Below are 42,329 nucleotides of genomic sequence, written 5' to 3'. Positions count from 1 at the left end.
GGGGAGCCGACAAACAGGCTTTGATCCGGGGATTTCCGAATGGGGAAACCCAGTCACTACGGTGACTATCATGCAGTGAATCCATAGCTGCATGAGGCAAACCCGGCGAACTGAAACATCTAAGTAGCCGGAGGAAAAGAAATCAACCGAGATTCCCTTAGTAGTGGCGAACGAACGGGGATTAGCCCTTAAGCTTTGATGTGGTTAGCGGAACGCTCTGGAAAGTGCGGCGATACAAGGTGACAGCCCTGTACGCGAAAACCTATTCAAAGTGAAATCGAGTAGGGCGGGACACGTGTTATCCTGTCTGAATATGGGGGGCCCACCCTCCAAGGCTAAATACTCCCTACCGACCGATAGTGAACCAGTACCGTGAGGGAAAGGCGAAAAGAACCCCGGAGAGGGGAGTGAAATAGAACCTGAAACCGTGTGCGTACAAGCAGTCGGAGCCCGCAAGGGTGACGGCGTACCTTTTGTATAATGGGTCAGCGAGTTACTTTTAGTGGCGAGGTTAACCGTATAGGGAAGCCGAAGGGAAACCGAGTCTTAATAGGGCGTCCAGTCGCTAGGAGTAGACCCGAAACCGAGCGATCTACCCATGGCCAGTGTGAAGGTGGGGTAATTCCCACTGGAGGCGCGAACCCACTAACGTTGAAAAGTTAGGGGATGAGCTGTGGGTAGAAGTGAAAAGCTAAACGAGCTCGGAGATAGCTGGTTCTCCCCGAAAACTATTTAGGTAGTGCCTCGTGTCTCACTCTCGGGGGTAGAGCACTGTTTCGGCTAGGGGGCCATCCCGGCTTACCAAACCGATGCAAACTCCGAATACCGAGAAGTGCAATCACGGGAGACAGACGGCGGGTGCTAAGGTCCGTCGTCGAGAGGGAAACAGCCCAGACCGCCAGCTAAGGTCCCAAAATCATGGCTCAGTGGGAAACGATGTGGGAAGGCACAGACAGCCAGGAGGTTGGCTTAGAAGCAGCCACCCTTTAAAGAAAGCGTAATAGCTCACTGGTCGAGTCGGCCTGCGCGGAAGATTCAACGGGGCTAAGCCATGTACCGAAGCTGCGGACGCATGCTTGCATGCGTGGTAGGGGAGCGTTCCGTACGCCGCTGAAGGGAGACCCGCGAGGGCTCCTGGAGGTATCGGAAGTGCGAATGCTGACATGAGTAACGATAAAGCGGGTGAAAAGCCCGCTCGCCGAAAGCCCAAGGTTTCCTGCGCAACGCTAATCGGCGCAGGGTGAGCCGGTCCCTAAGGTGAGGCCGAAAGGCGTAGCCGATGGAAAACAGGTTAATATTCCTGTGCCATGTATTACTGCGAAGGGGGGACGAAGGAGGCTAGGTCATCCGGGTGTTGGACGTCCCGGTTCAAGCGTGTAGGGAGTGTGAGTTGGCAAATCCGCTTGCACAATCCTGAGACGTGATGTCGAGGTCCTGAGTGGACCGAAGTGACTAATGCCATGCTTCCAGGAAAAGCCTCTAAGCATCAGGTAGTACGTGACCGTACCGTAAACCGACACAGGTAGGCGAGGAGAGAATCCTAAGGCGCTTGAGAGAACTCGGGTGAAGGAACTCGGCAAAATGGTACCGTAACTTCGGGAGAAGGTACGCCTCTATTAGGTGAAGGTCCTTGCGACCGGAGCCGAGGGAGGCCGCAGTGACCAGGGGGCTGCGACTGTTTACTAAAAACACAGCACTCTGCAAACACGTAAGTGGACGTATAGGGTGTGACGCCTGCCCGGTGCCGGAAGGTTAATTGATGGGGTTAGCTTCGGCGAAGCTCCTGATCGAAGCCCCGGTAAACGGCGGCCGTAACTATAACGGTCCTAAGGTAGCGAAATTCCTTGTCGGGTAAGTTCCGACCTGCACGAATGGCGTAACGATGGCCCCACTGTCTCCACCCGAGACTCAGTGAAATTGAAATCGCAGTGAAGATGCTGCGTTCCCGTGGCAAGACGGAAAGACCCCGTGAACCTTTACTACAGCTTTACACTGAATTTTGAACATGCTTGTGTAGGATAGGTGGGAGGCTTTGAAGCGGCGACGCCAGTCGTCGTGGAGCCACCCTTGAAATACCACCCTGGCATGTTTGAGGTTCTAACCCAGGCCCGTTATCCGGGTCGGGGACAGTGTATGGTGGGTAGTTTGACTGGGGCGGTCTCCTCCCAAAGAGTAACGGAGGAGTACGAAGGTACCCTCAGCGCGGTCGGAAATCGCGCAATGAGTGCAAAGGCATAAGGGTGCTTGACTGCGAGACAGACACGTCGAGCAGGTGCGAAAGCAGGTCTTAGTGATCCGGTGGTTCTATGTGGAAGGGCCATCGCTCAACGGATAAAAGGTACTCCGGGGATAACAGGCTGATTCCTCCCAAGAGTCCACATCGACGGAGGAGTTTGGCACCTCGATGTCGGCTCATCACATCCTGGGGCTGAAGCAGGTCCCAAGGGTATGGCTGTTCGCCATTTAAAGTGGTACGCGAGCTGGGTTTAGAACGTCGTGAGACAGTTCGGTCCCTATCTGCCATGGGCGTTAGAGATTTGAGGGAAGCTGCTCCTAGTACGAGAGGACCGGAGTGGACGAACCTCTGGTGTTCGGGTTGTCACGCCAGTGGCATTGCCCGGTAGCTATGTTCGGAAGGGATAACCGCTGAAAGCATCTAAGCGGGAAGCCCCTCCCAAGATGAGATCTCTCTGGACCCTTGAGGTCCCTGAAGGGCCGTTGGAGACTACAACGTTGATAGGCTGGGTGTGGAAGGTCAGTAATGGCTGAAGCTAACCAGTACTAATTGCCCGTGAGGCTTGACCATATAACACTCAAGCAACTTGAGTGCGAAAGCAGGTTGATATTCTGCTTGCGCCAATGACGATCTTCTGAATTCCCGGGCGGTGACGAGAGTCATCGCCTGCCGTGAGCCAGTTCGCCTGGCGGCCATAGCGAGTGTGAACCACCCGATTCCATTTCGAACTCGGAAGTGAAACCGCTCAGCGCCGATGGTAGTGTGGGGTTTCCCATGTGAGAGTAGGTCACCGCCAGGCTTTATATCCGACCCCGGTAGTCTTATGACTGCCGGGGTTTTTTTATGGCATGGGGAAACCCCACCCTTTTCCATGGGTGACTCTGAGAGAGGCCGTGCCCGGCAACCCTCCCTGTTGCCTCGTCCAGTCCGGCCATCCCTGGCCGGCCGCTCACGTCGGCTGCGAAATGCCACCGGCATTTCGATCCTCGTTCGCCCCCATGCTCGCGTAGGTCACCGCCAGGCTTTATATCCGACCCCGGTGGTCTTGTGACTGCCGGGGTTTTTTTATGGCATGGGGAAACCCCACCCTTTTCCATGGGTGACTCTGAGAGAGGCCGTGCCCGGCAACCCTCCCTGGTGCGTCGTCCAGTCCGGCCATCCCTGGCCGGTCGCTCACGTCGGCTGCGAAATGCCACCGGCATTTCGATCCTCGTTCGCCCCCATGCTCGCGTAGGTCACCGCCAGGCTTTATATCGGACCCCGGTAGTCTTAGGACTGCCGGGGTTTTTTTATGGCATGGGGAAGCCCCACCCTTTTGCATTGTCGGTTGTGACCGTGCTCGTAGCTGCCCCTTCTCACCGGGCGTCATTGCAGGTAGCGATCAATCCTCTCTCAGGATTTAGCGACCGACCGGCTTTCGGGTAGAATAGGGTCACGAATACCGACCCTCCAGGATGCCTTATGACAACGGAAAATCAGTGCACGGATTCTGTGATCATGATCCGGCCCGCGAGCTTTACCTCCAATCCGGAGACCGCGAAAAGCAACAGCTTCCAGGCCGGTATCGATGAGCAGGATGCTGAGGAGGTAAAGCGCCGTGCGCGGGATGAGTTCGATGGGCTCAAGGCTGCCCTCGAAGCGGCCGGCGTCGAGGTGCTGGTCTTCGAGGATACACCGGATCCGGTCACCCCGGACGCGCTTTTCCCCAACAACTGGCTGAGTACCCACGCGGACGGCTCGGCCATTCTTTATCCCATGGCGGCGCCCAGTCGGCGCGCCGAGCGTCGGCAGGACATCCTGGAGGCGCTGAAAAGCAAGCATCACCGTCAGGTGACGACTGTCCATGACCTTTCTTCCAGCGAGGATCGGGCGCGCTTTCTTGAAGGCACCGGGAGCCTGGTACTGGATCGTCGGAACCACGTCGCCTATGCCTGTCTCTCCTCACGAACCAATCCGGCCCTTTTCCACGACTGGTGCGAGCGCTTCGATTATGAACCGGAAGCCTTCACCGCCGTCAGCGGCGGAAAGGAGATCTACCACACGAACGTGATGATGTGCGTGGGGGATACCTTTGCGGTCATTTGTGACGAGGCAATTCCGGATGAGCAGGAGCGAATCCGCGTGTTGTCGCGCCTGGAACGTAGCGGCCATGAGCTCGTACCCATTTCAACAGCCCAGATGAATCAGTTCGCCGGCAATATGCTGCAGCTGCTGAGCCGGGATGGAAAGCCCATACTGGCCATGTCGGCGCAGGCAAGAAACAGCCTTGATGACAGCCAGATAGCTAAACTTGAGCGACACGTGCGCCTGGTGAGCAGTGACATCAGCACCATCGAGAAATACGCCGGTGGCAGCGTGCGCTGCATGCTCGCGGAAAACTTCCTGCCCCGCCAGGGCAGCTGAGGATGGGAACGAACAATGTCTGAGGAGTTGTGCCTGCAGGAACGCTACGCCCCCCACAACGCCTGTTATGGCTGTGGGCCGGCCAATGACAAGGGCTTGCGGGTACGATCCTTCCCCAAGGGAGAGGAGGTCGTTGCCAGCTGGCGGCCCGAGCCCCATCATGAGGCGTTTCCGGGGGTGCTGAACGGTGGAATCATCGGTTCCATTCTGGACTGCCATTGCAACTGGACCGCCGCCTGGCACCTGATGAATGTGCGAGGCGAAGAAACACCCCCCTGCACCGTCACCATGGACTACCAGATCAAGCTGCGGCGCCCGACGCCCACCGATCAGCCCTTGCGTCTGGTGGCCCGGGTGGTGGCTTGCGAAGGTGATGTGGTGACCGTGGAGGGTGAACTTTATGCCGGGGAGAAGCTCTGCGATACCTGCCACGGACGTTTCATGGCGGTGAAGCCCGGTCATCCGGCCTACCACCGCTGGTAGGCGATCATCACTCTCACCTTGCCCGCCAAACCGATCAAAGGGCATGGAAGTAAACCCGATTCCGGGCCTTCCATGCTTTCTCGCCCCGACTACTGCCCGCTTTTTCCCGCTCCGTTCGTCAGAAAGCTTATGTTCAATCCGCTTGGGCCTCTGAAACTGTGACGCAGTTCACAGTTTTCCAGCAAATATCCATCTACTTTCGAGTGATCGTCCAGGATGTGGCGAAAATATCGGGGGGGAACCGATAGCAGCATCCTTTTGGAGGTTACTGTGTCTCATATTCGCAACAGCAGTACTGGTGCCCTGGCCGCGGCCATTATCGCGGGCGCCTTCAGCGCTTCCGCCGCGGCGGAAGGCAACGAACGTGTGTGGGTGGTTTTCGACCAGGGTCATAAAGGCAGCGTGCAGCGCGCCCTGAATGCCCAGGGTGGCGAGATCCACTATCAGTTCGACGACCTCAACGCCTTCGCGGTCAGCCTGCCCAGCCAGGCCATCAACGGTCTTCGCAACAACCCGCATGTGGCCTACGTGGAAAAAGACCCGCGCCGGGAGCTCATGTCCACGCAGGTCAGCCCCTATGGCATCGCCATGGTCCAGGCGGACCAGGTCGCCGATGGTGCCGCCAGTGAGATGACGGTCTGTGTCATCGATTCCGGCTACGATATCAACCATGAAGATCTGCCCTCGGGGGGCAACGTCACCGGAACCAACGATTCCGGCACCGGCAACTGGTACCAGGACGGCTCCGGCCATGGCACCCACGTCGCCGGCACCATCGCCGCCCTCAACAACGATGTGGGCGTGGTGGGTGTCCTGCCTTCCGGCAACCTGAATCTGCATATCGTCAAGGTCTTCAATGACAGCGGTTCCTGGGGGTACTCCTCGGATCTGGTTCATGCCCTGAACGTTTGTGAAGACGCCGGTTCCAATGTCGTCAACATGAGCCTGGGTGGCAGTTTCTCCAGCAATTCCGAAGCCAATGCCTTCGCCGCCGCGCATGACCGTGGTGTCCTGTCCATTGCGGCTGCGGGCAACGATGGCAATACACGCAAGAGCTATCCGGCTTCCTACGATGCCGTGGTCTCCGTGGCTGCCATCGATGAAAACATGGAGCTGGCCAGCTTCTCCCAGCGCAATGACCAGGTCGAACTGTCCGCGCCAGGCGTGGCCGTTCGCTCCACCGTGCCCATGGGCACCGGCAACGAGGAAACCTTCACCCTCTCCGGTGATGCGTTCTCCGCCATCGCCATGGACGGTTCCCCGGACGCCCAGGGCCAGGGTTCCCTCATGGACTGTGGTCTGGGTACCTCCACCTGTAACGCCCAGGGTCAGGTCTGCCTGATCGAGCGCGGCCAGATCAGCTTCGCCGAAAAGGTTCAGGCCTGTGAGGCCGGCGGCGGCGTGGGTGCCGTGATCTACAACAACGAATCCGGCGCCCTCCAGGGTACCCTTGGTGATGTGGTCACGGGCATTCCGTCTGTTGGTATCAGCCAGGCCGATGGCCTTGCTGCCCTGGATCGACTGGGTGAAACCGCATTTGTGGCGACCGGCGTGGGCAACTATGCCAGCTGGAATGGCACCTCCATGGCCAGCCCTCATGTAGCCGGTGTCGCTGCCCTGGTCTGGAGCCATCACCTGAGCTGCAGCAACCAGGAAATCCGTGACGCCCTGGCGGCTACCGCCCTGGATCTGGGTAGTGCCGGCCGTAACAACGAGTTCGGCTACGGTCTTGTCCAGGCCCGCGATGCCGTCGACTATCTGTCCGCCAACGGCTGTGCCGGCGGTGGCGATGATGGCGGTGATGACGGCAACGGCGGCGACGATGGAAATGGCGGCGACGACGATGACGGCGATGATGGCGACAACGGCGGTGATGATGGCAACGGTGATGACGGTGATGCCGATTCCATCGAGCTGAGTGCTGTTGGCTACAAGGTTCAGGGCCGTCACCGCGCGGACCTGAGCTGGAGCGGCGCCGAGTCCAGCATGGTTGACGTGCTGCGCAACGCCGGCGTCGAGGCCACTGTCAGCAACACCGGCGAGTGGACCTGGACCAGCAATATCCGTGGCGGTGCCTGCCACACCTTCCAGGTGTGTGACACCGACTCCGGTGAGTGCTCCAACGAAGTGACTGTCTGCCCCTGAGGTAGCTGTATCACAGCTTGATGAAACTGGAGCGGCCCGCATTGCGGGCCGTTTCCTTTTTCCGGCTGATTCATGAAGTCGGCCGTAAAATCCGGTAGAATTCCTGCTTCATTTATCCCGATTCAGAGCGCCTGAACCAACAGGAACGGAAGAAAACATGGCCAAAGCCACCCGCATCCTCATGTGCCCGCCCGACCATTTTCACGTCAACTATGCCATCAACCCCTGGATGAAGGGGAACGAGGATCAGGTCTCCCAGGAGAAGGCCATGCAGCAATGGCGTGCTCTGAGGGATCTGGTAGCCCGGTTTGCCGAGGTGGTGGAGATGGAGCCGCGGCAAGGAGTGCCGGACATGGTCTTCACCGCCAATGCCGGTACGGTGGCCGGCAAGCGGGCCGTGGTGTCCAGCTTCGCCCACAAGGAACGCCAGCCGGAAGAACAGTATTTTGCGGACTGGTTCCGCTCCAATGGCTATGAAGTGGGCGAGCTGCCCAAAGGTGTCCTTTACGAGGGCGCCGGTGACTCCCTCTTCGATCGCGCCGGTGGATGGCTTTGGGCGGGCTCAGGTTTCCGCAGTGATGTTGAGGCGCAGGAATTCCTCGCGGATTTCCTTGATGTGGAAGTGCTGGGCCTCAAATTGGTGGATGAGCGTTTCTATCACATCGATACCTGCTTTTGCCCACTCAGCGGCGGTTATCTGATGTACTACCCGGACGCCTACGACGTCAATTCCAACCGATTGATCGAAGAGCGGGTACCCGCCGAGAAGCGAATCATCGTTCAGGAAGCCGAGGCCGCTGTATTCTCCTGCAACGCCATCAATGTCGGCCAGGACATCATCATGCATGAATGTTCAGAGAGACTTCGGGGTGAGCTGGAGAAGGCCGGCTTCCGGGTCCATACCACGCCCCTGACCGAGTTTCTCAAGGCAGGCGGCTCGGCAAAATGCCTCAGCCTGAAGCTCGATGAGCCGGAGCCAGTGGCTCGGTAAGAAGGTTCAAACGACACTTGGAATTTCATGGTCATAAAACAGGCCGGCGCGCATTCACGTGCCGGCCCTACCTAGCAGAGGAAGCTGACTCCACCCGGAATGACGCCGATTTCCAGCCGCCGGGCCTGACGATAAATGACCTCGCCGTCGGCGTGAACACAGGCAGGTTCCGGCAACAGCACAGTGGCACGCCGGGTCAGCCAATGCTTGTAGCCCGGCATGTCGGCGATCTCGCCGTTGCTGACCTTGGGTGCCAGCTTGATGATCTGGCGCGCTGACAAGCGGGGCGTCATGACCAGGTCGAGCTTTCCGTCATCGATGTCCGCGCCTGGCGCCAGCTCGAATCGGCCGCCCTCGAAGCTGCCATTGGCGAGCACCATCAGGGTGATTTCCTGCTCTTCCCTCCCCTGATCGTGGATCACGGTGACCCGAGTTCGTCGGCGGAGCAGAAGAGACTGCGCCAGGGCCGCAACATAGGCGGTATCACCCGGCAGCCAGCGCCTGTGCTTCGCAATATCCGCAATCTGCGCATCCAGGCCGATGCCGAGGGTGTTGATGAAGAAAATGTCATTGCACTGACCCACATCTATCCGGCGACGGGTGCCCAGAACCAGGCGGTCACAGGCATCCGGCCATGCCAGGGGAATGCCCAGGCTCTTGGCAAAATCATTGCCGGTTCCAATGGGTATGAGTGCCAGTTCCGGCATTGGGCCATCCGCCTGCATGCAGCCGTTTATGGCCTCAAACAGGGTGCCGTCACCGCCGGCAACGACCAGCGTACGGCAGCCATCTTCGGCAAGATCGCGGCTGAGCCCGACACCCTGACCCGGGCCTTCCGTACGGTGTACGTTCACCTCCAGGCCCAGGGCCCGGATATGTTGCAGCAGGTCTCCCTCCAGCCTGCCGGCTCGTCCGCCGCCGGCCGATGGATTGAGAAACAGGTCCAGTTTGCTCACTTGATTCCCCCAGACGACTATTTCTGCGCATCCACTTGATGGTCGTGTGGATGCCGGAAAGGCGGGCCGTGATGCACGTGGATGGGTATCGGCCCGCCTTTGATAGTGCCTGAATCTGAGGGAAAATCCAGTCGGCTCCTTTCGCGGTGCTTCACAGGCTGACGATCGGGGTCGTCAACTCCCTTTCCGCCAGCCACCCCGGGCGGGGCTGAGGGGCGGCGTAGGGCGATGTAAGGCGGTTGTGAATGCTGTTGTAGACGAAAAAGGCATTGCTCCGAGGCTGGGGCGTAATATTGCCGTTTGACCCGTGCAGGGTGTTGCATTCAAAGAACAACACGGATCCGGCTGGCCCTTCCGGGCAGCGAATACCGTGCGTCTCAACCAGATGAGCGAGGGTGACTTCATCCGGTACCCCGGTGGTCTGTTTCTGCAGCGAAGAAAGGTGGTTGTTGTCCGGCGTACTCCCCTGACAGGGGATGAATTGATGGTGCGAGCCCGGAATCAGCATCAGGCCGCCGTTGCAGGCGTTGTTGTCGGTAAACAGAACGGAACAGCTTACCGCCCGCATGCGCGGCATTCCGTCTTCCGAGTGCCAGGTCTCGAAATCGGAGTGCCAGTAGAACTCCCGTCCACGGAAACCCGGCTTGTAATTGATCCGGCTCTGATGGATATACACGCCTGAGCCCAGAAGCTGGCGTGCAATTGCCAGCAGGCGAGGGTCCCGGCAGAGTCGACCAAGAGGGCTCTGGTGCCGGTGAATGGCAAACACGGACCGAATGCTTTGACTGTCTGCTTCGGTGATAACCTCAGGGCGTTCCCTGTTGTCCGGACGTGCGTCCAGACGGTTCAATTCATTGCGAAGCATCGAGATTTCGCTGGGCGAAAACAGACCGGGCATGAACAGAAAGCCATCCTGTTCGTATTGGGTCAATTGCCTGTTGTCGAGAGGGCCGTCGTGCTGACCACCGTAGACCACGGGGTCCAGCCTGGGAAATGGGGTTTGCGGCGATGTGCGACGGCTGGGGTAGGGATCCAATCGTGTGCAAGTCTGCGGACCATTCTGCAAAGCCTGCACGGTTGCTGCCATAGCCAACCTCCTGATTATTTCAGTCGTTTACCTCTTGCTGTCGAAAAATGGCCCGGACGGCCGAATCGGCCGCCCGGGGTCCGGATACATGGGAATCAGTCATTGTCCACCGGATAGACGCCGTCCTCATCGTGAACCTCGCGCCCGCTGATGGGCGGGTTGAAAACGCAGACCATGCGCATGTGCGTGCCCTTGTTGGCGCGCAGATAGTGTTCGTCATTCTTGTCCAGCACATAGATCTCACCGGCCTTCACCGGCCAGACCTTGCCGTCCGCCACCGTTTCCACCTCGCCCTCACCTTCGATGAGATACACCGATTCCAGATGATTCTTGTAATGGATGTGTGTTTCGGTACCTTCCTTGATGATGGTGTCGTGCACGGAATAGCCCATGCCATCGTCTTTCAGCACCAGGCGGCGGCTGACCCAGTTGCCGCCATCCACTTCACGATCAGTACCGATGATTTCGTCCAGGGACCGTACGAACATGTTTTCTTCTCCCGTTGTTATTTCAGTGAACTTGCTGCCCAGGGCCTGCTTGTCACCGGCATCGCTTCCGGATCCATCACACTTCCGTCTGCCAGCAAGCAGGCAGCATGTGTACGCTCGGAAACTCGCCCGCAGCCGATCAGCCCGGGCCACCACCGGGGCGGTGGGCACACCGCCCCGGTGAACGGCCCAGAAGCAATAGCGGGCCGGCATGGACAGTGTTAAGGCCTCAGGCCACGTTGCGATCCGCCAGGCGCTTGGCCACGGTTCCGGCAACCTCGTCGAGGATGTCCAGACCCTTGAGAAGATCGGCTTCCTCGATGACCAGTGGCGCGAGGAACTTCACCACATTGTCATTGATGCCGGCACCCTCGATGACCAGTCCATGCTTGAACGCTTCCTCGGAAAACAGATCTGCCAGCCCGTGGTGCGGCGAAGCCAGGCCCCAGATGAAGCCCCGGCCCCTGACATGAGCCTTGAGCTCCGGGTGTGCCTTGGCGATGGCTTCGAAACGTTCACGGACAATCTCGCCCTTGCGACGAACCTCACTGGCGAAACTGTCGTCTCGCCAGAAATGTTCCAGCGCCGCCGCGGCCGTGATGAAGGCCAGATTGTGACCCCGGAAGGTACCGTTATGCTCGCCCGGACCCCAAATGTCGTGTTCGGCCTTGAGCAGAACCACCGCAAAGGGTAGGCCGTAGGCGGACAGGGATTTGGACAGGCAGATGATGTCCGGATCCACGTCCCAGCCTTCGAAACTGAAGAAGTGGCCCGTGCGGCCACAGCCGACCTGGATGTCATCGATGATGAACAGGATGCCATGCTTCTTGCAGATACGTCCCAGGCGTTCCACCCACTCCCGGCGGGCAACATTCACACCGCCCTCGGCCTGAACGGTTTCCAGGATAACGGCCGCCGGCATCTCCAGACCGCTGCCCCGATCCTCCAGGCTTTTCTCGAAGTAATCCAGCGTGTCCACGCCTTCACCGAGGTAGCCATCGAAGGGCATGGCGCTGGCATAGTTGAGCGGAACCGCCGCACTGTGCCGTTTGCCCTCATTGCCGGTCACGGCCAGCGAGCCCATGGTCATGCCGTGGAAGGCGTTGGTGAAGAAGACCATGTTGCTGCGCTTGGTTACCTTGCGCGCCAGTTTCATGGCGGCTTCCACGGCATTGGTGCCGGTCGGCCCAGGGAACTGGACACGGTATTCCATCTTGCGCGGTTCCAGCAGCACCCGGTGGAAGGTTTCCAGGAAGCGCTCCTTGGGTGCGCTGTACATGTCCAGGCTGTGAGTGATGCCACCGCGCTCGATGTACTCCAGCAGCGGCTTGCGCAGGGCCGGATGGTTATGGCCATAGTTGAGTACACCGGCGCCGGCGAAGAAGTCCAGGTACTTCTCGCCGTCGGTGTCGGTCAGCCAGGCCCCTTCCGACGTGTCCCAGGTCTTTGTGAACGTGCGGCAATAGCCGCGTACTTCTGACTCGTATTTGTCGATGGTCGGATTACTCATCAATGCCTCCGCTTCTCGGATAATGAAGATTCAGTTGATTCGGTTTTCAGGCTTCCGGCCACTCAATGGGCCCGATCCGGTAAAGATGTTCACTCTCGTGGGGCTCCGGAAAGAACTCGCTGGGAAAAAACGGCAGTTTCCGGCACTCGGTCCCGGAGCGCTTGGCAAAGGCCCGGAACAGGTTCTGGGACGGCTTGTTGCTGGGCGTCACGCTCGCTTCCAGGTAGCTGACGTTTCGGCAGGCCGGCAGCGCCATCAGGTGGCGTAGCAGGCGCAGGCCCACCCCCTTGCCGCGAACCTTCTTGCTCACACCCACCTGCCAGACAAAGACGGTGTCTTCCTGGCGCGGCGGAATGTAGGCCAGAACGAAACCCACCATTTCGCCATCACGTTCCGCCACCAGACAGGTATCCCCGAAGTGCTGGCAGAGGAGGATGTAGGCGTAGGACGGGTTCTGTTCCAGAACGCCGGCTTCGGCAACGAATGTCCACATCTCGCCGCCATCGGCAGCGGTTGCCGCTCGATAGATGATGTCCGCGTTATTCTCAGGCACCTTGGCTTCCTTCTTGTTCTGAGTGTCGGCAGTCGCCATCACGCCACCTCACGGGATTGTTTGCTGTCTTCCAGAAAACAGGAGTGCAGGGCACGCAGGGCATCGCCCACCTGTGGGGCATCCACCAGACAGGTGATGGAATGATCCCGGCTTACGCTCATGCGTACTTCGATGCCGGCCTTCTCAAGCGCCTTCTCCGCCTGCGCCACGACATCGGCGTCCTGACCGATGTTCAGACCGACACCGGAGACCGACCCCTGCTCGGTGCTGACGGCCACCTGGCCGTCGAAATCCTTGCGCAGACCGTCCGCGAAACTGTCCAGATTGGCGATGTCCTCGGTGGCGATCAGCAGATCGCGCCGATCACCATTCTCGCTGATGCTGTCCACGAAAATGTCGTTCTTGCCGATGGCCTCGAGCACGTCGTCGCCCAGCTTCTCAAGCACGTCCTTCCCGCGCAGGGAGACCCATATCAGTTCCTTGTGACAGGCCACGCCCAGTACCCGGGGGTCGCCTTCGGCATCCCGTTCATGGATAACGGTGCCCGGCGCATCATTGAAGGTGCAGCGGGCACGGACTTCCACCTGTCGCTTCCAGGCATATTCCACCGCCCGGGGGTTGAGCACCGAGGCACCGTGATGAGCCAGCTCGGTCATCTCCACGTAGCTCACCTCGGGCATGGGCCGGGCGGCATCCACGATACGCGGGTCGGCGGTGTAGACACCGTCCACGTCGGAATAGATTTCGCAGCGGTCCGCCTTGATGCCGGCGGCCACAGCTACGGCGGTGGTGTCCGAACCGCCGCGACCAAGGGTGGTCACTTCACCACGGCTGTTCATGCCCTGGTAACCGGCGACAACCACGATGCGCCCCCGTTCAATCTCCCGTTCCACCCGACCGGCCTTTACGTCCGTGATGCGGGCATTGAAATGATTGTCCGTGGTGCGAATGCCGGATTGCGGCCCGGTCAGGGAGATGCACTCCTCGCCCAGTTCCTGAATGGTCATGCTCAGGAGGGACATGGAAATGCGCTCGCCACAGGCCAGCAGCATGTCCAATTCCCGTCTTGACGGGTTCTGGGCCAGGCTGCGCGCCATGTTCAGCAGATTGTTGGTGGTCTTGCCCATGGCGGAGACCACCGCCACCACATCGTGTCCGGCGCGGCGGGTTTCCACGATACGGCGGGCAACATGTCGGATCTTGTCCTCGTCGGCGACGGAAGATCCCCCATATTTTTGAACGATGAGACTCATCGCTTCTCTCCAGCGTTGTCGTCAGAACGGGAAGTGTGTCGGTCTGCCGGCAGAAGGCTCCTTGCTTGCTGTCGAGCCGGCCGGCCCTCATGGCCTGGCAAAGGAGGGGGCGCCGGGTGCTCGCTGTCAGGCGCGGCTGTGCACATTGGGCTCCTCCCCTGATTCTTCGGAGACCGTGGCCCCGCCGATTGCCCGGGCAGCGCTGACCGGCTGCACCCGCTGGCTGTCGGCCGGCGTGGGCCAACTGGCAAGCAATGGCGCCGCATCCAATTCTTCCGCCTCCATCATGGTCACCACCTGCTGCAAGGCTTCGTTGATCTCGGCCTGCCGTTCAAGCGGCAGTTCCGCGAGGCGCTGCGTGAAGCGTTCCTGCAGGGGGAGCGGCGTCCGCTCAATCAGGGCCCGGCCGGCATCCGTGAGCGCAACCAGCACCTGGCGCTTGTCTTCCGGGCGCCGATTCCTGGTGATATAGCCGCGCTTTTCCAGTCTGTCCAGAATGCCGCTGATGGTGGCCGGACTCAGCGAAATCTCCCGTGCCAGGTGGCCGGGTGTCATGCCGCCGGAGCGGGCCAGCTGGCGCAGACACACCAGCTGCGGGCCGGTCAGGTTGTGCCGAACGGACAACTGTCGGCTGTACAGGTCCACGGCCCGGATCACCCGGCGCAGTGCGCGCAGGATGCTTTCGTCAAAAGCCGTTTCGGTGTTGTCGGGGCGGGTATCCACGGTAATTTCCGTCAAGATGTTTTGCGTGCGAAATATTATAGCGCGAAATATTCGTGATGAAAAGAAATCGGGCTGAAAGCAGTGAACGATGGCCCTCCCGGGCTGGTAGACTGCGCCCAGACCAAGTCAGACAGGGGACAGGCAGATGATTGAGCTGTTAATCAAGGTATTGCTGGCCTATCTGGTGGGCTCCGTGATGGGTGGCCTGTGGCTGCGCTTCATGGTGGGCGGCGCCGACATTCGCCAGGAAGGCAGCGGCAACGCCGGGGCTACCAACGCCCTGCGCGCCCGTGGCAAGGGTTTTGCCGCGGCGGTCGCGCTGGTGGATGTGATCAAGGGTGTGTTGGCGGTGGCGCTCGTGCCCATGCTGGTGATCCCGGGACTGGCCGAAGCGCCGGTTGCCACCGAGTGGGTGATGGCCCTGTGTGGCGTGGCAGCGGTCTTCGGCCATGTGTGGCCGATCTGGCATGGCTTCCGTGGGGGCAAGGGGGCGGCGACCCTGGTGGGCGTCATGCTGGTGATCTGGCCGCTGGCGCTGCTGCCGGTACTCGCCATGTGGGTTCTGATCCTGGTCACCACGGGTTATGTCGGGCTGGCCACCGTGCTGGCGGCCGTGGTGGCTCCGGTGTTCGCCCTGCTCATGGGCGAGCCCCTGTCCGGAATGCTGGTGACATTCACTGCCGCCATGGCGCTCACCATCGTGTATACCCACCGAAGCAATCTGAAGCGCCTGTTTGAAGGGAATGAACACCGTTTTGAAAAGGTCATGCTGTTCCGGCGTCGCCATGGCTGAACGGGGACACATCCATAGTGCGCTGCGTCGGCAATTGCTGGCGGTGCTGTCCGCGGGGGGGCTGCACTCCGGGCAGGCCCTGGCCGAGGCCTGCGGCGTGTCACGGGCCGCCGTGTGGAAACAGCTGGATGCGCTGGAAAGGCTGGGGCTCGGGGTGGAGCGCGTCAAGGGGCGCGGTTATCGCCTCACCCATCCCCTTGAGTTGTTCGACGAGGGCGGCATCCGGCAGGCGCTGGCGCCGGCATGGCGTGAGGCGCTGCAGCTGAACCTGCTGGAATCGGCGGATTCCACCAATGAATGGCTGGCGGTTCATGCCGATTTCGGCGGCGGCCCGGTGGCCTGCCTTGCCGAAGCCCAACCGGCCGGTCGCGGTCGTCGCGGGCGTCAGTGGACCTGCCTGTACGGTGCCGGCATCCCTCTGTCCCTCGCCTGGCGTTTCGATGTGCTGGATGCCCCGCTGAGCGGGTTGGCGCCGTCCATCGCCGTCAGCATCGTCAATGCGCTGGAATCCATGGGGGCACGTGGCCTGGCATTGAAATGGCCGAATGATGTTCTGTGTGATGCGGGCAAGCTGGCTGGAGTTCTGATTGAGCTGAAAGGTGAGCCGTCCGGGCCCTGCGACCTGCGGGTCGGCGTCGGCCTCAATTGGGCGGCTCCGACGGGGCTGGATCAGCCTGTGGCCGGTCTCGATCAGGTCTTTGACGGTCGGCGGCCGTCGCGCAGCGCGGTGGCCGGGCGTGTTCTTTCCGCCCTGTGTGACGCCCTGGAGCGCTTTCGTTGCGGGGGATTCGCCTTTTTTCGGGAGCAGTGGGCCGCGAGGGATTGTCTCGCCGGTCGTCCCGTGACCCTGTTGCTGCATGAGCGCAGCGTGAACGGTCATTGCGAGGGCGTGGATGCCGAAGGCGCTCTTTTGTTACGGGATGGCGAAGGTGAATGCCGGGCCTGGCAGGTTGGGGAGGTCTCGGCGCGACTGCGGCGGGAGGCCGGTTGATGGACTTGCTCCTGGACTGCGGCAATACGCGCCTCAAGTGGGCCTGGGTGGATGAGCAGGGCGCCATCGTGGCGCGTGGCTCGGATGCTGACTACCACCCGCCCGCCCTGAGCTGGCGGCCGGCAAGGATCGCTCTGGCTGCCGTGCGCGAGGGGGCGGCAGTCCAGGCGCTGGCCGAATGGGCGTCGTTGCAGTGTCCGGAGGCATTCCATCGCCTGCGCACCCCCAGGGCCCTGTGTGGGCTGACCATTGCCTATGAGGAGCCCGTACGCCTGGGTGTGGATCGCTGGCTGGCCATGCTCGCCGCCTGGCGTCTGATCGGCCAGCCGCAGCATCGTCCATTGCTGGTCGTCGACTGCGGAACGGCCGTGACCCTGGACCTGGTGGATGCCGACGGCGGTCATCGAGGCGGTGCCATCGTTCCCGGCCTGCGTCTGATGGCGGAAAGCCTGATCGGCGCGACCAGCGGCATACGGCCTCGCCCCGACGATCAGTCGGCCGGCTTTCCCGGCCGAGACACCGGTGCCTGCGTGCAGTCCGGTGCTCTGATGGCGGTGACCGGCGCCTTGCGCGAGGCCATTGCACACAGCGACGGGATTTGTCCGGGAGCGGCTGTCATCATGACGGGCGGCGATGCCGACGGGCTGCGTACGCCATTGGGCAATGAACGAATCGAGTGGTGGCCGGATCTGGTCTTTCAGGGGATGCGGGAGATGTTGGCATGCTGCGAGTGATCTTCCTTCTTCTCCTGGCGGTCAACCTGTTTTTCCTGGCCTGGCAGGCCTGGCTGCTACCCGAGACGGAGCCGGAGACCGTGCTGGTTACGCCCCCGGCGGATCGTGGCCTTCAGCTGGCCGAGCTTGAAACCGTGACCGAGCGTGAATCGCCGGTGGAGTCGGATTCGGTCCCCGAGGTGGTCGCTCCGTCCCGGCCATCGGCTTTTGATCCGGCTGGTTGTCTCGCCCTGGGCCCCTTCGGCGAGCGCGGCGATCTGGAGGATCACGCCCTGAGTCTGGACATCACCGCGCCCCATGTGCATGAACGCGCCCTGACGGAGATCGCCGCCTGGTGGGTCATTCTGCCGCCGGAGGCCGTCGATGATCCGGCTGCCATGGCGCGGCGGCTGGAGGAGGCCGGTGCCGGTGATTATTTCGTCATCACCAGCGGCGACGCGGTCGGCGGTGTGTCCCTGGGGCTGTTCTCCGCGCCGGAACGCGCCACCCAGCGGCAGCAGCAGATCGCCGGGCTGGGTTTCGACCCGCAAATCCGTGAGCGTGAGCGGGAAAGCACCACCTACTGGTTGCTCGTTCCCCTGGGGCTGACCATGGACCTGCCGGTGGATGGCGAGTTGCGGCTCGAGCCCTCTCTGTGCCCCGATGACAATGAATGGCTTGTGACCCGGGAGGGTGAGCCGCTAGAATAACCGCCCCGCGAACCGTGGGTCGCGGGGACGCGTTTTCCGGGCTGGCGTAGCTCAGTTGGTAGAGCAGCTGATTTGTAATCAGCAGGTCGCGGGTTCGACTCCTGTCGCCAGCTCCATTTTTCCTCTTGGGGTCACTCCGTCGCTTGACATGGTCTTGACGAATGGGTGAAAATCCCCGGCTTACGCTTGCGGAGGGGTACCCAAGCGGCCAACGGGGGCAGACTGTAAATCTGCTGGCTTTGCCTTCGGAGGTTCGAATCCTCCCCCCTCCACCAGTTTCAAGGGTGCAACCGCCGGGCATTGGCCCGGCGGTTGCGTCTGCCGACCCGGGAACGGGTCGGGGCGGTCGCGAGATCGCGCGGGTGTAGTTCAATGGTAGAACCTCAGCCTTCCAAGCTGATGATGTGGGTTCGATTCCCATCACCCGCTCCAGGTAGAGGGCTCGGGTACTGATTATTGGCTCGGCCCGGTTGTAGGCCCATGTAGCTCAGGGGTAGAGCACTCCCTTGGTAAGGGAGAGGCCGGCGGTTCAAATCCGCCCATGGGCTCCAGCTATGTGAAGGCCGCGGTGCGCCGCGGTCGGGTGGGGTAGCGCCTGGCGCTGCCCCTGTTGTTGTGACCGCCTGGTTCCAGGTGGTTCGGGTATAGGTAGTGGTCTTCACGTCGGGGAGTCACCAGGATGTCCAAGGAAAAGTTTGAAAGAACAAAGCCGCATGTAAACGTTGGAACGATTGGTCACGTTGACCATGGCAAGACGACGCTGACGGCGGCGCTGACGAAAGTGGCGGGTGCTTCCCACGGTGGCGAATTCCGCGACTACGGTGATATTGACAATGCACCGGAAGAGCGTGAGCGCGGTATTACCATTGCCACCGCGCACGTGGAGTACGAGTCGAACGCGCGTCACTACGCCCACGTTGACTGCCCGGGCCACGCTGACTACGTGAAGAACATGATCACGGGTGCGGCGCAGATGGACGGTGCGATTCTGGTGGTGAGCGCGGCCGACGGCCCCATGCCCCAGACCCGTGAGCACATTCTGCTGAGCCGTCAGGTTGGCGTGCCGGCGATTCTGGTGTTCCTGAACAAGGCGGACATGGTGGATGACGCCGAGCTTCTGGAGCTGGTGGAGATGGAAGTTCGCGAGCTTCTGAGCGAGTACGACTTCCCTGGCGACGACACCCCGATCATCACTGGTTCCGCGCTGAAGGCGCTGGAAGGTGACGAGTCCGACATCGGCATTCCGGCCATCAACAAGCTGCTGGACGCCCTGGACGAGTTCATTCCGGAGCCGGAGCGTGCCATTGACGGCACCTTCCTGATGCCGGTGGAAGACGTGTTCTCCATTTCCGGTCGCGGCACCGTGGTGACGGGCCGTATCGAGCGCGGGGTGGTGAACGTGGGTGACGAAGTGGAAATCGTGGGTATCCGCGAGACCACCAAGACCACCGTGACCGGCGTTGAGATGTTCCGCAAGCTGCTGGATCAGGGCATGGCGGGCGACAACGTGGGCGTGCTGCTGCGCGGCACCAAGCGTGACGACGTTGAGCGTGGTCAGGTTCTGTCGAAGCCGGGTTCCATTACCCCGCACACCAAGTTCGAGTGTGAGGTGTATGTGCTGAGCAAGGACGAGGGTGGTCGTCATACCCCGTTCTTCAACGGCTATCGCCCGCAGTTCTACTTCCGCACCACGGACGTGACCGGTGCCTGTGAACTGCCGAGCGGCACCGAGATGGTGATGCCGGGTGACAACGTCAAGATGACGGTGACCCTGATTGCGCCGATCGCCATGGAAGACGGTCTGCGTTTTGCGATCCGTGAAGGCGGCCGCACCGTGGGTGCCGGCGTCGTCTCCAAGATCATCGACTGATAGGCAAGAGGCGGCGGCGCTCCCGGGAGTGCCGCCGCTGGCCCGAACAGGGTTCGGGTGGGTAGTTGAATTAGGCCAGTAGCTCAATTGGCAGAGCAGCGGTCTCCAAAACCGCAGGTTGGGGGTTCGAGTCCCTCCTGGCCTGCCATATATCACGCCCGGGACCGACTGGCGCTTCATGCGACCAGTCGGCTCGTGTTTTTGGAAGGGTTGGTTTCCGAATGAACGGTAAGCCGGAAGTTCAGACAAGCGGGGCGGATACCCTCAAGCTTCTGCTCGGCGCTGCGGTTGCAGCGTCGGGTCTGGTGGCTTTTTACTACTTCTCCAACGAGCCTGCCGTGGTTCGCTGGCTGGGTCTGATTGTCCTCATGGTCATTGGTGCGCTGGTCGCGGTCCAGTCCTCCCAGGGGCATCGTCTCTGGAGTTTCGGTCGCACGTCCTGGACCGAGGTGCGCAAGGTGGTCTGGCCGAACCGTCAGGAAACCACCCAGACCACCATTGCCGTGCTGGTCATGGTGATTCTTCTGGCAATCTTCCTCTGGCTGGTGGACATGCTCCTCGCCTGGGGTGCCGGCTACATCACCAACCCGGGGGCTTGATCCATGGCGAAACGCTGGTACGTGCTGCAGGCCTATTCCGGCTTTGAGCATCAGGTGAAGCGTTCCCTGGAAGATCGGGTGCGCCACAGCGGCATGGAGGATTGCTTCGGCGAGATCCTCGTGCCCACCGAGGAAGTGGTGGAGATGCGCAGTGGCCAGAAACGTCGGAGTGAGCGCAAGTTCTTCCCCGGCTATGTGCTGGTGCAGATGGAGCTCAACGACGATACCTGGCATCTGGTCAAGAGCGTGCCGAAGATCATGGGCTTTATCGGTGGCTCCAGTGATCGCCCCTCGCCGATCAGTGACCGCGAGGCCGAGCAGATCCTGAACCGCGTGCAGGAAGGTGCCGAAAAGCCGCGCCCGAAGGTTCTGTTCGAGCCGGGCGAGATGGTGCGTGTTACCGACGGCCCCTTCACCGATTTCAATGGTGTGGTCGAAGAGGTCAATTACGAGAAGAGCCGCCTGCGCGTCTCCGTTCTCATCTTCGGTCGTTCCACGCCAGTGGAGCTGGAGTTTGGCCAGGTCGAGAAGACCTGATTCATCAGAATTGATCGGGCGGGCAGGAAGCCCGTCATCGTCACCCGGGGTCATTGGCCCCGGGTGTTTTGTCAAACCGGGGAGCCGAAAGGCGCTAGTCCGGACGAGGAGTGGTCCGGCGGTACCCAACAGGAGTACACATCATGGCCAAGAAAGTCGAAGGCTATATCAAGCTGCAGATTCCGGCCGGGCAGGCCAATCCCAGTCCGCCCGTCGGTCCTGCGCTCGGTCAGCATGGCGTCAACATCATGGAGTTCTGCAAGGCCTTCAATGCCGCTACCCAGAGCATTGAGCCCGGCCTGCCGACACCCGTCGTGATTACCGTCTACAGCGACCGCAGCTTCACCTTCATTACCAAGACGCCGCCTGCTGCCATTCTTCTCAAGAAGGCCGCCGGCATCAAGTCGGGTAGTGCGACCCCCAACACCGTCAAGGTGGGCAAGGTCACCCGCGAGCAGCTCGAAGAGATCGCCAAGACCAAGATGCCCGACCTGAACGCTTTTGATATGGATCAGGCGGTGAAGATCATCGCCGGCAGTGCCCGCAGTATGGGCCTTGACGTGGAGGGTCTCTGACATGGCGAAGCTGACCAAGCGAATGAAGCAGATCCGCGAGAAGGTCGAGCCGGGCAAGCTGTATCCGGTGGATGACGCTCTTGCGCTGATCAAGGAGCTCAGCGGTGTGAAGTTCAAGGAATCCGTTGATGTTGCCGTGAATCTCGGCGTGGATCCCCGCAAATCCGATCAGGTCGTGCGTGGTTCCACCGTGCTGCCCAACGGCACTGGCAAGTCGGTTCGTGTGGCCGTCTTTACCCAGGGTCCCAATGAGGACGCCGCCAAGGAAGCCGGTGCCGACATCGTCGGCATGGACGACCTGGCGGAAGAAGTGAAGAAGGGCAACATGGATTTTGACGTGGTGATCGCCAGCCCCGATGCCATGCGTGTGGTCGGTCAGCTGGGTCAGATTCTCGGCCCGCGTGGTCTGATGCCGAACCCCAAGGTCGGCACCGTGACCCCCGACGTGGCCACTGCCGTCAAGAATGCCAAGGCAGGTCAGGTGCGTTACCGCACTGACAAGTCGGGCATCATTCATTGCACCATCGGCAAGGTGGATTTCGATCCTGCCGCGCTGAAGGAAAACCTGAATGCTCTGCTGGCTGACCTGAACAAGGCCAAGCCCAGTGCGGCGAAGGGTATCTACATGAAGAAGGTCACCGTCTCCTCGACCATGGGTCCGGGTCTGTCGGTGGACCAGGCTTCCCTCTAAGGAAAGAGGGAAGTAGCGCTTTTGAGGTACTCGCGGTCGGCTCCGGCTTCCGCGATGCGTCAAAGACCGTGAGTGTCGCAGCTTTTCTCCTGCGGCTTAATGGCGAGTACGTCGGCTCACGCAGACGGTGTTACCCGAGTCAGGATCACCCTGGTGACGGACACCGTTGTAACGGCGAACGGTGAAGGAACACCGTTCGATTGTGAACGGTAACGTGGGATGGCTCGTTGAGCCGGAACACACAGCCAGGAGGTGAAAACCGTGGCCCTTAGTTTTGAACAGAAAAAGGCTATGGTCGCCGAGGTGAGCGAGATCGCCGCTGTTGCCCATTCGGCTGTTGCAGCGGAGTATCGTGGTCTGACCGTCGAGCAGATGAATGCCCTGCGTACCAAGGCGCGTGAAGCGGGTGTCTATCTGCGGGTGGTCAAGAACAACCTCGCGCGTCGGGCCCTTGAGGGTACCGATTTCGAATGCATGGGCGATTCCCTCGTGGGTCCCCTGCTGCTGGCGTTCTCCCAGAACGACCCCGGTTCTGCCGGTCGCGTGGTCAAGGATTTTGCCAAGGAGCATGATCTGCTCCAGGCCAAGATCGTGTCCATCGGCGGACAGGCCCTGCCGGGTTCCGAACTGGATCGCCTCGCTTCCCTGCCGACGCGCGACGAAGCGCTGGCCCAGCTGATGAGCGTCATGAAGGCGCCTGTCGAGAAGTTCGTGCGCACGCTCAACGAGCCGCACGCCAAGCTGGTCCGCACCTTCGCCGCCTATCGGGATCAGAAGCAGGCCGCCTGAGAAATCGGCATAGCCAGATCATGCGAGTGACTCTGTCGCTCGGGTAACTGAATCGTTAAAGCACTATTGGAGTACGCAAAATGGCCGTTTCGAAAGAAGATATCCTCGAGACTATTTCCAACATGACCGTGATGGAGGTCGTTGACCTGATCTCCGCCATGGAAGAGAAGTTCGGCGTGTCCGCTGCTGCTGCCGTGGCTGCTGCCCCGGCTGCCGCCGGTGGCGAAGCTGCTGCCGCTGAAGAGCAGACCGAATTCGACGTGGTTCTGAAGAGCTTCGGTTCCAACAAGGTCGCCGTCATCAAGGCCGTTCGCGGCGTGACCGGCCTGGGCCTGAAGGAAGCCAAGGAAGCTGTCGAAGGCGCTCCGACCCCGCTGAAGGAAGGCGTGGAGAAGGAAGAAGCCGAGAAGATCAAGAAGGATCTGGAAGAAGCAGGCGCCGAGGTCGAGCTCAAGTAAGTTGTTGCTCGAAACAGGCGAGACGCCTATGCAGGGTACGGGCTGGTGGCCAGGCGGCCGCCGGCCTGTCCCTGCTTTTCGCGTCCCCGGGGCATGGCTTGCACGTGCCCGGGGATGGCAAGACTGAATGCTTGCGACCTTCGCCGTTGTGGCGAGGGCGTGCCGGCGGTTCTGCCGCCATTGATTCAACGGAAGTCCGAAAGCGCTGAGGATACCCCAGATGGCCTATTCTTTCACCGAGAAGAAGCGCATCCGCAAGGATTTCGCCAAGAGTCCTGCTGTGCTGGAAGCCCCTTTCCTGCTCCAGACCCAGCTGGATTCTTTTCGTCAGTTTCTCCAGTTGGAGCGCAAAGCCGCCGATCGCCAGGAGCAGGGTCTCCAGGGCGCATTCAGGTCGGTTTTCCCGATTACCAGCTACTCGGGCAATGCTGCCCTGGAGTATGTGAATTACCGCCTCGGTGATCCCGTATTCGACGTCAACGAGTGCAAGCTGCGCGGCATGACCTACGCGGCGCCGCTGCGCGTGCTCGTTCGTCTGGTGATCTACGACAAGGATGCCCCTGCCAGCAAACCCCGCGTCAAGGACGTGCGGGAGCAGGAAGTCTACATGGGCGAAATGCCGCTCATGACCGACACCGGCACCTTCGTGATCAATGGCACCGAGCGCGTGATCGTGAATCAGCTGCACCGTTCGCCCGGTGTCTTCTTTGATCACGACAAGGGCAAGACGCATTCCTCGGGCAAGGTGCTCTATTCCGCCCGGGTCATCCCCTATCGTGGTTCCTGGCTGGACTTCGAATTCGATCCCAAGGATTCGATCTTCGTGCGCATCGACCGTCGCCGCAAGCTGCCGGCGACCATTCTGCTGCGTGCTCTGGGTTACAACGACCAGCAGATCCTGGATATCTTCTTCGAGAACAACCGTTTCGTCTTTGCCAAGGGCGAGGTAAAGCTGGACCTGGTGCCCGAGCGGCTGCGTGGTGAAACCGCGGCTTTCGATATCAAGGCCAAGGGCAAGGTGGTTGTCGAGCAGGGTCGTCGTGTAACCGCCCGCCACATCCGCGAGCTCGAGAAGGCGGGTGTGAAGTCCCTGGTCGTGCCCCAGAGTTACCTGGAAGGCAAGATTCTGGCGTCTGACGTGGTGGAGCCGGATACCGGTGAGCTGCTGGCCAAGGCCAACGACGAGCTCACCGCCGAACTGGCCGAGAAGCTGATCGAGGCCGGCGTCAAGGAAATCCAGACCCTCTACGTCAACGATCTGGATCACGGCCCCTATATTTCCAACACCCTGCGCATCGATCCCACCCGGACCCAGCTTGAGGCCCTGGTGGAGATCTATCGCATGATGCGTCCCGGTGAGCCGCCGACCAAGGACGCGGCCGAGAATCTCTTCCACAACCTGTTCTTCACCGACGACCGCTATGACCTGTCACCGGTCGGTCGCATGAAGTTCAACCGCCGCCTCATGCGTGATCAGGAGACGGGGCCGGGTGTGCTCTATGACAAGACCTATTTCGAGAGCCTCGGTACCGATGCCGCCAAGGCGCTGCTGGCGTCCCAGGGTGACGAATCCGACATCCTGGATGTACTGCGTGTTCTGATTGACATCCGCAACGGCAACGGTTCCACCGACGACATCGACCATCTGGGCAACCGTCGCGTGCGCAGCGTGGGCGAAATGGCCGAGAACGCCTTCCGCATTGGCCTGGTGCGTGTGGAGCGTGCCGTTCGCGAACGCCTGGCCCTGGCGGACTCCGAGGGGCTGATGCCCCAGGAGTTGATCAACGCCAAACCGGTGGCGGCGGCCGTGAAGGAGTTCTTCGGCTCCAGCCAGCTGTCCCAGTTCATGGATCAGAACAACCCCCTCTCCGAGGTGACGCATAAGCGCCGCGTCTCCGCTCTCGGTCCGGGTGGTCTGACCCGTGAGCGCGCCGGCTTTGAAGTCCGTGACGTGCACCCGACTCATTACGGCCGGGTTTGCCCGATTGAAACGCCGGAAGGCCCGAACATCGGTCTGATCAACTCCCTGTCCGTCTACGCCCGCACCAACCAGTACGGCTTCCTGGAGACGCCCTACCGCAAGGTGGAGAACGGCAAGGTCAGCGACAAGGTGGAATACCTGTCCGCCATCGAAGAAGGCCGTTACGTGATCGCCCAGGCCAACGCCCGTCTGGACAAGCAGAACCGTTTCGTCGACGACCTGATTTCCTGTCGTCACCAGGGCGAGTTCAGCATGTCCACGCCGGATCGCGTGGAATACATGGACGTGTCGCCGAAACAGACCGTTTCCGTGGCCGCGGCGCTGCTGCCCTTCCTGGAGCACGATGACGCCAACCGCGCCCTCATGGGTTCCAACATGCAGCGCCAGGCGGTGCCGAACCTCAAGACCCAGAAGCCGCTGGTCGGTACCGGCATGGAACGTCTGGTGGCCCGTGATTCGGGTGTCTGCGTGGTGGCCCGTCGCGGTGGCACCGTGGATTATGTGGACGCCAGCCGCATCGTGGTGCGGGTCAATGATGACGAGGCCGGTGATGATGAGGCCGGTGTCGACATCTACAACCTGACCAAGTACACCCGGTCCAACCAGAACACCTGCTACAACCAGCGTCCGCTGGTGCAGCAGGGCAATGTGATTGCCCGGGGCGACATTCTTGCCGACGGTGCCTCCACCGACATGGGTGAGCTGGCCCTGGGGCAGAATTTCCGCGTGGCCTTCATGCCCTGGCATGGTTATAACTTCGAGGATTCCATCCTCATCTCCGAGCGCGTGGTGCAGGAAGATCGTTTCACCACGGTTCACATCGAGGAACTCACCTGTGTGGCTCGGGATACCAAGCTGGGTACCGAGGAAATCACCAGTGATATTCCCAATGTGAGCGAGTCCGCCCTGGCCAAGCTGGATGAGTCCGGTATTGCGTATATCGGTGCGGAAGTGCGCTCCGGCGACATCCTCGTCGGCAAGGTCACGCCCAAGGGCGAGACCCAGCTGACGCCGGAAGAGAAGCTGCTGAGGGCAATCTTCGGGGAGAAGGCCTCGGACGTGAAGGACACTTCCCTGCGTGTGCCTTCCGGCATGGACGGCACGGTCATCGACGTGCGGGTGTTCACCCGGGATGGCGTCGAGAAGGATGAGCGTGCCCTGTCCATCGAGCAGTCCGAGCTGGAAGCGGTCCGCAAGGACATTCGTGACCGCCGCCGTATTCTCGAGAACGACATCTTCTCCCGCGTGGAGAAGCTGCTCACCGGCAAGGTGGCCGAGGGCGGTCCCAAGGGCCTGAAGGCGGGTGCCAAGATCACCGCCAGCTACCTGCAGGACGTGCCCCAGGAGAAGTGGTTCGAGATCCGCCTGCGCAACGATGACGCCAACGCCCAGCTGGAGCGCATGGCGCAGCGTCTGAAGGAGCAGAACGAGGAGTTTGATCGCTACTTCGAGGACAAGAAGCGCAAGATCACCGCGGGTGACGACCTGGCCCCGGGTGTCCTCAAGATGGTCAAGATCTATCTGGCTGTGAAGCGCCGCTTCCAGCCGGGTGACAAGATGGCCGGCCGTCACGGTAACAAGGGTGTGGTCTCCATGATCGTGCCGGTGGAAGACATGCCCTACGACGAGCGTGGCGAGCCCATTGATGTGGTGCTGTCGCCGCTGGGCGTGCCGTCTCGAATGAACATCGGCCAGATCCTGGAAACCCATCTGGGCTGGGCGGCCAAGGGTCTTGGTGAGCGCATCGGCGAAATGCTGGAGCGGCAGGCCAAGGTCAAGGAGCTGCGCGACTTCCTTGACAAGATCTACAACGCCTCCGGTCAGACGGTGGATCTCAAGAGCCTCAGTGATGAAGAGGTGCTCGAGCTGAGCCGCAACCTGGTGGACGGTGTGCCCATGGGTACGCCCGTGTTCGATGGTGCCAACGAACGTGAGATCAAGGATCTGCTCAAGCTGGCCGAGCTGCCGGAGAGTGGTCAGGCCACTCTGTACGACGGCCGCACCGGCGACAGCTTTGATCGGCCAATCACCGTTGGCTACATGTACATGCTCAAGCTGAACCATCTGGCCGACGACAAGATGCACGCCCGTTCCACCGGCCCCTACAGCCTGGTGACCCAGCAGCCGCTGGGCGGCAAGGCCCAGTTCGGTGGCCAGCGCTTCGGTGAGATGGAGGTCTGGGCCCTGGAAGCCTACGGGGCGGCCTATACCCTCCAGGAGATGCTTACCGTGAAGTCGGATGACGTGAACGGCCGGACCAAGATGTACAAGAACATCGTGGATGGTGATCACCGCATGGAGGCCGGCATGCCCGAGTCCTTCAATGTGCTGGTCAAGGAGATCCGGTCCCTTGGCATCAACATCGAACTGGAGCAGGACTGAGATCAGCGACTGATCATCGGTTCACGGATTCAGAGCTCGAGCCTGTATAGAGGCGGGAGACAGCATGAAAGATCTACTGAGACTGCTTAAGCAACAAGGTCAGGTCGAGGACTTCGATGCCATTCGCATTGCGCTGGCCTCACCCGACATGATCCGGTCCTGGTCCTATGGCGAAGTGAAGAAGCCGGAGACCATCAACTACCGGACCTTCAAGCCCGAACGTGATGGCCTGTTCTGCGCCAAGATCTTCGGGCCCGTGAAGGACTACGAGTGCCTTTGCGGCAAGTACAAGCGCCTCAAGCATCGTGGCGTGGTGTGCGAGAAGTGCGGCGTGGAAGTGACCCTGTCCAAGGTGCGTCGTGACCGCATGGCCCACATCGAACTGGCCAGCCCGGTGGCGCACATCTGGTTCCTCAAGTCGCTGCCGTCCCGCATCGGCCTGATGCTGGACATGACCCTGCGTGAAATCGAGCGGGTGCTCTATTTCGAGGCCTTCGTGGTCATCGATCCGGGCATGACCCCGCTGGAGCGCGGTCAGCTTTTGTCCGACGAGGCCTATCTGGAAGCCATTGAAGAGCACGGTGACGATTTCGATGCCCGCATGGGCGCCGAGGCCGTTGCCGAAATGCTCAAGTCCATCGATCTGGAAGCGGAAATCCGCACCCTGCGTGAAGAGATCGAGGGCACCAACTCCGAGTCCAAGATCAAGCGCCTGTCCAAGCGCCTGAAGATCATGGAGTCCTTCCACGAGTCCGGCAACAAGCCGGAGTGGATGGTGATGGAGGTGCTGCCGGTGCTGCCGCCGGATCTGCGTCCGCTGGTGCCCCTGGACGGTGGCCGTTTTGCCACCTCCGACCTGAACGATCTGTACCGTCGGGTCATCAACCGCAACAACCGCCTCAAGCGCCTGCTGGAGCTCAACGCCCCGGACATCATCGTGCGCAACGAAAAGCGCATGTTGCAGGAATCCGTGGACGCCCTGCTGGACAACGGTCGTCGTGGTCGTGCCATCACCGGCTCCAACAAGCGCCCGCTCAAGTCCCTGGCGGACATGATCAAGGGCAAGCAGGGCCGTTTCCGGCAGAACCTGCTGGGCAAGCGCGTGGACTACTCCGGTCGTTCCGTGATCGTGGTGGGTCCGACGCTCAAGCTGCATCAGTGCGGTATTCCGAAGAAGATGGCGCTTGAACTGTTCAAGCCCTTCATCTTCTCCAAGCTGCAGCTGCGGGGCATGGCCACGACCATCAAGGCCGCCAAGAAGATGGTGGAAAAGGAAGGTCCCGAGGTCTGGGACATCCTGGAAGAGGTGATTCGCGAGCATCCGGTGATGCTGAACCGCGCACCCACGCTCCACCGTCTCGGCATCCAGGCTTTCGAGCCCGTGCTGATTGAAGGCAAGGCCATCCAGCTGCATCCGCTGGTCTGTACCGCCTACAACGCCGACTTTGACGGTGACCAGATGGCCGTGCACGTGCCGCTTTCCCTGGAAGCCCAGCTGGAAGCCCGTGCCCTTATGATGGCGTCCAACAACATTCTGTCGCCGGCTTCCGGCGAGCCCATCATCAACCCGTCCCAGGACGTGGTGCTGGGCCTGTACTACATGACCCGTTCCCGGGTGAACGCCCGTGGCGAAGGCATGGTCTTCACCGATGTGGCCGAAGTCCATCGTGCCTACCACAGTGGTCAGGTGGATCTGCAGGCCAAGGTGAAGGTTCGGGTGCCGGACTACGAGCGCCAGAAGGACGGCAGTCTGGTCAAGCGCCTGCGCCTGCTGGAGACCACCGTGGGTCGTTCCCTGCTTTCCGAAGTGCTGCCCGAAGGCCTGCCCTTCGAGCTACTGAACAAGGCGCTGGACAAGAAGGCGATCTCCGCCATCATCAATGCCTGCTACCGCGAAGTGGGTCTCAAGGAGACCGTGGTCTTCGCCGACCAGGTCATGTACATCGGCTTCAGCTATGCCACCCGCGCCGGTGTTTCCATCGGTGCCGACGACATGGTGGTGCCGCCGGAGAAGGAAGAAATCCTGGCCCGCGCCGAGGCCGAGGTGAAGGAGATCGAGGACCAGTACGCCTCCGGTCTCGTCACCCAGGGCGAGCGCTACAACAAGGTGGTCGACATCTGGTCCCGCACCAACGAGCAGGTGGCCAAGGTGATGATGGATCAGCTTGGCAAGGAAGACGTGACCGATGCCGAGGGCAAGACGGTCAAGCAGGAATCCTTCAATTCCATCTACATGATGGCCGATTCCGGCGCCCGTGGTTCCGCCGCGCAGATTCGTCAGCTGGCCGGCATGCGTGGCCTGATGGCCAAGCCGGACGGCAGCATCATCGAAACGCCCATTACGGCCAACTTCCGTGAAGGCCTGAACGTGCTTCAGTACTTCATTTCCACTCACGGTGCCCGTAAGGGTCTGGCGGATACCGCTCTGAAGACCGCCAACTCCGGTTACCTGACCCGTCGCCTGGTGGATGTCTCCCAGGACATGGTCGTGGTGGACGAGGACTGTGGCACCGAGGATGGTCTGGAAATGCGTCCCATCGTTGAGGGCGGGGACGTGGTCGAGTCGCTCAAGGAGCGGGTATTGGGCCGCAACCTGGCCGCGCCGGTTTACAAGCCGGGCTCGGACGACATCCTCTTTGATCGCAACGAGATGCTCGACGAGAAGAAGGTCGAGATGCTCGAAAACATGGGTGTGGATTCCGTCCTGGTTCGTTCGCCGGTGACCTGTGACACCCGTTACGGTGTCTGCGCCAAATGCTACGGTCGTGACCTGGCCCGTGGCCATGAGGTCAACGAGGGTGAGGCCGTGGGCGTGATCGCGGCCCAGTCCATCGGTGAGCCGGGTACCCAGCTCACCATGCGGACCTTCCACATCGGTGGTGCTGCCTCTCGCTCCGTTGCCGTGAGCAACGTGGAAGTGAAGGGTGACGGTTCCGTCCGTCTCGAAAACGTCAAGTCGGTCCAGCACCGCGACGGGCATCTGGTGGCCATCTCCCGCTCCGGCGAAATCGCCGTGGCCGATGATTACGGCCGCGAGCGCGAGCGCTACAAGATTCCCTACGGTGCGGCTCTTATGGTGCAGGACGGTGCCGAGGTCAAGGCTGGCCAGATCGTGGCCGAGTGGGATCCCCACACCCACCCGATTGTCACCGAGGTGAAGGGCAAGCTGGTCTTCAGCGACTTCATCGAGGGCATGACGGTGAACCGTGAGACCGACGAAATCACCGGTCTGAGCAGCACGGTCATCATTGATCCCAAGCAGCGCAGCTCCCAGGCCAAGGATCTGCGCCCGATGATCAAGCTGGTGGACGAGAAGGGCAAGACCGTCAATATTCCGGGCACCGACATCCCCGCGGCCTATGTGCTGCCGGGCGGCGCCATCGTGAGTGTGGAAGACGGTGCCCAGGTGGACGTGGGTGATGTGCTGGCCCGTATTCCCCAGGAATCCGGCAAGACCCGTGATATCACCGGTGGTCTGCCCCGGGTGGCCGACCTGTTCGAGGCCCGCCGGCCCAAGGAGGCCTCCATCCTGGCCGAGTACACCGGCACGGTCTCCTTTGGCAAGGAGACCAAGGGCAAGAACCGCCTGGTCATCACGGACGAAGAGGGTGAGAGCCACGAGCTGCTGATCCCGAAATGGCGTCAGATCAACGTGTTCGAGGGTGAGCACGTGACCCGCGGCGAAGTGGTCGCCGACGGCGAGCCGAACCCCCACGATATCCTGCGCCTGCTGGGCTCCAAGGAGCTCACCAACTACCTGGTGCAGGAGATCCAGGACGTCTATCGCCTTCAGGGGGTGAAGATCAACGACAAGCACATTGAGGTGATCGTTCGCCAGATGCTGCGCAAGGTGGAGATCACCGAGCCGGGTGACAGCCGCTATCTGCGTGGCGAGCAGGCCGAGGAGTCCCGTGTTCTGGAGGTGAATGAAGAGCTGGAGAAGGAGGGCAAGGTTCCGGCCAAGTTCGACCGAATCCTGCTCGGCATCACCAAGGCCTCCCTGGCTACCGAGTCCTTCATCTCCGCGGCCTCCTTCCAGGAGACCACCCGGGTGCTCACCGAAGCCGCCGTGCGCGGTGCCCGTGACGACCTGCGCGGTCTGAAGGAAAACGTGATTGTGGGGCGCCTGATCCCGGCCGGATCGGGCCTGGCCTACCACAAGGATCGCCGCCGTCAGCGCCACCAGGCGGAAGACATGATGGTGGCGGAGCTGTCCGAGGCCATGACGGCGGAATCCGCCGAACAGGCCGAGGGGAGCGCCGGGGAGAGCGACGAGAACTAGGGAGTCGGGGCGTTCCTGCTTGACAGGGCTGCCCGCTCTCCTTAGAATTCCCGCCCTTAACTCGGAATTCCATGGCCCCCGCCCACGGCGGGGGTCTTTGACTCCAAACCGGTTTCGCTGTATCCGGGCCGGTTCGGAGCCGGTGAAGCCGTGACGGGAGTTGGCCGCGGGGCCAGCTTCTGCGCGGACGTTTTTGTATTTCAGCCGGGAGCCTGCAAGGCCCCGGGCAAGATACGGTCAAAGAGAGAAATCGTATGACGACCATCAACCAGCTTGTGCGCAAGCCCCGGCGTCGGCCGGTCGAGAAGAGCGACGTGCCTGCCCTGCAGGCCTCGCCGCAGAAACGCGGTGTCTGCACCCGCGTGTACACGACCACGCCGAAGAAGCCGAACTCCGCCCTGCGGAAAGTCGCCCGTGTCCGTCTCACCAATGGCTACGAAGTCAGTAGCTACATCGGTGGCGAGGGTCACAACCTTCAGGAGCACTCCGTGGTCCTGATTCGTGGCGGCCGAGTGAAGGACCTGCCGGGTGTGCGTTATCACACCGTGCGCGGTGCCCTGGACTGCGCCGGCGTCAACGATCGCCGTCAGGGTCGTTCCAAGTACGGCGCCAAGAAGCCGAAGTCCTGATCCAGCACCTAATCAAGAGAATCGGGTAACAAGTCATGCCGAGAAGAAGAGAAGTTCCGAAGCGCCAGGTCCTCCCGGATCCGAAGTTCAGCAGCGAACTGCTGGCGAAGTTCGTCAACATGGTCATGGTTGATGGCAAGAAGTCCGTCGCCGAGCGTGTGGTCTATGGCGCGCTGGATCATGTTCAGGAAAAGAAGGGTGCGGATGCCCTCGAACTGCTGGAAAAAGCGTTGGAAAACGTCCGCCCCATGGTGGAGGTGAAGTCCCGCCGCGTGGGTGGTGCCACCTATCAGGTGCCCGTGGAAGTGCGTCCGGTGCGCCAGATGGCCCTGGCCATGCGCTGGACCATCGACGCCGCCCGCGCCCGCAGTGAGAAATCCATGGATGAGCGCCTGGCCGGTGAGCTTCTTGAGGCAAGCGAGAACCGCGGTGCTGCGGTTCGCAAGCGGGAAGACGTGCATCGCATGGCAGAGGCCAACAAGGCCTTCTCCCATTTCCGCTGGTAAATTCACGAAGACTGATACGTAGAGGTTCTACCCGTGCCACGCAAGACCCCAATTGAGCGCTATCGGAATATCGGCATCATGGCGCACATCGATGCCGGTAAGACCACCACCACTGAGCGCATCCTGTTCTACACCGGCATTTCCCACAAGATCGGGGAAGTGCACGAAGGTGCTGCCGTGATGGACTGGATGGAGCAGGAGCAGGAGCGTGGTATCACCATTACCTCTGCTGCGACCACCACGTTCTGGCAGGGCATGGACCAGCAGTATGACCAGCACCGTATCAACATCATTGATACGCCCGGTCACGTGGACTTCACCATCGAGGTGGAGCGCTCCCTGCGCGTGCTGGACGGTGCGGTCGCGGTCTTCTGTGCCGTTGGCGGTGTCGAGCCCCAGTCCGAAACGGTCTGGCGTCAGGCCAACAAGTACGAAGTGCCCCGCATGGCCTTCGTCAACAAGATGGACCGTGCCGGTGCCAACTTCCTGCGCGTGGTCGAGCAGATCAAGACCCGCCTGGGTGCGACCCCTGTTCCGATTCAGCTGCCCATCGGCGCCGAAGAAGACTTCGCCGGTGTCATTGATCTCATCCGCATGAAAGCGATTTACTGGGATGAGGACAACATGGGCACCACCTACAAGGCGGACGAGATTCCCGACAACCTGAAGGCCGAGGCCGACAAGTATCGGGAGCAGATGGTCGAGGCGGCTGCCGAGGGCTCCGAAGAGCTGATGGAGAAGTACCTGGAAGGTGGCGAGCTGACCAGCGACGAGATTCGCGCTGGCCTGCGTGCCCGCACCATCAACAACGAGATCATCCTGGCCCTGTGTGGTACCGCCTTCAAGAACAAGGGCGTGCAGGCCCTGCTGGATGCCGTGATCGAGTTCATGCCCTCGCCGGTGGACGTGCCGCCCGTGGAAGGCATCCTGGACGATGGCAAGGACACCCCGGCCAAGCGCCACCCGCGTGACGACGAGCCTTTCTCTGCGCTGGCCTTCAAGATTGCCACCGATCCGTTCGTGGGCAATCTGACCTTCTTCCGTTGCTACTCCGGCGTGCTGAATTCCGGCGACCAGGTCTACAACCCGGTCAAGGGCAAGCGTGAGCGCATCGGCCGTCTGCTGCAGATGCACTCCAACAACCGGGAAGAGATCAAGGAAGTACGTGCCGGTGATATCGCCGCCGCCGTGGGCCTCAAGGAAGTGACCACCGGTGACACGCTCTGCAGCAAGGATGAGGTCATCACGCTGGAGCGGATGGAGTTCCCGGAGCCGGTGATCGCCGTTGCCGTGGAGCCCAAGTCCAAGGCCGACCAGGAAAAGATGGGTGTGGCGCTGCAGAAGCTGGCCCAGGAAGACCCGTCCTTCCGGGTGCGTACCGACGAGGAGTCCGGTCAGACCATCATTTCCGGGATGGGCGAGCTGCATCTGGACATCATCGTTGACCGCATGCTGCGCGAGTTCAAGGTGGAAGCCAACGTGGGTAACCCCCAGGTGGCCTACCGCGAAACCATTCGCAAGTCGGTGGAGCAGGAGGGCAAGTTCGTCCGTCAGTCCGGTGGTCGTGGTCAGTATGGTCACGTGCACCTGCGCATCGAGCCCCAGGAGGCCGGTGCCGGTTACGAGTTCGTCAACTCCATCGTGGGTGGTGTGGTTCCGAAGGAATACATCCCGTCCGTGGACAAGGGTATCCAGGAGCAGATGGAAAATGGCGTGATTGCCGGTTATCCGGTGGTTGACGTCAAGGTGACCCTGTATGACGGCTCCTACCACGATGTGGACTCCAACGAGATGGCCTTCAAGATCGCCGGCTCCATGGGCTTCAAGGAAGGCGCCCGCAAGGCCGATCCGGTATTGCTTGAGCCGATGATGAAGGTCGAGGTCGTCACCCCCGAGGATTACATGGGTGACGTGATGGGCGACATGAGCCGTCGCCGTGGCACGGTCAAGGCCATGGAAGACGTGCCGGCCGGCAAGCTGCTGCGGGCCGAAGTGCCGTTGTCCGAGATGTTCGGCTACGCCACCGACCTGCGCTCGGCTACCCAGGGTCGTGCCAGCTACACCATGGAGTTCTCGCATTATTCCGAGGCTCCCTCCAGTGTGGCCGACGAACTGATCAAGAAGGCTTCCTGAATCAGGTAGTTTTTTAATCATTGAATCAAAGCTGAGGTGTAACCGTGTCCAAGGAAAAGTTTGAAAGAACAAAGCCGCATGTAAACGTTGGAACGATTGGTCACGTTGACCATGGCAAGACGACGCTGACGGCGGCGCTGACGAAAGTGGCGGGTGCTTCCCACGGTGGCGAATTCCGCGACTACGGTGATATTGACAATGCACCGGAAGAGCGTGAGCGCGGTATTACCATTGCCACCGCGCACGTGGAGTACGAGTCCAACGCGCGTCACTACGCCCACGTTGACTGCCCGGGCCACGCTGACTATGTGAAGAACATGATCACGGGTGCGGCGCAGATGGACGGTGCGATTCTGGTGGTGAGCGCGGCCGACGGCCCCATGCCCCAGACCCGTGAGCACATTCTGCTGAGCCGTCAGGTTGGCGTGCCGGCGATTCTGGTGTTCCTGAACAAGGCGGACATGGTGGATGACGCCGAGCTTCTGGAGCTGGTGGAGATGGAAGTTCGCGAGCTTCTGAGCGAGTACGACTTCCCTGGCGACGACACCCCGATCATCACCGGTTCCGCGCTGAAGGCGCTGGAAGGTGACGAGTCCGACATCGGCATTCCGGCCATCAACAAGCTGCTGGACGCCCTGGACGAGTTCATTCCGGAGCCGGAGCGTGCCATTGACGGCACCTTCCTGATGCCGGTGGAAGACGTGTTCTCCATTTCCGGCCGCGGCACCGTGGTGACGGGCCGTATCGAGCGCGGCGTGGTGAACGTGGGTGACGAAGTGGAAATCGTGGGTATCCGCGAGACCACCAAGACCACCGTGACCGGCGTTGAGATGTTCCGCAAGCTGCTGGACCAGGGCATGGCGGGCGACAACGTGGGCGTGCTGCTGCGCGGCACCAAGCGTGACGACGTTGAGCGTGGCCAGGTTCTGTCGAAGCCGGGTTCCATCACCCCGCACACCAAGTTCGAGTGTGAGGTGTATGTGCTGAGCAAGGACGAGGGTGGTCGTCATACCCCGTTCTTCAACGGCTATCGCCCGCAGTTCTACTTCCGCACCACGGACGTGACCGGTGCCTGTGAACTGCCGAGCGGCACCGAGATGGTGATGCCGGGTGACAACGTCAAGATGACGGTGACCCTGATTGCGCCGATCGCCATGGAAGACGGTCTGCGTTTTGCGATCCGTGAAGGCGGCCGCACCGTGGGTGCCGGCGTCGTCTCCAAGATCATCGACTAATCGAACGAGGGCGGGCCTTCGGGCCCGCCCTGCTCGTTGAGGCAATATTAAGATGGCGAACCAGAATATTCGTATCCGGCTGAAGGGCTTCGATCATCGTCTGATCGACCGCTCTGCCCAGGAAATCGTCGAGACGGCCAAGCGTACCGGTGCCCAGGTACGTGGCCCGATTCCGCTGCCGACTCGCAAGGAAAAGCACACGATCCTGATCTCCCCCCACGTCAACAAGAAGGCGCGGGATCAGTACGAGATCCGGACCCACAAGCGGCTGATGGACATCGTGGATCCCACCGACAAGACGGTGGATGCCCTGATGCGCCTGGACTTGGCCGCCGGCGTGGACGTGCAGATCCAGCTGAACTGAACGACGCAAATCCGCGTCATTCAGGGGTTTTATTGGGGTCCGCTTGGTGGTATGATAGCGGGCTCTTTTGGGCCCGGTGCAGGGCAAGCCTGTGCCGGGTCTGTGTTTCCGGGGTTTCCCCGGGGATTCCGCCGACTGGCGGGTGAATTTGCGTGCAGCGTCGGTCAATCGTAATCGGCGTGGTGAACGAGGACAGGAAAGATGGCTATTGGTGTTGTAGGACGGAAATGCGGCATGACCCGCGTTTTCACCGACGACGGCGCGTCGCTGCCCGTTACGGTGATCGAGGTCGAGCCCAACCGGATTACCCAGATCAAGTCGGTCGACTCCGACGGCTACCGCGGCGTGCAGGTCACGACCGGCACCCGTCGCGCCAGCCGTGTCACCAAGCCCATGGCCGGTCACTTCGCCAAGGCGAATACCGAGGCCGGCCGGGGCGTGTGGGAGTTCCGCCTCGCTGACGGTGAAGGCGAAGAGCTGGAGCTGGGTGGTGAGATCCGCGTCGACATTTTCGAGGCAGGTCAGTCCGTTGATGTGACCGGCACCTCCATTGGTAAGGGTTACGCGGGCACCATCAAGCGCCACAACTTCCGTGGCCAGCGCCAGACCCACGGTAACTCGCTTTCCCATCGTGTTCCCGGTTCCATCGGTCAGAACCAGACCCCCGGTCGCGTGTTCAAGGGCAAGAAGATGTCCGGCCACATGGGTAATGTGCGCCGCACCACCCAGAGCCTGGAAGTGGTTCGGGTGGATGCCGAGCGCAACCTGATCCTGGTCAAGGGCGCCGTCCCGGGCTCGAAGGGCTCGGATGTGCTGATTCGCCCCGCGATCAAGTCGGCGAGCTAAGGAGGTCTCATGGAACTTCAGGTACAAAAAGCCTCCGGCCAGGAAAAGCTGACCGTTTCGGAAGCCGCTTTCGGTCGTGAGTTCAACGAAACGCTGGTCCATCAGGTGGTCGTTGCCTATCTGGCCGCCGGCCGTGCTGGCACCCGCGCCCAGAAGACCCGCGCCGAAGTGCGTGGCGGTGGCCGCAAGCCCTGGCGCCAGAAGGGCACCGGCCGTGCCCGTGCCGGCACCATCCGCAGTCCCCTGTGGCGCAGCGGTGGCAAGGTTTTCGCGGCTGAGCCCCAGGACCACAGCCAGAAGGTCAACAAGAAAATGTACCGGGCCGCCATCCGCTCCATCCTGTCGGAGCTGGTGCGTCAGGAACGCCTGGTGGTGACCGAAGAGTTCAATCTGGAAGAGCCCAAGACCCGCGCCATGGTGGCGAAGTTGAAGGAGCTTGGTCTCGACAACGTGCTGATCGTGACGGATGAGGTGACTGAAGCGCTTTACCTCTCCGCCCGCAACCTGCCCAAGGTGGATGTGCGCGACACGGCAGCCGTTGATCCCGTCTCCCTGGTCGGTTTCGACAAGGTGCTGATGACGGTTCCCGCCCTGCGTCGTATCGAGGAGTGGTTGGCATGAATCAGGAACGCCTTATGACCGTGCTGCTCGGTCCGCACGTCTCTGAAAAGAGCACCAATGTGGCCGACGCGCACAATCAGGTGGTTTTCAAGGTTCGCCGTGATGCCACCAAGACAGAGATCCGCAAGGCGGTCGAGAAGCTGTTCGAAGTGCAGGTCGACAAGGTCCGTGTCGTGAGACAGAAGGGCAAGATCAAGCGCTTTGGTACCCAGTACGGTCGTCGTCAGGACTGGAAAAAGGCCTATGTGTCGCTCCAGCCTGGTCAGGATATTGATTTCATGGGTGGCGCCGAGTAATCGGCTGCCCGAATCGGATAGGGATTCGAAGTCATGGCACTTAAGAAAGCGAAACCGACTTCACCCGGCCGCCGCTTTGTTGTTCAGGTCAAGAACGACGAGCTGCACCGAGGCGAGCCTTATGGTCCGCTGGTCGAGAAGAAGCACAGCACGGGTGGTCGCAACAGCGCCGGCCGTACGACCATGCGCCATCGGGGTGGCGGTCACAAGCGCCGCTACCGCGTCGTGGATTTTCGTCGCAACAAGGACGATATTCCGGCTCGCATCGAGCGGCTGGAATACGACCCGAACCGCAGTGCCCATCTGGCGCTGGTGCTGTATCGGGACGGCGAGCGGCGCTACATCATCGCGCCCCGTGGTCTGAAGGCCGGTGACGAGATCCAGTCCGGCGATCGCGCTCCGATCAAGACCGGCAACACGCTGCCGCTGCGCAATATCCCGGTGGGTAGCACGGTTCATTGTGTGGAGCTTCGCCCGGGCAAGGGTGCTCAGCTCGCCCGCTCGGCCGGTACCGCGGTGCAGCTGTTGGCGCGGGAAGGTGCCTACGCCACCATCCGTCTGCGTTCCGGTGAAATGCGCAAGGTGCACATTGAGTGCCGCGCCACCATCGGCGAAGTCGGGAACCAGGAGCACAGCCTCCGCCAGCTCGGCAAGGCCGGCGCCAACCGCTGGCGCGGCTTCCGCCCGAAGACTCGCGGTGCAGCCATGAACCCGGTGGATCACCCCCATGGTGGTGGTGAAGGCCGAACCTCTGGTGGTCGCCATCCGGTGTCGCCGTGGGGTCAGCCCACCAAGGGTTACAAGACGCGGCATAACAAGCGTACGGACAACATGATCGTGCGTCGTCGCAAGCTCAAGAAATAAACGAATCGAGAGGGTAGGAACGTGCCACGTTCAATCAGCAAAGGTCCATTCGTTGATCCGCATCTGGCCAAGAAGGTCGAAGCGGCTGCTGCGAGCAACGATCGTCGCCCGATCAAGACCTGGTCCCGTCGGTCCATGGTGACTCCCGATATGGTGGGTCTGACCATCGCGGTCCACAACGGGCGTCAGCATATGCCGGTCCTGGTCTCCGAAAACATGGTCGGGCATAAGCTCGGCGAATTCGCCCTGACTCGTACCTACAAGGGTCATGCGGCGAACAAGAAGTCGAAATAAGAGGTAGCGAGCCATGCAGGTAAGCGCAAAACTCCGGTTCGCCAGGATCTCGCCGCAGAAATGCCGGCTGGTTGCGGACCAGGTGCGGGGTAAGCCCGTCGCCCAGGCCCTTCAGATCCTGGAGTTCAGCCCCAAGAAGGCGTCGCACATCGTGCGCAAGCTGCTTGAATCGGCGATTGCCAATGCCGAGAACAATGAAGGCGCCGACGTGGATGAGCTGAAGGTGGATCGCATCATGGTGGACGAGGGCCCGACGATGAAGCGGTTCAAGCCGCGTGCCAAGGGCCGCGCCGACCAGATTCTCAAGCGTACCAGCCACATCACGATTTCCGTGGCTGACGAGTGAAGGTGATTTGACATGGGTCATAAGGTTCATCCAACAGGCTTCCGTCTTGGCGTCGCTACCGACTGGACGGCCAAGTGGTACGCGGAAGGTGGTGAGTTCGCTGATACGCTGCTCGACGATCTGAAGCTGCGCGACTACATCAAGAAGAAGCTGTCGCATGCCTCCGTCAGCCGGATTCAGATCGAACGCCCGGCGAAAAGTGCGCGTGTGACCATTCACACCGCACGTCCGGGCATCGTGATCGGCAAGAAGGGTGAGGACATCGAGAAGCTGCGCAAGGAACTGTCCGACATGATGGGCATGGACGTGCGCGTGAACATCTCCGAAGTTCGCAAGCCCGAGCTGGATGCCCAGCTGGTGGCGGAAAGCATCGCCCAGCAGCTTGAGCGCCGCATCATGTTCCGTCGCGCCATGAAGCGCGCCGTGGGCAATGCCATGCGCCTGGGTGCGGAAGGGATCAAGGTACGCGTGGCCGGCCGTCTCAACGGCGCCGAGATTGCGCGTAGCGAATGGTACCGGGAAGGCCGTGTGCCGCTGCACACGATGCGTGCCGAGATTGACTACGGCTTCGCCGAGGCGAAGACCACCTACGGCATCATCGGCGTGAAGACCTGGATTTTCAAAGGCGAGGTTCTGGATCCGAGTACGATCGGACAGGCCCCGGCCGATGACAAGGCTCGTAAGTAGGAGACGCTGTCATGTTGCAGCCGAAGCGGACAAAGTTTCGAAAACAGCACAAAGGCCGCAACCGGGGCGTAGCCCAGGCCGGCAACGCGGTTTCGTTTGGTGAGTTTGGTCTCAAGGCCACCACGCGCGGCCGCATTACCGCTCGCCAGATCGAGGCGGCTCGTCGTGCGATTACGCGTCACGTGAAACGTGGCGGCAAGATCTGGATCCGGATTTTTCCGGACAAGCCCATTACCAACAAGCCCCTGGAAGTTCGCATGGGTAAGGGTAAGGGTAATGTGGAGTACTGGGTGGCCCAGATCCAACCCGGTCGTGTGCTCTACGAGATGGAAGGTGTGAGCGAAGAGCTGGCCCGCGAGGCGTTCCGCCTGGCTGCGGCCAAGCTTCCGGTGCAGACCACCTTCGTGACCCGGCAGGTGATGTAAATGAAAGTCTCTGAACTGCGGAACAAGAATTCGGAAGAGCTGGCCAAAGAGCTCATGGAGCTGCGCAAGGAGCAGTTCAATCTGCGCATGCAGCAGGCTACCGGTCAGCTGAGTCGTCCCGATCAGGTCGGCAAGGTCCGCCGCAACATTGCGCGGATCAAGACTGTGCTGAACGAACAGAAGGCGGGTGAACAGTAATGAGCGAGAACACCGCACAGACTCCGCGTACCGTGACTGGTCGCGTCGTTAGCTCCAAGGCGGACAAGACGATTACCGTCTACATCGAGCGTCGCGTGGCTCATCCGCTGTATGGCAAGTACATTCGCCGCAGCACCAAGCTGCTGGCGCATGATGAAGAAAACGCGTGCCGTGAGGGTGACCTGGTCTCCATCGCGGAATGCCGGCCGCTCTCCAAGCGGAAGAGCTGGCGGCTGCACGAAATCGTGGAAAAGGCTTCGGACTGATCCGAGGCGTGTCGAGTTGGCCGGCTGGCCTGGGCAATAGGCCGACTGAGTAGGGGATAGAGCAATGATCCAGATGCAGACACTGCTGGACGCCGCAGACAACAGCGGGGCACGTAGCCTTCGCTGCATCAAGGTGCTGGGCGGTTCCAAGCGTCGCTACGCGCGGATCGGTGACATCATCAAGGTGAGTGTCAAGGAAGCCATTCCGCGTGGTCGCGTGAAGAAAGGTGAGGTTTACAACGCCGTTGTCGTCCGTACCCGTAAGGGTGTGCGTCGTCCTGACGGTTCGCTGATCCGCTTTGACACGAATGCGGCGGTGCTGCTTAACGCACGCCTCGAGCCGATCGGCACCCGTATCTTCGGGCCGGTGACCCGCGAGCTGCGTACTGACCAGTTCATGCGTATTGTCTCGCTTGCCCC

At 61.1% G+C, this 42,329-nt stretch carries 40 protein-coding genes, 5 tRNA genes and 2 rRNA genes (2 of these 47 cut by a window edge); 40 read left to right on the top strand and 7 right to left on the bottom strand.

Going from position 1 to position 42,329, the window contains the following annotated elements; all coding sequences use genetic code 11:
- The 6 genes from RBH19_RS11865 to RBH19_RS11840 form a co-directional block, all read left to right on the top strand.
- Window positions 1–2,806: ribosomal RNA gene (locus RBH19_RS11865) — 23S ribosomal RNA — on the top strand; it begins 79 nt to the left of the window's first position.
- A gap of 114 nt (window positions 2,807–2,920) precedes the next feature.
- Window positions 2,921–3,035 (top strand): 5S ribosomal RNA (gene rrf / locus RBH19_RS11860).
- A gap of 698 nt (window positions 3,036–3,733) precedes the next feature.
- Window positions 3,734–4,639: a citrulline utilization hydrolase CtlX gene (ctlX, locus tag RBH19_RS11855; protein WP_306729067.1), complete on the top strand. Its 906-nt coding sequence runs from the start codon at window positions 3,734–3,736 to the stop codon at window positions 4,637–4,639.
- Between the two features lie 15 nt (window positions 4,640–4,654).
- Entirely contained in the window at window positions 4,655–5,122 is a 468-nt protein-coding gene (locus tag RBH19_RS11850; RefSeq protein WP_306729066.1) for a PaaI family thioesterase, read from the top strand.
- 270 nt (window positions 5,123–5,392) lie between these two features.
- On the top strand, window positions 5,393–7,267 hold the full coding sequence (locus RBH19_RS11845) for a S8 family serine peptidase (protein WP_306729065.1): 1,875 nt from the start codon (window positions 5,393–5,395) through the stop codon (window positions 7,265–7,267).
- A 157-nt stretch (window positions 7,268–7,424) separates the two neighbouring features.
- A complete protein-coding gene (locus RBH19_RS11840) occupies window positions 7,425–8,258 on the top strand; it encodes a dimethylarginine dimethylaminohydrolase family protein (protein ID WP_306729064.1) in 834 nt (277 codons plus the stop codon).
- 71 nt (window positions 8,259–8,329) lie between these two features.
- Here RBH19_RS11840 and RBH19_RS11835 read toward each other — a convergent pair whose 3' ends face one another.
- The 7 genes from RBH19_RS11835 to RBH19_RS11805 form a co-directional block, all read right to left on the bottom strand.
- Window positions 8,330–9,214: a diacylglycerol/lipid kinase family protein gene (locus tag RBH19_RS11835; RefSeq protein WP_306729063.1), complete on the bottom strand. Its 885-nt coding sequence runs from the start codon at window positions 9,212–9,214 to the stop codon at window positions 8,330–8,332.
- 151 nt (window positions 9,215–9,365) lie between these two features.
- A complete protein-coding gene (gene thpD, locus RBH19_RS11830; RefSeq protein WP_306729062.1) occupies window positions 9,366–10,301 on the bottom strand; it encodes an ectoine hydroxylase in 936 nt (311 codons plus the stop codon).
- Window positions 10,302–10,396: 95 nt separating this feature from the next.
- Window positions 10,397–10,789, bottom strand: coding sequence for an ectoine synthase (locus RBH19_RS11825; protein ID WP_306729061.1), 393 nt, complete (start codon window positions 10,787–10,789; stop codon window positions 10,397–10,399).
- A 229-nt stretch (window positions 10,790–11,018) separates the two neighbouring features.
- Window positions 11,019–12,299 (bottom strand): diaminobutyrate--2-oxoglutarate transaminase, encoded by a 1,281-nt coding sequence (gene ectB, locus RBH19_RS11820; protein ID WP_306729060.1) that lies wholly within the window; start codon window positions 12,297–12,299, stop codon window positions 11,019–11,021.
- Between the two features lie 46 nt (window positions 12,300–12,345).
- Window positions 12,346–12,891, bottom strand: coding sequence for a diaminobutyrate acetyltransferase (gene ectA, locus RBH19_RS11815; protein ID WP_306729059.1), 546 nt, complete (start codon window positions 12,889–12,891; stop codon window positions 12,346–12,348).
- Entirely contained in the window at window positions 12,891–14,105 is a 1,215-nt protein-coding gene (locus tag RBH19_RS11810) for an aspartate kinase (RefSeq protein WP_306729058.1), read from the bottom strand. The genes ectA and RBH19_RS11810 overlap by 1 nt, the downstream gene beginning before the upstream one ends.
- A gap of 126 nt (window positions 14,106–14,231) precedes the next feature.
- Window positions 14,232–14,843, bottom strand: a complete 612-nt coding sequence (locus RBH19_RS11805; RefSeq protein WP_306729057.1) for a MarR family winged helix-turn-helix transcriptional regulator — start codon at window positions 14,841–14,843, stop codon at window positions 14,232–14,234.
- A gap of 130 nt (window positions 14,844–14,973) precedes the next feature.
- Here RBH19_RS11805 and plsY point away from each other — a divergent pair, with 130 nt between their 5' ends.
- The 34 genes from plsY to rplN form a co-directional block, all read left to right on the top strand.
- A complete protein-coding gene (gene plsY, locus RBH19_RS11800) occupies window positions 14,974–15,621 on the top strand; it encodes a glycerol-3-phosphate 1-O-acyltransferase PlsY (RefSeq protein ID WP_306729056.1) in 648 nt (215 codons plus the stop codon).
- The gene (locus RBH19_RS11795) at window positions 15,614–16,612 is read left to right on the top strand and encodes a biotin--[acetyl-CoA-carboxylase] ligase (RefSeq protein WP_306729055.1); all 999 of its coding nucleotides are present in this window, start codon (window positions 15,614–15,616) and stop codon (window positions 16,610–16,612) included. The genes plsY and RBH19_RS11795 overlap by 8 nt, the downstream gene beginning before the upstream one ends.
- A complete protein-coding gene (locus RBH19_RS11790; RefSeq protein WP_306729054.1) occupies window positions 16,612–17,346 on the top strand; it encodes a type III pantothenate kinase in 735 nt (244 codons plus the stop codon). Before RBH19_RS11795 ends, RBH19_RS11790 begins: the two co-directional genes overlap by 1 nt.
- A complete protein-coding gene (locus RBH19_RS11785) occupies window positions 17,334–18,035 on the top strand; it encodes a hypothetical protein (RefSeq protein WP_306729053.1) in 702 nt (233 codons plus the stop codon). The genes RBH19_RS11790 and RBH19_RS11785 overlap by 13 nt, the downstream gene beginning before the upstream one ends.
- 40 nt (window positions 18,036–18,075) lie before the next feature.
- Window positions 18,076–18,151, top strand: a tRNA-Thr gene (locus RBH19_RS11780).
- A gap of 74 nt (window positions 18,152–18,225) precedes the next feature.
- A tRNA-Tyr gene (locus RBH19_RS11775) sits at window positions 18,226–18,310 on the top strand.
- Window positions 18,311–18,393: 83 nt separating this feature from the next.
- A tRNA-Gly gene (locus tag RBH19_RS11770) sits at window positions 18,394–18,467 on the top strand.
- A gap of 44 nt (window positions 18,468–18,511) precedes the next feature.
- Window positions 18,512–18,586, top strand: a tRNA-Thr gene (locus RBH19_RS11765).
- Window positions 18,587–18,714: 128 nt separating this feature from the next.
- Window positions 18,715–19,905, top strand: a complete 1,191-nt coding sequence (tuf, locus tag RBH19_RS11760) for an elongation factor Tu (RefSeq protein ID WP_306729041.1) — start codon at window positions 18,715–18,717, stop codon at window positions 19,903–19,905.
- 72 nt (window positions 19,906–19,977) lie between these two features.
- Window positions 19,978–20,053: transfer RNA gene (locus RBH19_RS11755), tRNA-Trp, on the top strand.
- 73 nt (window positions 20,054–20,126) lie between these two features.
- Complete coding sequence (gene secE / locus RBH19_RS11750) at window positions 20,127–20,504, top strand: preprotein translocase subunit SecE (protein ID WP_306729052.1); 378 nt, start codon at window positions 20,127–20,129, stop codon at window positions 20,502–20,504.
- 3 nt (window positions 20,505–20,507) lie between these two features.
- Window positions 20,508–21,041, top strand: coding sequence for a transcription termination/antitermination protein NusG (gene nusG, locus RBH19_RS11745; RefSeq protein WP_306729051.1), 534 nt, complete (start codon window positions 20,508–20,510; stop codon window positions 21,039–21,041).
- Window positions 21,042–21,184: 143 nt separating this feature from the next.
- Entirely contained in the window at window positions 21,185–21,616 is a 432-nt protein-coding gene (rplK, locus tag RBH19_RS11740) for a 50S ribosomal protein L11 (RefSeq protein WP_306729050.1), read from the top strand.
- A gap of 1 nt (window position 21,617) precedes the next feature.
- Complete coding sequence (rplA, locus tag RBH19_RS11735; protein ID WP_306729049.1) at window positions 21,618–22,307, top strand: 50S ribosomal protein L1; 690 nt, start codon at window positions 21,618–21,620, stop codon at window positions 22,305–22,307.
- Window positions 22,308–22,568: 261 nt separating this feature from the next.
- The gene (gene rplJ, locus RBH19_RS11730; protein ID WP_306729048.1) at window positions 22,569–23,096 is read left to right on the top strand and encodes a 50S ribosomal protein L10; all 528 of its coding nucleotides are present in this window, start codon (window positions 22,569–22,571) and stop codon (window positions 23,094–23,096) included.
- A gap of 80 nt (window positions 23,097–23,176) precedes the next feature.
- Entirely contained in the window at window positions 23,177–23,554 is a 378-nt protein-coding gene (gene rplL, locus RBH19_RS11725; protein WP_306729047.1) for a 50S ribosomal protein L7/L12, read from the top strand.
- A gap of 220 nt (window positions 23,555–23,774) precedes the next feature.
- Window positions 23,775–27,917 carry a DNA-directed RNA polymerase subunit beta gene (rpoB, locus tag RBH19_RS11720; protein WP_306729046.1) on the top strand — a complete coding sequence of 1,381 codons (4,143 nt, stop codon included), beginning with the start codon at window positions 23,775–23,777 and terminating at the stop codon, window positions 27,915–27,917.
- A gap of 64 nt (window positions 27,918–27,981) precedes the next feature.
- Window positions 27,982–32,199 carry a DNA-directed RNA polymerase subunit beta' gene (gene rpoC, locus RBH19_RS11715; RefSeq protein ID WP_306729045.1) on the top strand — a complete coding sequence of 1,406 codons (4,218 nt, stop codon included), beginning with the start codon at window positions 27,982–27,984 and terminating at the stop codon, window positions 32,197–32,199.
- A gap of 254 nt (window positions 32,200–32,453) precedes the next feature.
- Window positions 32,454–32,828, top strand: coding sequence for a 30S ribosomal protein S12 (rpsL, locus tag RBH19_RS11710; RefSeq protein ID WP_306729044.1), 375 nt, complete (start codon window positions 32,454–32,456; stop codon window positions 32,826–32,828).
- A 35-nt stretch (window positions 32,829–32,863) separates the two neighbouring features.
- Complete coding sequence (gene rpsG, locus RBH19_RS11705; protein ID WP_306729043.1) at window positions 32,864–33,334, top strand: 30S ribosomal protein S7; 471 nt, start codon at window positions 32,864–32,866, stop codon at window positions 33,332–33,334.
- Between the two features lie 33 nt (window positions 33,335–33,367).
- On the top strand, window positions 33,368–35,467 hold the full coding sequence (gene fusA, locus RBH19_RS11700; protein WP_306729042.1) for an elongation factor G: 2,100 nt from the start codon (window positions 33,368–33,370) through the stop codon (window positions 35,465–35,467).
- 44 nt (window positions 35,468–35,511) lie between these two features.
- A complete protein-coding gene (gene tuf, locus RBH19_RS11695; RefSeq protein ID WP_306729041.1) occupies window positions 35,512–36,702 on the top strand; it encodes an elongation factor Tu in 1,191 nt (396 codons plus the stop codon).
- Between the two features lie 52 nt (window positions 36,703–36,754).
- Window positions 36,755–37,066, top strand: a complete 312-nt coding sequence (gene rpsJ / locus RBH19_RS11690) for a 30S ribosomal protein S10 (protein WP_306729040.1) — start codon at window positions 36,755–36,757, stop codon at window positions 37,064–37,066.
- 201 nt (window positions 37,067–37,267) lie between these two features.
- Window positions 37,268–37,912, top strand: coding sequence for a 50S ribosomal protein L3 (gene rplC / locus RBH19_RS11685; RefSeq protein WP_306729039.1), 645 nt, complete (start codon window positions 37,268–37,270; stop codon window positions 37,910–37,912).
- Window positions 37,913–37,921: 9 nt separating this feature from the next.
- Window positions 37,922–38,533: a 50S ribosomal protein L4 gene (gene rplD, locus RBH19_RS11680; RefSeq protein WP_306729038.1), complete on the top strand. Its 612-nt coding sequence runs from the start codon at window positions 37,922–37,924 to the stop codon at window positions 38,531–38,533.
- Entirely contained in the window at window positions 38,530–38,829 is a 300-nt protein-coding gene (rplW, locus tag RBH19_RS11675) for a 50S ribosomal protein L23 (RefSeq protein WP_306729037.1), read from the top strand. Before rplD ends, rplW begins: the two co-directional genes overlap by 4 nt.
- A 33-nt stretch (window positions 38,830–38,862) precedes the next feature.
- Window positions 38,863–39,693, top strand: coding sequence for a 50S ribosomal protein L2 (rplB, locus tag RBH19_RS11670; RefSeq protein ID WP_306729036.1), 831 nt, complete (start codon window positions 38,863–38,865; stop codon window positions 39,691–39,693).
- Window positions 39,694–39,714: 21 nt separating this feature from the next.
- On the top strand, window positions 39,715–39,987 hold the full coding sequence (rpsS, locus tag RBH19_RS11665; protein ID WP_306729035.1) for a 30S ribosomal protein S19: 273 nt from the start codon (window positions 39,715–39,717) through the stop codon (window positions 39,985–39,987).
- 13 nt (window positions 39,988–40,000) lie between these two features.
- Window positions 40,001–40,333, top strand: coding sequence for a 50S ribosomal protein L22 (rplV, locus tag RBH19_RS11660; protein WP_306729034.1), 333 nt, complete (start codon window positions 40,001–40,003; stop codon window positions 40,331–40,333).
- A 12-nt stretch (window positions 40,334–40,345) separates the two neighbouring features.
- A complete protein-coding gene (gene rpsC / locus RBH19_RS11655) occupies window positions 40,346–41,020 on the top strand; it encodes a 30S ribosomal protein S3 (RefSeq protein WP_306729033.1) in 675 nt (224 codons plus the stop codon).
- A gap of 11 nt (window positions 41,021–41,031) precedes the next feature.
- A complete protein-coding gene (rplP, locus tag RBH19_RS11650; protein WP_306729032.1) occupies window positions 41,032–41,445 on the top strand; it encodes a 50S ribosomal protein L16 in 414 nt (137 codons plus the stop codon).
- On the top strand, window positions 41,446–41,643 hold the full coding sequence (gene rpmC / locus RBH19_RS11645) for a 50S ribosomal protein L29 (RefSeq protein ID WP_306729031.1): 198 nt from the start codon (window positions 41,446–41,448) through the stop codon (window positions 41,641–41,643). It begins immediately after the preceding gene.
- The gene (rpsQ, locus tag RBH19_RS11640; RefSeq protein ID WP_306729030.1) at window positions 41,643–41,909 is read left to right on the top strand and encodes a 30S ribosomal protein S17; all 267 of its coding nucleotides are present in this window, start codon (window positions 41,643–41,645) and stop codon (window positions 41,907–41,909) included. Before rpmC ends, rpsQ begins: the two co-directional genes overlap by 1 nt.
- Before the next feature lie 64 nt (window positions 41,910–41,973).
- Window positions 41,974–42,329 carry the 5' portion of a 50S ribosomal protein L14 gene (gene rplN / locus RBH19_RS11635; RefSeq protein WP_306729029.1) on the top strand. 13 nt of this gene lie beyond the right edge of the window, so only the first 356 of its 369 coding nucleotides appear in the window; its start codon is at window positions 41,974–41,976; the stop codon falls past the right edge of the window.

This window comes from Natronospira bacteriovora, from assembly GCF_030848495.1.
Classification (GTDB): Bacteria; Pseudomonadota; Gammaproteobacteria; order Natronospirales; family Natronospiraceae; genus Natronospira; species Natronospira bacteriovora.
Note: the sequence above shows the minus strand (reverse complement) of the source record. Positions and strands in the feature narration are given on the sequence as shown.

What these genes read in the sequence shown, in the direction of transcription:
- tuf (WP_306729041.1), top strand. Translation starts at nt 18,715, where the DNA reads ATGTCCAAGGAAAAGTTTGAAAGAACAAAGCCGCATGTAAACGTTGGA.
- rpoB (WP_306729046.1), top strand. Translation starts at nt 23,775, where the DNA reads ATGGCCTATTCTTTCACCGAGAAGAAGCGCATCCGCAAGGATTTCGCC.
- plsY (WP_306729056.1), top strand. Translation starts at nt 14,974, where the DNA reads ATGATTGAGCTGTTAATCAAGGTATTGCTGGCCTATCTGGTGGGCTCC.
- RBH19_RS11840 (WP_306729064.1), top strand. Translation starts at nt 7,425, where the DNA reads ATGGCCAAAGCCACCCGCATCCTCATGTGCCCGCCCGACCATTTTCAC.
- rpsJ (WP_306729040.1), top strand. Translation starts at nt 36,755, where the DNA reads ATGGCGAACCAGAATATTCGTATCCGGCTGAAGGGCTTCGATCATCGT.
- ectA (WP_306729059.1), bottom strand. Translation starts at nt 12,891, where the DNA reads ATGGCGACTGCCGACACTCAGAACAAGAAGGAAGCCAAGGTGCCTGAG.
- rpsQ (WP_306729030.1), top strand. Translation starts at nt 41,643, where the DNA reads ATGAGCGAGAACACCGCACAGACTCCGCGTACCGTGACTGGTCGCGTC.
- rplD (WP_306729038.1), top strand. Translation starts at nt 37,922, where the DNA reads ATGGAACTTCAGGTACAAAAAGCCTCCGGCCAGGAAAAGCTGACCGTT.
- RBH19_RS11850 (WP_306729066.1), top strand. Translation starts at nt 4,655, where the DNA reads ATGTCTGAGGAGTTGTGCCTGCAGGAACGCTACGCCCCCCACAACGCC.
- thpD (WP_306729062.1), bottom strand. Translation starts at nt 10,301, where the DNA reads ATGGCAGCAACCGTGCAGGCTTTGCAGAATGGTCCGCAGACTTGCACA.
- ectB (WP_306729060.1), bottom strand. Translation starts at nt 12,299, where the DNA reads ATGAGTAATCCGACCATCGACAAATACGAGTCAGAAGTACGCGGCTAT.
- rplL (WP_306729047.1), top strand. Translation starts at nt 23,177, where the DNA reads ATGGCCGTTTCGAAAGAAGATATCCTCGAGACTATTTCCAACATGACC.
- rpsL (WP_306729044.1), top strand. Translation starts at nt 32,454, where the DNA reads ATGACGACCATCAACCAGCTTGTGCGCAAGCCCCGGCGTCGGCCGGTC.
- rpsG (WP_306729043.1), top strand. Translation starts at nt 32,864, where the DNA reads ATGCCGAGAAGAAGAGAAGTTCCGAAGCGCCAGGTCCTCCCGGATCCG.
- secE (WP_306729052.1), top strand. Translation starts at nt 20,127, where the DNA reads ATGAACGGTAAGCCGGAAGTTCAGACAAGCGGGGCGGATACCCTCAAG.
- RBH19_RS11810 (WP_306729058.1), bottom strand. Translation starts at nt 14,105, where the DNA reads ATGAGTCTCATCGTTCAAAAATATGGGGGATCTTCCGTCGCCGACGAG.
- rplA (WP_306729049.1), top strand. Translation starts at nt 21,618, where the DNA reads ATGGCGAAGCTGACCAAGCGAATGAAGCAGATCCGCGAGAAGGTCGAG.
- rplP (WP_306729032.1), top strand. Translation starts at nt 41,032, where the DNA reads ATGTTGCAGCCGAAGCGGACAAAGTTTCGAAAACAGCACAAAGGCCGC.
- rplW (WP_306729037.1), top strand. Translation starts at nt 38,530, where the DNA reads ATGAATCAGGAACGCCTTATGACCGTGCTGCTCGGTCCGCACGTCTCT.
- rpsC (WP_306729033.1), top strand. Translation starts at nt 40,346, where the DNA reads ATGGGTCATAAGGTTCATCCAACAGGCTTCCGTCTTGGCGTCGCTACC.
- RBH19_RS11790 (WP_306729054.1), top strand. Translation starts at nt 16,612, where the DNA reads ATGGACTTGCTCCTGGACTGCGGCAATACGCGCCTCAAGTGGGCCTGG.
- rplV (WP_306729034.1), top strand. Translation starts at nt 40,001, where the DNA reads ATGCAGGTAAGCGCAAAACTCCGGTTCGCCAGGATCTCGCCGCAGAAA.
- RBH19_RS11785 (WP_306729053.1), top strand. Translation starts at nt 17,334, where the DNA reads ATGCTGCGAGTGATCTTCCTTCTTCTCCTGGCGGTCAACCTGTTTTTC.
- rplC (WP_306729039.1), top strand. Translation starts at nt 37,268, where the DNA reads ATGGCTATTGGTGTTGTAGGACGGAAATGCGGCATGACCCGCGTTTTC.
- ctlX (WP_306729067.1), top strand. Translation starts at nt 3,734, where the DNA reads ATGATCCGGCCCGCGAGCTTTACCTCCAATCCGGAGACCGCGAAAAGC.
- rpmC (WP_306729031.1), top strand. Translation starts at nt 41,446, where the DNA reads ATGAAAGTCTCTGAACTGCGGAACAAGAATTCGGAAGAGCTGGCCAAA.
- RBH19_RS11825 (WP_306729061.1), bottom strand. Translation starts at nt 10,789, where the DNA reads ATGTTCGTACGGTCCCTGGACGAAATCATCGGTACTGATCGTGAAGTG.
- rplK (WP_306729050.1), top strand. Translation starts at nt 21,185, where the DNA reads ATGGCCAAGAAAGTCGAAGGCTATATCAAGCTGCAGATTCCGGCCGGG.
- nusG (WP_306729051.1), top strand. Translation starts at nt 20,508, where the DNA reads ATGGCGAAACGCTGGTACGTGCTGCAGGCCTATTCCGGCTTTGAGCAT.
- rplB (WP_306729036.1), top strand. Translation starts at nt 38,863, where the DNA reads ATGGCACTTAAGAAAGCGAAACCGACTTCACCCGGCCGCCGCTTTGTT.
- rpoC (WP_306729045.1), top strand. Translation starts at nt 27,982, where the DNA reads ATGAAAGATCTACTGAGACTGCTTAAGCAACAAGGTCAGGTCGAGGAC.
- RBH19_RS11795 (WP_306729055.1), top strand. Translation starts at nt 15,614, where the DNA reads ATGGCTGAACGGGGACACATCCATAGTGCGCTGCGTCGGCAATTGCTG.